This is a genomic window from Pseudovibrio axinellae, from assembly GCF_900110875.1.
GTDB lineage: Bacteria > Pseudomonadota > Alphaproteobacteria > Rhizobiales > Stappiaceae > Pseudovibrio > Pseudovibrio axinellae.
The window spans coordinates 57,672-111,560 of record NZ_FOFM01000011.1 but is presented as its reverse complement, the minus strand read 5'-3'; the positions used below and the strand labels follow the sequence as shown (position 1 = coordinate 111,560).

53 protein-coding genes and 1 tRNA gene (1 of these 54 cut by a window edge) are annotated in these 53,889 nt (G+C 51.0%); 43 read left to right on the top strand and 11 right to left on the bottom strand.

Annotated features, from left to right (window positions below):
• Window positions 1-14 precede the first annotated feature (14 nt).
• The 3 genes from BMZ51_RS19215 (at window position 15) to BMZ51_RS19205 (ending at window position 2,572) form a co-directional block, all read left to right on the top strand.
• Window positions 15-91: transfer RNA gene (locus tag BMZ51_RS19215), tRNA-Met, on the top strand.
• A 300-nt stretch (window positions 92-391) separates the two neighbouring features.
• Window positions 392-1,399, top strand: coding sequence for a hypothetical protein (locus BMZ51_RS19210; protein WP_068010954.1), 1,008 nt, complete (start codon window positions 392-394; stop codon window positions 1,397-1,399).
• Window positions 1,400-1,867: 468 nt separating this feature from the next.
• The gene (locus tag BMZ51_RS19205) at window positions 1,868-2,572 is read left to right on the top strand and encodes a Crp/Fnr family transcriptional regulator (protein WP_068010952.1); all 705 of its coding nucleotides are present in this window, start codon (window positions 1,868-1,870) and stop codon (window positions 2,570-2,572) included.
• Window positions 2,573-2,661: 89 nt separating this feature from the next.
• Here BMZ51_RS19205 and BMZ51_RS19200 read toward each other — a convergent pair whose 3' ends face one another.
• From BMZ51_RS19200 to BMZ51_RS19175, 6 genes are read right to left on the bottom strand one after another with little or no spacing between them, the layout of a single operon-like run.
• The gene (locus tag BMZ51_RS19200; RefSeq protein ID WP_068010950.1) at window positions 2,662-2,937 is read right to left on the bottom strand and encodes a cytochrome C oxidase subunit IV family protein; all 276 of its coding nucleotides are present in this window, start codon (window positions 2,935-2,937) and stop codon (window positions 2,662-2,664) included.
• Window positions 2,938-2,939: 2 nt separating this feature from the next.
• Window positions 2,940-3,518, bottom strand: a complete 579-nt coding sequence (locus BMZ51_RS19195) for a cytochrome c oxidase subunit 3 family protein (protein ID WP_244271430.1) — start codon at window positions 3,516-3,518, stop codon at window positions 2,940-2,942.
• 2 nt (window positions 3,519-3,520) lie between these two features.
• A complete protein-coding gene (locus tag BMZ51_RS19190; protein ID WP_068010948.1) occupies window positions 3,521-5,458 on the bottom strand; it encodes a nitric oxide reductase activation protein NorD in 1,938 nt (645 codons plus the stop codon).
• A gap of 10 nt (window positions 5,459-5,468) precedes the next feature.
• Window positions 5,469-6,278: a CbbQ/NirQ/NorQ/GpvN family protein gene (locus tag BMZ51_RS19185; RefSeq protein ID WP_068010946.1), complete on the bottom strand. Its 810-nt coding sequence runs from the start codon at window positions 6,276-6,278 to the stop codon at window positions 5,469-5,471.
• A gap of 5 nt (window positions 6,279-6,283) precedes the next feature.
• Window positions 6,284-7,654 (bottom strand): cbb3-type cytochrome c oxidase subunit I, encoded by a 1,371-nt coding sequence (locus tag BMZ51_RS19180; protein ID WP_068010943.1) that lies wholly within the window; start codon window positions 7,652-7,654, stop codon window positions 6,284-6,286.
• A gap of 23 nt (window positions 7,655-7,677) precedes the next feature.
• Window positions 7,678-8,130 (bottom strand): c-type cytochrome, encoded by a 453-nt coding sequence (locus tag BMZ51_RS19175; RefSeq protein ID WP_068010941.1) that lies wholly within the window; start codon window positions 8,128-8,130, stop codon window positions 7,678-7,680.
• Between the two features lie 627 nt (window positions 8,131-8,757).
• Here BMZ51_RS19175 and BMZ51_RS19170 point away from each other — a divergent pair.
• The 27 genes from BMZ51_RS19170 to BMZ51_RS19040 all read left to right on the top strand — a co-directional run bounded on the left by BMZ51_RS19170 (window position 8,758) and on the right by BMZ51_RS19040 (window position 35,764).
• Window positions 8,758-10,434: a cytochrome D1 domain-containing protein gene (locus BMZ51_RS19170; RefSeq protein ID WP_068010939.1), complete on the top strand. Its 1,677-nt coding sequence runs from the start codon at window positions 8,758-8,760 to the stop codon at window positions 10,432-10,434.
• A 184-nt stretch (window positions 10,435-10,618) separates the two neighbouring features.
• Complete coding sequence (locus tag BMZ51_RS19165; protein WP_068010936.1) at window positions 10,619-12,406, top strand: NapC/NirT family cytochrome c; 1,788 nt, start codon at window positions 10,619-10,621, stop codon at window positions 12,404-12,406.
• A gap of 54 nt (window positions 12,407-12,460) precedes the next feature.
• Window positions 12,461-12,880: a cupredoxin domain-containing protein gene (locus BMZ51_RS19160; protein WP_068010935.1), complete on the top strand. Its 420-nt coding sequence runs from the start codon at window positions 12,461-12,463 to the stop codon at window positions 12,878-12,880.
• A gap of 203 nt (window positions 12,881-13,083) precedes the next feature.
• Window positions 13,084-13,881 carry a uroporphyrinogen-III C-methyltransferase gene (gene cobA / locus BMZ51_RS19155; protein ID WP_068010932.1) on the top strand — a complete coding sequence of 266 codons (798 nt, stop codon included), beginning with the start codon at window positions 13,084-13,086 and terminating at the stop codon, window positions 13,879-13,881.
• Window positions 13,874-14,173, top strand: coding sequence for a c-type cytochrome (locus BMZ51_RS19150; RefSeq protein WP_068010929.1), 300 nt, complete (start codon window positions 13,874-13,876; stop codon window positions 14,171-14,173). Before cobA ends, BMZ51_RS19150 begins: the two co-directional genes overlap by 8 nt.
• 13 nt (window positions 14,174-14,186) lie before the next feature.
• Window positions 14,187-15,338, top strand: coding sequence for a cytochrome D1 domain-containing protein (locus BMZ51_RS19145; RefSeq protein ID WP_068010926.1), 1,152 nt, complete (start codon window positions 14,187-14,189; stop codon window positions 15,336-15,338).
• A gap of 3 nt (window positions 15,339-15,341) precedes the next feature.
• Complete coding sequence (gene ahbB, locus BMZ51_RS19140) at window positions 15,342-16,334, top strand: siroheme decarboxylase subunit beta (RefSeq protein WP_068010923.1); 993 nt, start codon at window positions 15,342-15,344, stop codon at window positions 16,332-16,334.
• Window positions 16,331-16,786, top strand: a complete 456-nt coding sequence (locus BMZ51_RS19135) for an Lrp/AsnC family transcriptional regulator (protein ID WP_082825757.1) — start codon at window positions 16,331-16,333, stop codon at window positions 16,784-16,786. Before ahbB (BMZ51_RS19140) ends, BMZ51_RS19135 begins: the two co-directional genes overlap by 4 nt.
• A complete protein-coding gene (gene ahbB, locus BMZ51_RS19130) occupies window positions 16,783-17,271 on the top strand; it encodes a siroheme decarboxylase subunit beta (RefSeq protein ID WP_068010918.1) in 489 nt (162 codons plus the stop codon). Before BMZ51_RS19135 ends, ahbB (BMZ51_RS19130) begins: the two co-directional genes overlap by 4 nt.
• A gap of 3 nt (window positions 17,272-17,274) precedes the next feature.
• Window positions 17,275-18,495, top strand: coding sequence for a heme d1 biosynthesis radical SAM protein NirJ (nirJ, locus tag BMZ51_RS19125; RefSeq protein WP_068010915.1), 1,221 nt, complete (start codon window positions 17,275-17,277; stop codon window positions 18,493-18,495).
• Entirely contained in the window at window positions 18,470-20,002 is a 1,533-nt protein-coding gene (locus BMZ51_RS19120; RefSeq protein ID WP_068010912.1) for a nitrite reductase, read from the top strand. Before nirJ ends, BMZ51_RS19120 begins: the two co-directional genes overlap by 26 nt.
• Entirely contained in the window at window positions 19,959-20,702 is a 744-nt protein-coding gene (locus BMZ51_RS19115; RefSeq protein WP_074882247.1) for a sirohydrochlorin chelatase, read from the top strand. The genes BMZ51_RS19120 and BMZ51_RS19115 overlap by 44 nt, the downstream gene beginning before the upstream one ends.
• Window positions 20,703-20,715: 13 nt before the next feature.
• The gene (locus BMZ51_RS19110) at window positions 20,716-20,934 is read left to right on the top strand and encodes a hypothetical protein (RefSeq protein WP_068010909.1); all 219 of its coding nucleotides are present in this window, start codon (window positions 20,716-20,718) and stop codon (window positions 20,932-20,934) included.
• 148 nt (window positions 20,935-21,082) lie between these two features.
• Entirely contained in the window at window positions 21,083-22,276 is a 1,194-nt protein-coding gene (locus BMZ51_RS19105) for an NnrS family protein (protein WP_068010907.1), read from the top strand.
• Between the two features lie 172 nt (window positions 22,277-22,448).
• Entirely contained in the window at window positions 22,449-22,856 is a 408-nt protein-coding gene (locus BMZ51_RS19100) for a hypothetical protein (RefSeq protein ID WP_068010905.1), read from the top strand.
• Window positions 22,850-25,072, top strand: a complete 2,223-nt coding sequence (locus tag BMZ51_RS19095) for a NosR/NirI family protein (RefSeq protein ID WP_074882246.1) — start codon at window positions 22,850-22,852, stop codon at window positions 25,070-25,072. Before BMZ51_RS19100 ends, BMZ51_RS19095 begins: the two co-directional genes overlap by 7 nt.
• 17 nt (window positions 25,073-25,089) lie before the next feature.
• The gene (nosZ, locus tag BMZ51_RS19090; protein ID WP_420848511.1) at window positions 25,090-27,027 is read left to right on the top strand and encodes a TAT-dependent nitrous-oxide reductase; all 1,938 of its coding nucleotides are present in this window, start codon (window positions 25,090-25,092) and stop codon (window positions 27,025-27,027) included.
• 3 nt (window positions 27,028-27,030) lie between these two features.
• Window positions 27,031-28,284, top strand: a complete 1,254-nt coding sequence (locus BMZ51_RS19085) for a nitrous oxide reductase family maturation protein NosD (RefSeq protein ID WP_082825756.1) — start codon at window positions 27,031-27,033, stop codon at window positions 28,282-28,284.
• On the top strand, window positions 28,281-29,165 hold the full coding sequence (locus BMZ51_RS19080) for an ABC transporter ATP-binding protein (protein WP_068010903.1): 885 nt from the start codon (window positions 28,281-28,283) through the stop codon (window positions 29,163-29,165). The genes BMZ51_RS19085 and BMZ51_RS19080 overlap by 4 nt, the downstream gene beginning before the upstream one ends.
• Complete coding sequence (locus BMZ51_RS19075) at window positions 29,165-29,986, top strand: ABC transporter permease (protein WP_068010901.1); 822 nt, start codon at window positions 29,165-29,167, stop codon at window positions 29,984-29,986. Before BMZ51_RS19080 ends, BMZ51_RS19075 begins: the two co-directional genes overlap by 1 nt.
• The gene (locus tag BMZ51_RS19070) at window positions 29,983-30,489 is read left to right on the top strand and encodes a nitrous oxide reductase accessory protein NosL (protein WP_068010899.1); all 507 of its coding nucleotides are present in this window, start codon (window positions 29,983-29,985) and stop codon (window positions 30,487-30,489) included. The genes BMZ51_RS19075 and BMZ51_RS19070 overlap by 4 nt, the downstream gene beginning before the upstream one ends.
• A 678-nt stretch (window positions 30,490-31,167) precedes the next feature.
• Window positions 31,168-31,347 (top strand): periplasmic nitrate reductase, NapE protein, encoded by a 180-nt coding sequence (locus BMZ51_RS19065; RefSeq protein WP_068010896.1) that lies wholly within the window; start codon window positions 31,168-31,170, stop codon window positions 31,345-31,347.
• Window positions 31,348-31,356: 9 nt separating this feature from the next.
• Complete coding sequence (locus BMZ51_RS19060) at window positions 31,357-31,866, top strand: ferredoxin-type protein NapF (RefSeq protein ID WP_068010894.1); 510 nt, start codon at window positions 31,357-31,359, stop codon at window positions 31,864-31,866.
• The gene (locus BMZ51_RS19055) at window positions 31,859-32,197 is read left to right on the top strand and encodes a chaperone NapD (protein ID WP_068010892.1); all 339 of its coding nucleotides are present in this window, start codon (window positions 31,859-31,861) and stop codon (window positions 32,195-32,197) included. Before BMZ51_RS19060 ends, BMZ51_RS19055 begins: the two co-directional genes overlap by 8 nt.
• The gene (gene napA, locus BMZ51_RS19050) at window positions 32,194-34,692 is read left to right on the top strand and encodes a nitrate reductase catalytic subunit NapA (protein ID WP_068010890.1); all 2,499 of its coding nucleotides are present in this window, start codon (window positions 32,194-32,196) and stop codon (window positions 34,690-34,692) included. The genes BMZ51_RS19055 and napA overlap by 4 nt, the downstream gene beginning before the upstream one ends.
• An 8-nt stretch (window positions 34,693-34,700) precedes the next feature.
• A complete protein-coding gene (locus tag BMZ51_RS19045) occupies window positions 34,701-35,162 on the top strand; it encodes a nitrate reductase cytochrome c-type subunit (RefSeq protein WP_068010888.1) in 462 nt (153 codons plus the stop codon).
• Window positions 35,163-35,173: 11 nt separating this feature from the next.
• The gene (locus BMZ51_RS19040) at window positions 35,174-35,764 is read left to right on the top strand and encodes a cytochrome c3 family protein (protein ID WP_068010886.1); all 591 of its coding nucleotides are present in this window, start codon (window positions 35,174-35,176) and stop codon (window positions 35,762-35,764) included.
• 98 nt (window positions 35,765-35,862) lie between these two features.
• Here the strand turns inward: BMZ51_RS19040 and soxR are convergent, their stop codons facing one another.
• Window positions 35,863-36,354: a redox-sensitive transcriptional activator SoxR gene (soxR, locus tag BMZ51_RS19035; protein WP_068010884.1), complete on the bottom strand. Its 492-nt coding sequence runs from the start codon at window positions 36,352-36,354 to the stop codon at window positions 35,863-35,865.
• Window positions 36,355-36,439: 85 nt separating this feature from the next.
• On the opposite strand from soxR, the gene BMZ51_RS19030 reads away from it, so the two are divergent.
• The 3 genes from BMZ51_RS19030 to BMZ51_RS19020 all read left to right on the top strand — a co-directional run bounded on the left by BMZ51_RS19030 (window position 36,440) and on the right by BMZ51_RS19020 (window position 38,497).
• On the top strand, window positions 36,440-36,823 hold the full coding sequence (locus tag BMZ51_RS19030; RefSeq protein ID WP_068010882.1) for a VOC family protein: 384 nt from the start codon (window positions 36,440-36,442) through the stop codon (window positions 36,821-36,823).
• A 194-nt stretch (window positions 36,824-37,017) separates the two neighbouring features.
• Window positions 37,018-37,863, top strand: coding sequence for a fumarylacetoacetate hydrolase family protein (locus BMZ51_RS19025; protein ID WP_068010968.1), 846 nt, complete (start codon window positions 37,018-37,020; stop codon window positions 37,861-37,863).
• Between the two features lie 103 nt (window positions 37,864-37,966).
• A complete protein-coding gene (locus BMZ51_RS19020; protein ID WP_068010880.1) occupies window positions 37,967-38,497 on the top strand; it encodes a methylated-DNA--[protein]-cysteine S-methyltransferase in 531 nt (176 codons plus the stop codon).
• A 57-nt stretch (window positions 38,498-38,554) separates the two neighbouring features.
• Here BMZ51_RS19020 and BMZ51_RS19015 read toward each other — a convergent pair whose 3' ends face one another.
• Together BMZ51_RS19015 and BMZ51_RS19010 are read right to left on the bottom strand one after the other, a co-directional pair.
• Window positions 38,555-39,580, bottom strand: coding sequence for a Vgb family protein (locus BMZ51_RS19015; RefSeq protein WP_068010878.1), 1,026 nt, complete (start codon window positions 39,578-39,580; stop codon window positions 38,555-38,557).
• A 101-nt stretch (window positions 39,581-39,681) separates the two neighbouring features.
• Window positions 39,682-40,407 (bottom strand): sugar phosphate isomerase/epimerase family protein, encoded by a 726-nt coding sequence (locus BMZ51_RS19010; protein WP_068010876.1) that lies wholly within the window; start codon window positions 40,405-40,407, stop codon window positions 39,682-39,684.
• Window positions 40,408-41,167: 760 nt separating this feature from the next.
• On the opposite strand from BMZ51_RS19010, the gene BMZ51_RS19000 reads away from it, so the two are divergent.
• The 8 genes from BMZ51_RS19000 (at window position 41,168) to BMZ51_RS18965 (ending at window position 49,858) form a co-directional block, all read left to right on the top strand.
• The gene (locus BMZ51_RS19000) at window positions 41,168-42,250 is read left to right on the top strand and encodes an ABC transporter ATP-binding protein (RefSeq protein WP_068010872.1); all 1,083 of its coding nucleotides are present in this window, start codon (window positions 41,168-41,170) and stop codon (window positions 42,248-42,250) included.
• Between the two features lie 10 nt (window positions 42,251-42,260).
• A complete protein-coding gene (locus BMZ51_RS18995) occupies window positions 42,261-43,340 on the top strand; it encodes an ABC transporter ATP-binding protein (RefSeq protein WP_068010870.1) in 1,080 nt (359 codons plus the stop codon).
• Between the two features lie 3 nt (window positions 43,341-43,343).
• A complete protein-coding gene (locus tag BMZ51_RS18990) occupies window positions 43,344-44,231 on the top strand; it encodes a carbohydrate ABC transporter permease (RefSeq protein ID WP_068010868.1) in 888 nt (295 codons plus the stop codon).
• A gap of 5 nt (window positions 44,232-44,236) precedes the next feature.
• Entirely contained in the window at window positions 44,237-45,133 is an 897-nt protein-coding gene (locus tag BMZ51_RS18985) for a carbohydrate ABC transporter permease (protein WP_082825755.1), read from the top strand.
• A 24-nt stretch (window positions 45,134-45,157) separates the two neighbouring features.
• The gene (locus tag BMZ51_RS18980; protein ID WP_068010867.1) at window positions 45,158-45,439 is read left to right on the top strand and encodes a DUF2160 domain-containing protein; all 282 of its coding nucleotides are present in this window, start codon (window positions 45,158-45,160) and stop codon (window positions 45,437-45,439) included.
• A gap of 73 nt (window positions 45,440-45,512) precedes the next feature.
• Window positions 45,513-47,231 (top strand): ABC transporter substrate-binding protein, encoded by a 1,719-nt coding sequence (locus tag BMZ51_RS18975; protein ID WP_068010864.1) that lies wholly within the window; start codon window positions 45,513-45,515, stop codon window positions 47,229-47,231.
• 199 nt (window positions 47,232-47,430) lie between these two features.
• Window positions 47,431-49,584 (top strand): 3-hydroxyacyl-CoA dehydrogenase NAD-binding domain-containing protein, encoded by a 2,154-nt coding sequence (locus BMZ51_RS18970; RefSeq protein WP_068010965.1) that lies wholly within the window; start codon window positions 47,431-47,433, stop codon window positions 49,582-49,584.
• A 64-nt stretch (window positions 49,585-49,648) separates the two neighbouring features.
• The gene (locus BMZ51_RS18965) at window positions 49,649-49,858 is read left to right on the top strand and encodes a hypothetical protein (protein WP_068010862.1); all 210 of its coding nucleotides are present in this window, start codon (window positions 49,649-49,651) and stop codon (window positions 49,856-49,858) included.
• Between the two features lie 112 nt (window positions 49,859-49,970).
• On the opposite strand, the gene BMZ51_RS18960 is transcribed toward BMZ51_RS18965, so the two are convergent.
• Window positions 49,971-52,193 carry an esterase-like activity of phytase family protein gene (locus BMZ51_RS18960; protein WP_068010860.1) on the bottom strand — a complete coding sequence of 741 codons (2,223 nt, stop codon included), beginning with the start codon at window positions 52,191-52,193 and terminating at the stop codon, window positions 49,971-49,973.
• Window positions 52,194-52,344: 151 nt separating this feature from the next.
• Window positions 52,345-53,103 (bottom strand): helix-turn-helix transcriptional regulator, encoded by a 759-nt coding sequence (locus BMZ51_RS18955; protein WP_068010858.1) that lies wholly within the window; start codon window positions 53,101-53,103, stop codon window positions 52,345-52,347.
• A 71-nt stretch (window positions 53,104-53,174) separates the two neighbouring features.
• Here BMZ51_RS18955 and BMZ51_RS18950 point away from each other — a divergent pair, with 71 nt between their 5' ends.
• Complete coding sequence (locus BMZ51_RS18950; protein WP_068010856.1) at window positions 53,175-53,504, top strand: hypothetical protein; 330 nt, start codon at window positions 53,175-53,177, stop codon at window positions 53,502-53,504.
• Window positions 53,497-53,889, top strand: the 5' portion of a protein-coding gene (locus BMZ51_RS18945) for a DNA alkylation repair protein (protein WP_068010854.1). It continues 756 nt past the right edge of the window; the window shows 393 of its 1,149 coding nt (coding positions 1-393); the start codon lies at window positions 53,497-53,499; its stop codon lies beyond the right edge, outside the window. The genes BMZ51_RS18950 and BMZ51_RS18945 overlap by 8 nt, the downstream gene beginning before the upstream one ends.

The following is a 53,889-nucleotide window of genomic DNA, read 5'->3' as shown; positions in this document are numbered from 1 at the left end:
CAATATCCTATTACCGCGGGGTGGAGCAGCCCGGTAGCTCGTCAGGCTCATAACCTGAAGGTCGCAAGTTCAAATCTTGCCCCCGCAACCAAATAAAGATCGTAAGATCAACGCTATAACAAAAGCCCCGAGCCAACCGCTCGGGGCTTTTGTATTTGGGTTCGTGTTTAAGTCAGCTCAATATCGTTTAACAACTTGACCTTTGTATTTTTTGCTGTCTTCCCGACTTTTCCATTGCTGGTTTTTCTTTCATTGAAGCAAAACTGTGACGTATGCCTTGGTAGGATGCAGATGGTTCGCGGCAATACTGCACATTTGAGGGTTTACGTGGAGCTTTTTTGGTTCCTCAATAGACAGGTTAATTCCTTTTACTTCAGATAAAGAGCCGAGAATGCACAGCGTGGAAAAGATTAAAAGGGGAAATGGCTGCGTGCTTCATCCTGAAGTCAGCTTTTTCGATATTGGGGTTCCTGACAGCATCCTGAATGTGCCAGGAATGTTGTCAACCGGGGAGCGAATGCTCCTCTATTCTCTTTCGAAAAGAAATTACCGTGGAATAGGCTCTATCATTGATGCTGGGAGTTTCATGGGTTCCTCTGTTGTGGCTTCAGCGCAAGGACTTGAGGACAATCCGCTCTTTCAAGGAAAGAAATCGTTCGCGCTAGATCGTAGGAAGCCGGTAAATAGTTATGAGCTTGGTTACCTACCAAAGCCTGCTGGTGGGAAAGAGGTAACGCGTAATTTTTGTGGGAAAAATTATAGGATGGGAGATTCATTTCTGCCTATCCTGAAGGAATCGATTGCGCCTCATCAGAAGCTGGTGAAGCTAAACATTGGTGACTTAAAGCGGTATAAATGGACGGGTAGGCCAATCGAGATTTGTTTTATTGATGTCTGTAAAACGAGCGACCTGAACAGGCATGTCGCCCAACAATTTATGCCTTGCTTGATCCCGGCACAATCGTATTTCTTGAATCAAGATTTTTTCTTTGACCGTCTCCCCTGGATCAAGGTCACCATGGGCTATCTAGAGGAGTATTTTGACTGGTACGGACAGGTTTTTAGCACTTCTATTTACAAGTGCAAAAAACAAATTCCCGCTGATGTTGTTGCCTATGATCCTTTTCAGGAAGGGACACTTGATGAGTGTTTGAAATACCATGACATGCATCCGCGAGCTTATATCTCGGATATGTATCGACTAAGGATGGACATCTCCCGTGCCTATCTCATGGCATTGAAGGGCAGGAAAGAGGATGCTCTTGAATATTTGGATGCGTTAGGCGTTACATACGAGCATGTATTTGAAGAGGGCACGGCCGCTGCTGAAACAAATTTAATGAGATACCAAAGAGCGCAACGACAAATCGTGCGCGGGGTTCGCAAGGCGATGGCATAAGCCCTGCGTGCTGCACTCATCTTGAAGACGTGACCTACTCGTGGGGTGTCATTAGGTGATTCCCTGGGTATTTTTCTCTGTTTGGAGAGGTTCCGCGGTACGGATAAGGTCGTATTAAAGCCTATCGTATAGTTACCTACTGGGGTTGACCTATTGTGCTTGCTACGCTGTTCTATTGGGGTGCCTGCATTGTAGCTCTGGGCGTGCGGGCGCTTGCGCCTAAACATTCACCAAGATTTTCACGCAATATGGAGCGGGCCTGAACCGCGTTGTTCGCGCTTCTAAGGTTGTATGAAACCTTAGGTTTATGAGATACACAGTCTAAGTTGTATTCCAAACTTGCTTGTTTGACTTTGCGCAAGGCTGGTGATCGCACAGAATGGTTTAGTTTTTTTACGAATACGACTCGTCGGATCCTTAAAGGCATGCAATAGTTTTTCGACGGCACTGGAGAGAGATGTTGCACTAATGAACGAAAAACGTAGAAAAATTGCTCAGAACTCTCTGCTTCTCAAGAGCCTGCCCGAGAAATACGTTGATACCCTTTTGTCCATGTCGAGCTCACGAGAGTACGACAAGGGCGAAGCTATTTTCTTTCAAGGTGAAATTGCCACTGCTATTCATGTCGTTGTCGAAGGATGGGTCAAGCTCTATCGCATTGCGCCGAACGGTGGCGAAGCAATCGTACACGTCTTTACCAAGGGTGAGAGTTTTGGTGAGGCGGTTGCGATCAAAGAAAAAGAATACCCAGTTTCTGCAGGGGCGGTGACGACCTGCGAAGTCGTCCGGATCCCAAGTTCAGCGCTATTGAATGTGATCCGCAAAGAGCCTGAAGTGGCTATCACCATTCTTGCGTCGACATTCAATCACTTACATTCGCTTGTCTCTCAGCTGGAGCAGCTTAAGGCGCAGACGGGCCCGCAACGCGTCGCGGAGTTTCTGTTGGAGCTGTGTGGTGATGAGCAGGGGCGTCAGGTCGTGACGTTGCCTTATGATAAAGCTTTGATTGCAGGACGCCTTGGAATGAAGCCAGAGAGCCTCTCTCGCTCGTTTGCTCGGTTAAGGTCGGTGGGTGTTCAGGTAAAGCGCAACAGCAGCACTATTGAAGATATTGAGCGTTTGCGTGTGTTTGCTGAAACTGATCATGCGGATGCCTGGAGCCCCATGAAATGACCTGTTTGGAAACTGCCTTTGTTCTTGGCCGCAGTTTCTGCTTGTTGATTTGAAGGCATTTGACCAGTCGATCAGTCTGACAGATATTTTTACATTAGTGCCGGAACCAGGTAGAGCCCAAGCAGTATTAGGCAGAACGCAGCCAGCACCCAATTAAAGCCATGGTTCCAACTTGGCGCCTTCCACAATCCTAGATACCGGGAAAGAATGGTTCGCGCCTTGAACCAAGCCAGCAACAAGATGACAGCTCCTGTCGCCGTCGTACCAAGACCATAATCTGCTAAGGAAGCGACAATTGTAGAACCGATGCTGAGTATCAGCAGGGCGATCCATGCACGTGTGAGAGGCGTTAGAAGCTGTGTCATGATTATGCCAATAGGTAAATGACCGGGAACAACAAAACCCACACCAGATCCACCATATGCCAAAAGGATGCCCCAACCTCTATGTTTTGAGGGTCATCTTTCCAGGCGACAAGCACCAGAATGACAACTCCAGCGATCACATGTGCTGCGTGAAAGCCTGTAAGCAGGTAATAGAAAGTGAAGAAGGGGTGGCTTTCGCTCGTAATGGAAAGTTGAGCCTTCTCCCAGTACTCGAAAACCTTGATTGCAAGGAATACGAGGCCAAGACTGCTAGCGCCGGCAAGGTGCCAGCGCGCAGATCTTCGTTTACTTTGCTCTCGTAGGTGTAGCGCGCGTGCTGCCAGAAAGCCGCTTGTAACCAGCACTATAGTGTTAAAGGCAGCGGAGGTGCGGTTCAGGTGTTCTTGTGCTTCTGCAAAACCCGCAGGGTCTGTGAGGCGGACGCCAAGGAAGGCTAGCAAACCTGCTCCAAAGACCAAGAGTTCGCTGATGATTAGAACCCACATCAGCAATTCGCCAGGCAATTCATCCAGTACGCTCTTGGCGGGTTCTTGCATGGGTTTGGTTGCAAGTTCCTGCATGGTCAGCCACCGACCAGGTGACGATAGATCTCAGGCAACGCCTGTGTCAGTTTGTCTGGTTCGGGAATAACGGCAAAGCCTCCTTGCCCAAATAGGCGCGGAAACCATGATTTTGCAGACTTATCGATCGTGATCCCGAAAACGGATTGCCCAATTCTCCGCGCTTCGTGCACTGCCATGCGTGTGTCTTCAATGCCATGCCGTCCCTCATAGTGATCAAGGTCGTTTGGTTTACCATCAGTGATGACGAGCAGTAGTCGGCGTTTCTTGGATTGAGCGGCCAGTTCTTGAGAGCTATGGCGAATTGCAGCGCCAAGGCGCGTGTAAAACCCAGGGCGCAAGCTGCCGATTTTCATCTCGACTTGCTGTGACATAGCTTCGCCAAAGTGCTTGCAGTTTTGCAGGTAGACACGGTTTCGTTTTAAAGAAGAGAAAGCTGTGATGGCAAAGTCATCGCCACATGCATCCAGCCCCCAGGCCAAGGCGGCCAGAGCTTCGCGTTCAATGTCAATCACAGTTCGGTCTGCAACCGCGCTTTCCGTGGAGCGTGAGACGTCCAGCAAGATGGAAACAGCCAAGTCACGCGCTTCTGGCCGTGTTTGTAGCCATATCCGCTCTGAGCCTTCACCGGTTACCACTCGTTCTACAGAGGAGCGAACGGTCGTATCCATATCCAGCTCATCACCTTCCAAATGCCCACGTGTGGTCACGCGACCAGGTCGCAATGCTTCAAACTGCCGTTTAACAGAGCGAATACGCCTTGCGGTGCGTGCATCTTTCGTAAAGGAGGCGTTTTCTTCTTTCACTTGAGCGTCACTGGTCAGAACGCACACATGATCTTTCAAATATACGCCTGTGCGTGCATCCCATTCTGGGTAGAGTGTTTTTCCAGAGAGCCGCTCACGATCAACATCCTCTGGTGCAAGATCCAGATGGAGCTTTAACCGTGTGGCTGGTGCCTTGGAAACCTGACCAAGACCGATTTCTTCCTGATCTTCAGCCGCTTTCTTCGCGCTGTCCTCATCATCATCTTCAACACGGCGGTTGAGATTTAAGAATTCTGTCCAGCTTAAAATTGCTTCGAATTTATGCAAGATCAAGCTGTCATTGCGTTCTGCCTGGTCTGACTTGTGCCGCTTTGCGCGGAGCATTTTTTCGCTTGAAGATTCTGGAGTGCCATCCGTGTCGCGAGTTTCAACGCTTTCGCCTTCGTTGAACTCAACCGCTCGCAGGACAGGCCAAAGAGCGACAGGGCGATAAGGTTTATAGCCTCGCGGTGCAGAAAGGTCGGTGAAGTCGACCTTCTGTATGGCGTTTTTATAGGTGGTTGCAAGCTCGCTGAGCTGACGTGTTTCACCCAACATATGCCGGATGACAGCGTCAACTGCTGCTTCTGCATTGGGTAGTGGGCGTTGCGGCCTTTGTTGCAACAACCCTTCACATAGGGCCGAATAGCTTTTCTTCAGTCCAGGTGCCCCTGCAAGGGTTTGTTCCACCATAACGGAGGCCACTTGCAAAGCGCGCAGATCAGCCCTTAAAGGGTCATCATCGCCATAGTAATCTGGTGCATGAGCGACCGCTGCTGTCAGCCAGATGTAGAGGGCAGAGTTTGCATCTCTGCTGGCGTATACAGCAAGCTTTGCGGGCAAGCGTAATACTTCCCCGTCAAAGCTGGCATTGGGCGTGAATTCGGTTTCGGTACCTAACCGGCGTGAAAAACTTAACCGGTGGCCCGAGGCTTCCTCGGAGACTGGTCGTATTTCCACACCGTGGTTACCTCCCAGTCCCCGAAAAAGCACTGCAAGTCGCCCGACGACTTCATTGAAGTCGACCGCGGCTCCATGATGCACCTCAGGTGCATCGAGACGACTTGCGAATGCGTGCCATAGTTTCCCAACAGTTTCTTCGGGTTCCCATGGCTCTATTTCGATCTTGTTCATTGGTTTGGCCTCACCCAAAAACGACCACCACAAGATCTTGGAGCCCGCGTTTCACATCATCATCGTCTGTAAGAGGTTCGATCATGGCTGTTTGAACGGCACGTTGAACACTCATTCCCTGGGCAATCAACGTCGCGGCATAAACGACCAAGCGGGTCGAAACGCCTTCTTCCAAATCCTGTCCCTTCAGAGCGCGCAGTTTACCTGCAAGGCGTACGAGGGATTTCACTGTTTCTCTGTCCAGCTTGCTTTCCTGCGTCACGATATCAACTTCCAATTCAGGAGCCGGGAAATCAAATTCAAGTGAGAGGAAGCGCTGCCGTGTTGAGGGCTTCAGTGTCTTTAAAATATTCTGGTAACCTGGGTTGTAGGAGGCAACCAGCATGAAGCCTGGTGTTGCTACAAGCTCTTCGCCAGTTCGGTCGATCGGCAACGTGCGACGGTCATCAGTGAGCGGGTGCAGTACCACCGTTACGTCTTTACGTGCCTCAACCACTTCATCCAGATAGCAGATAGCACCTTCACGCACTGCGCGTGTCAAAGGTCCATCTACCCAGACTGTCTCGCCACCCTTAAGCAGGTAACGGCCGATCAGATCTGCCGCTGCAAGATCGTCATGGCAGGCGACAGTGTAAAGTTTCCGACCAAGCTTTTCAGCCATGTGGGCTACAAAGCGAGTTTTGCCGCAGCCCGTCGGGCCTTTTAGAAGCACTGGTAGGCCATTTTGATGGGCCGCGGCAAAAACAGAACACTCATCCGACTGGGGGAGGTAGTAAGGGGCGGTAGCCGCCCCTTGTTTTGTTATTGTAGTTGCTTCCATAGTTTTTACTCCGCTGGCGCTTTAGCTGCGATACTGGTTTCAATTACTTCTTTGCGCGGAAAGGCAATGGAGTAGATGAACAGGAATGCACCGATTACGAACACAAAGCCCGATCCGAAGCGCATCCAGTAGAACAGATCGAGTTGACTCTGAACTTCCATGAAGTTCTCGCCAAGAACGCGTTGCAGATGAGTTTGAATCGTGCCTGCAAAAGTCAACACGAAGGTCATGAACACCATGCCGCCAGACATCAACCAGAAGGACACCATATTCAGGACCTGATTGTATGGGTCGCGGCCACGTAGCATTGGTGCTGCATAGCTGATGATTGCCAGGTTCAGAGCAACATAAGCTCCGAAGAAGGCTAGGTGACCATGTGCTGCTGTGATTTGCGTGCCGTGGGTGTAGTAGTTAACGCCGTGCAATGTGTGCAGGAAGCCCCAAACACCAGCCCCAAAGAACGCAAGTGTTGCGCAACCGAGAGACCAAAGCAAAGCTGCTTTGTTTGGATGTTCCCGGCGACCTTTCCAGACCATCACGAAAGCGAATGCCATCATTGCAAAGAATGGAATAACTTCCAGAGATGAGAAGATTGAGCCAATCCACTGCCAGTAGCCCGGTGATCCGATCCAGTAGTAGTGGTGTCCTGTACCCAAAATTCCGGAGAATAGAGCTGCAGCAACAATCACATAGAGCCACTTCTCAACCACTTCGCGGTCTACACCGGTCAGTTTCAGCATCAGGTAGGCCAGAATGGACGCCATGATCAGCTCCCAGACGCCTTCTACCCAAAGGTGAACAACGTACCACCAGTACTGCTTATCCAGCGACAGGTTGCTTGGGTTATAGAAGCTGAACAGGAACAGCAGAGCCAGACCCCACAAGCCAAGCACGAGGATATTCGTGATCGCGGTTTTGCGACCCTTCAGAATAGTCATCGAGATGTTGTAGAGGAAAATCAGTGCAGCGACGACGATGCCTGCTTTCACCCACTTAGGTTGCTCAAGGAACTCGCGGCCTTCTCTTCCGAGCAGCCAGTTTCCTTCAAACAGGTTGAACAAGTAGGTTACAACCACGCCCAGAGTGCCCAACACAAGAATAGCGAGCTGGAGATAGGCAAGTTTAGGCGAGTGGAGTTCGCGCTCGGCCTCCTCTGGTACAAGGAAGTACGCAGCGCCGAAGAACCCAAGGATCAGCCACACGATCAAACTGTTTGTGTGCAGCATGCGAATAACGTTGAATGGTAGCAGCTCTGACAGGAAGTTAGGTTGAATGTAAACCCACCCTGCCAGCAAGCCGCCAATTACCTGAATGCCAAATAGGCCCAGGGCAGCAGCAAAGTAAGCCGTTGCTACCTTTTGTGATTGGTATTTCATCTTTTTTTCCTCCTGATCCCCAGTTAGCCAGCGTCGTTTGGTGGCCAGCCTTGTGTGTCGATCTTGTTCGTCCAGATCAGGAAATCAGCCAGATTTCGAATTTCTTCGTCGCTGAGGTTGAACTGAGGCATCTGGCGACGGCCTTCGATGCCTGTTGGCATTGCTTCCATCCAGCCTTTCAGCGTGTCAAAAGCATCTGCTGGGTCGTCAATCACGCCCCATCGTGTCATTACGTTGCCAAGTTCTGGTGCAAAGTAGGCACCTTCGCCCAATATGGTATGGCAATTTATGCAGGCTTTATCCTCCCAAACCCGCTTTCCGGCGATCACGCTATCATTTAACTCGTCAGCGTTCGTGGAAGTGTTGTTGATGTATAGGTGACTATCGATAGACAGCCCCACAAAGATGATAATGAAGAATAACGACCCGCCATAAAAAATGTTGCGGGCCATATTCTTTGTCATGACCTCGCGCATCGCGCGCTCCTTTGACCCTCGTTGCTAGTGGCCAGAGACTGGCATAGCTTTCGCAAGACCTCTTAACCAAAGTCAATCTGGTGCTCTTCTTGCGTTTTTTGGGGGCCAGGGAAGCAGGCCGTGAGGCTTTTCACAATGCCGTTATAAACCCGTGAACCCCCTGTTTTTCTGCTTAGTTTGGGATATGGCGACGGTGTGTTGAAGGGGTTTTGCAAGGATCGATTTTTTCTTGGGAAACTACGAATCAACGCGTCAAGGATTGTGTTGTGAAAACAAAAAACCTGAAAGAAGTTGCGGATTTAAATCTGACTGACGAGAACTGATTACCGCTCCCTCTCCAAGATCTAGAGAAATTCCATAAGCGGAAACATTGGGTTATTCCGATTCGATTCGGAGGTTTCTTGAACGTATGGAGTAAAATAATTTAAGTAATTGGCGTCACCTTCCACACCTCAAACCCTTAATGGGCAATCTGTCGCACTTTAAATATCGCGTGGGTTTCCCAGAGGTTTTGCCGCTGTGATGTTTTAGAGGGGCTGATTGAAATTTTCATCTTAACTTAAGTCAAGGAGTAATCGCCCCGTTCAACTCAATGTGACTAGGCCTCACCAGCAATGGAGTTTGAGAATGTCACAACCAACAAAGAGACGAGGATCGGGTTTCGCGATCGCGGCCAGCCTTGCGCTCCTGTTAGGCAGTGCAACAGCGCCAGCTTTTGCAGAAGGACCAGCCCTTAGCGAGGAAGCTTTCGAGCGTTCCAAGCAGCTGTATTTTGAACAGTGCGCGGGCTGTCACGGTGTTCTTCGTAAGGGCGCAACAGGTAAGAACCTGCAGCCACATTGGAAAAAGACGGCTAAAGACGGCACCGTCACTGAAGGGGGAACTCTACAGCTCGGCCAGGAACGCCTTGAGAAAATTATCTCTTGGGGTACCGAAGGCGGTATGAACAATTTCTCTGAGATCCTGTCTGAACAGGAAATCAAAGAAATGGCGACCTACATTATGATGGAGCCGCCAAAGCCGCCGGAGATGTCTCTGGCGCAGATGAAAAAAACCCGCAAGATTTATGTTGAAGAAAAAGACTACCCAACCGAGCCGCTACACGGCCGCAACTGGGAAAACTTCTTTGTCGTAATCGAACGTGATGCGGGTAAAGTTGCTGTTATCGATGGCGACACCAAAGAAGTCCTTGCTCATATTCCTACCGGTTATGCTGTGCATGTGATCAAAGCATCCGAGCACCACAAGCTGGAAGAGCCTGAGCAACCAGGGCGTTTCTGGTACACCATGGGTCGTGATGGCAAAATGACCAAGATCGATCTCTGGCAGACTCCAGACAAGATGTTGGTTTCCGAAGTAACAGTTGCTTATGACGCCCGTGACATTGCCGTATCTGGCGATGGCAAGTACATCATCGGTGGCGCTTACTGGCCTCCTCACTTCGTTATTGCTGACGCTGTGACGATGGAGCCGGTCAAGGTTGTTTCAACCCGCGGCGTTAACATTGACGGTGATTATGTAGAAGAAGCCCGCGTTGCTGCTGTCTACACCACTCCAAATGAACCAACATGGCTGGTTGCTGTTAAAGAGCTCGGCCAGATGTGGCAGGTTGATTATTCCGATATCGATAATCTTCGTATCGATAAAATCGACTCCGCTAAGTTCCTGCATGATGGTTTCTTCGATCCAACAGGCCGTTACTTCCAGATTGCTGCAAACGCATCCAACAAAATGGTCGTTATCGATACCAAAGAGCGTAAGCTTGAGGCCATGATTGATGTTGCGGCTTTGCCGCATCCAGGCCCAGGTGCAAACTGGAACGATCCAAAATGTGGTCCGGTTGCAGGTACGACCCACCTTGGCGTTGGTACCGTGTCTGTTTGGACAAACGATCCAGCAGGTCGTCCGGATGAAGCTTGGAAGAAGTGCTACGAAGTTGAAACTGATGGCCCAGGCCTGTTCATTCGTACGCATCCAAATTCCAAGTACGTATGGGCGGATCAGACCAAACACCCAGACCCTGAAATTCAGCAGGCTGTTCAGGTGATCTCGAAAGAAACCGGTGAGATTGTGAAAACGATCACCATCACCGAAACAGAGGGCAATGCCGCTGTTCACTTCGAGTTCAACGCTGATGGTTCTGAAGTTTGGGTATCCAACTGGAACATGGGTGATTCACTGGCACCAAACGGTGAAATCGTTGTCTTCGATGCAGAAACACTCGAAGAGAAAACCCGGATTAAGGGCCTTTATGCTCCAACCGGTAAGTTCAACGTTCATATCCGTTCGAACCACGTCACCTAATGTGATCTAGCGAACATATGAAGGGCGGGCTGTGCGCCCGCCCTTCTTTTTCGCCAGTAGTGTCGGGATTGCTGAGGCTGAACGATAGCCAGAGGTGACGGATTTGCTCCCCGCATCTTGCAAGCCTACCGCTCACGACCCGTCACGGAAGGGTCGCTGGAAAGATCCAAAACGGAGCCTGGAAATGACCCAGTCCAACGATACGGAAAAGAAAAAGCCGATCTGGCGCAGGTATTTCCTTTGGGGAATGCCGGTTGCTGGCCTTTTGGCGGCCTTTGTCATCGGCATTATCTTCTGGGGCGGGTTTAACACCGTCATGGAAGCGACAAATACAAAGCAATTTTGCGTCTCTTGTCATGAGATGAATGACTTTGTCTATCAGGAATATCAGGGAACGATCCATGATGTGAACCGGTCTGGCGTTGGTGCTGTTTGTTCAGATTGCCATGTGCCAAAAGACTGGACACACAAGATTATCCGCAAGATCAAAGCTTCCAAGGAAGTTTGGGGTAAGCTGACAGGGACGATTAACACCCCTGAAAAATTCGACAAGAAGCGTCTGCACCTCGCCAAAAACGAATGGGCACGGATGAAATCCTCCGATTCACGAGAGTGCCGTAATTGTCATGATTTTGAATCTATGATGCCGGAGTTCCAGAAACCGCGCGCAAGGCAGCAACACCTGAATGCAATGAAAACAGGTCAAACTTGTATCGATTGCCACAAGGGGATTGCTCACAAAAACGTACGTAATCGGGCATCCGATGAGTATCTTGAAATGATCGAGGCACCAAATCAGAATTTCGTTCGCGAAGTTCCGAAAGAGTATCTCGAAAGCTTAGCTCGTATCGAGGCGAAAGAAGCTGGGGAAGCTGCTGAAGCCAAAGCGGTTCAAAAAGCACAGCAGGACGCTGTTCAAGCACAGATTGCTGTTGCTGTTGAAGCTGCGCGCGCTGAAGAGCAGGCCAAAGCAGCTGGGCAAGCCGTTGAAGCTGACGCGGGCAACACTGTGGGCAGCAACATAGACTGGGATGCGATAAGTGCGGCAGACTTGACGCTCTTCTACCCAGGTCAGGCTTCCTTTGAGTTTGTGCAAAACGGTAAACAGCACGGTGGAGCACGTCCGCTCACCAAAGGTGGCGACCAATGCACAACCTGTCACGCTAAAGAGTTGGAAACCATCGGCTCAAAGATCGTCAAAGGCACTAAGAATACCGAGCCAACCCCAATTCCGGGTAAGCGCGGCGTTATCAATGCAAGGATGCAAGCAGCTCATGACGGTGAGAATGTCTACTTCCGCTTACAATGGCCTGATGCACCTCATGCACCAGTACCTTTCGTAGAAGGTGGCAAGATGGATCCTGACAACCAGATCAAGGTTGCCATGATGATCTCTGGGACCGGTATCAAGATGGGCGAGCAAGTTGGCTGTTGGGCAACCTGTCACGCTGATAACTCCTATATGCCGTTCGCACCGGATGCGGAGACCATTGTGGCCTCTGGGGAAGTGGCTGATCGTCTGCAAGCCAAGCAGCGGATTACGAAGTACCTGAGCGAAACCCGGACAAAGGTTGAGATCAAAGGTCGCCGCGGTAAAGCACAGGGTGGCTGGGAAAAGCTGAAGTCCGCTGAAGAGATCGATCAGTATCTTCAGGACGGTACCTTTATGGACCTGATGCGTGTCTACGCTGATGGCAGTTCGACCAATGGATATCTCCTTGAGCGTCGTGTGCAAAATGACGGTGAGATCGAGGCGACTGCCAAACTCTCAGCTGGAATGTGGACTGTGGTCTTTTCCCGTCCGCTTGCAAGCGGTGCGACTGGCGATGTGCCACTTGAGGCAGGGCAGACCTATACCGTCGGTTTCGCGATCCATGACGATTATTCCGCAGCGCGTTTCCACCACGTAACGCTAAACACAAGTTTGGCGCTGGATGACGAAACGGCTCGAATAAATGTTGTAGGGCAATAAGTTGTCAGGGGTGGCCGAGAAATTGGCCACCCTTTGCTTTATGGGGCGAACAGAATGCTTTTGAGAAACCTACCTCTAATCGCTGCTTTTCTTGGTGGCGCGCTTCTGTCACCAACGGCGTTTGCGCAGGACGATATGGCAAAGCTGTGTGCTGAGGCTGAGCAGCGATATGTGAAACTATACGGGCAGCCTTCTTCAGAGGCGGAAACCGGACCCGTCGTGAAGATGTACAAATACAGGTTTTGCCCTGCTCATCTGACGGTGCAAGTTGGTACGACTGTTCGCTGGGTGAACGTGGATAAACGCACCAGTCATACCGTGTACTTAAACGAGACTGACACGTCAGAATCAGACCGTCTCTTCCCTGAGGAGACCTTTGAATTCACGTTTCTTGCCGCAGGTGAACAGAACTATTTGTGCGGCCCACATTGGGAAACGCAAAAAATGATTGGCATGGTCACTGTAACACCATGAAAAATAATAGAAAAATATCCAAAGGCGCGTTGCAAATGTTGACTAATGTCAAGCAATTGCAGCCAGAAATGAGCAATCATAGCAATACGAAACGCTCTGTTTCCAGACGGAAGAATGACTCGCATCGACCAGCGCCAATCTGCTGACGAGCTGGGTGTATTTCGGGGCAACGCATTAGATTTCTCAGGAGGAGTGAGAGTTTCATGACTGGTAAAGTCTATCTAATTGGAGCCGGACCCGGCGATGTTGAACTCCTTACCTTGCGCGCTCTGCGTATGATCCGGGAAGCTGATGCCGTTGTATATGATCGTCTGGTCTCAGATGAGATTATGGAGATTGTCCCTTCAACGGCCCAAAAGGTCTTTGTTGGCAAAACACCTCAAAATCATCCGGTAGGACAGGAACAGATTAATCAAATTCTGGTGGATCTGGCCAAGCAAGGTTTGACAGTTGCCCGGTTGAAAGGCGGCGATCCGTTGATCTTTGGGCGTGGTTCTGAAGAAGCTGCACATTTGCGGTCGCATGGCATCGCCGTGCAATACGCGCCGGGCATTACCGCAGCGCAGGGCGCAGCGTCTTCTTGCGGGGTGCCACTTACCCATCGTGGATTAGCAACGGGTGTGCAGTATGTCACGGGGCATACTCAAGCAGACGGTGAGCTGGATCTGGATTGGAAAAGTCTGGCCAGTGAAGACACGACCCTCGTTGTTTATATGGGCGTTGCAAATATCAGCCAGATCGCTATGCGCCTGATGGCAGCAGGTCTGGCGGATGACACGCCTGTGATGGCGGTGGCAAATGCTACGACCCCGCGTGAATCCCGTATGTTTTCAGTTCTGGGGCGTATCGCATCTGATAGTCGTGAAGCGGGACTAAAAGCGCCTGTGCTCTACATCATCGGTAAGGTGGTTACTGTTTGTAACGAGTGGCCAGTCAATCAGTTTCTGGCAGCTACGGAAAATGAACAGGAAGAGTATGCCGGGGTTGCGAGCCATGCGTAGTCTGCTTCTGTTTCTCCTTCTTTGCGGGGTTTCTTTCGCTGAAGAAGCGAAGCAGGACCATGACCTTGCAAACCTCGTGCACCAAGATTGTGGTTCCTGCCACGGCCTGACGCTGAAAGGCGGATTAGGTCCTGATTTGCGACCCGACTCTATCTCTCACTATGACGCTGATACGCTTTCCGAAGTCATTCTCGACGGTATCCCCGGTACAGCCATGCCGCCGTGGCGCCCAATTATGAGCGAAGCAGAGGCGCGCTGGATCGCGCATTACCTCTTGGAAGGCCCTAAGTAAAAAAGGATCCCCGATGAAACGCATTTTCAGCTTGGTTACAACACTGTTTTTATTGGGTGGCGCCGCACAGGCTGACCAAATCAGCTCAACGGGCGATCTTGGTCTGGTGGTGGAGCGTGCTAAGGGGGCATTGTTGCTGGTTGACCAGTCAGAACATGCTGCGGTCGATCGCATCGAAGGGCTTGGAGATCTTTCCCACGCGAGCCTCGTATATTCTCCAGATCAGCGCTTTGCCTATGTGTTTGGCCGCGATGGTGGCCTTAGCAAGGTTGATATTATCGAGCGCAAGGTAGTCAAGCGCGTCCTTCAAGGTGGCAACTCCATTGGCGGTGCTATTTCCGACGATGGCAAGCTTGTTGCTGTGTCAAACTATGAGCCCGGCGGCGTCCGCGTTTTCGACGCTGACACATTAGAGATGGTTGCCGACATCCCCACGGCATCAAAGACCATCGGTCTGGTTGACGCACCGGGTCGCAAGTTTGTCTTTTCCCTTTGGGATGATGGCGAAACATGGATTGCGGATTTCTCTTCTGGCAAGGTCGATATCACAAAGGTCAAAGGCATGGGCGAGAACCCATATGATGCTTTGATCACCGAGGATGGTCGCACTTACATCACTGGATTATTTGGTGAAGACGGTTTGACCGCCTTAGACCTGTGGGCAGAAAAACCGGAGGCAATCCGCGTGCTGCCCAATTATGGCCGCGGGCTAAAGGATTTGCCCGTTTACAAAATGCCTCACCTGGAAGGCTGGGCGAAAGCTGGACAGGAGTTTGTGCTTCCTGCTGTCGGTCATCATCAGGTTCTTTGGATTGACAGTGTAACGCTTAAAGAGACCGGGCGTACAGATACTTATGGACAGCCCGTTTTTGCCATGGCGCGTCCAGATGGCCGTTATGTCTGGGTCAACTTTGCACACCCTTTGAACGATACGATCCAGGTCATTGATACGCTGACAAAGCAGGTCGTACACGAGTTCAAGCCCGGCCCGGCGGTGTTGCATATGGAATTTACCCCACGTGGTCATGAGGTGTGGATCTCTGTGCGTGATGCGGGCGCGGTTATGATTTACGACACGCGCACTTTTGAAAAACTGGGCGAGATCCAAGCCGACAAACCGTCCGGAATTTTCTTCACCGCGCGTGCGCACAAGACGGGGCTGTAGGCGATGGAAAACAGTCTTGATTCCCTGGATATGAGAGCATTGGATGAATGGCAGCGTGATTTTCCGTTGAACCAGCGCCCATATGCAATCATGGCAGAAGCTCTTGGCTGCTCAGAAGGTGAGGTCATAACACGCCTTAATAAACTTCAGGCTACAGGGCGCATCAGCAGGGTGGGGGGAACTTGTACTCCCAACTCCGTTTCTGCCAGTACGCTGGCCGCTGTTGCTGCGCCACCGGAAAGTGTCGATATCGTCGCCGAAATTATTGGCAAGCACGAAGGTGTCAATCATTCATACCTGCGCGAAAATTATTGGAATCTCTGGTTCGTCGCAACGGGTCCTGACCGAAAGCATGTGGAACAAACGCTGGCGGCGATCGGTGCGGAGACGGGCTTGCAGGTTTTGGACCTGCGTCTTGTCCGTCCGTTTAATGTGGATCTTGGTTTTGGTCTCAGAACGCCCCAATCTCGTCCAGCATCAGTCAAGGAAGTGCAGCCTGAACGCTTACAGGAGGGGGACCGCGCACTCCTGCAGGTTCTTACAAGGGGAATGCCAATATGTGAGGCGCCATATGAGCAAATCGCGGATGAACTTGGGAGCCGTGAGCAGGATGTTCTCAATCGTATCTGGGCCTTGCTCGATGCCGGCATCATATCTCGTCTTGGTGTGATTGTACGTCACCGTCCGCTGGGCTGGAGTTCCAACGCCATGGTGGTGTGGGACGTTGCCCCAGACAAAGTAGTCGCTGCGGGGCAGGCTCTTTCCGCAACGCCGGGTGTAACCCTTTGTTATGAGCGGCGCCCGGTTCCAGGTGTTTGGCCTTATCGTCTCTATTGCATGATCCACGCGCGCAGTCGCAGTGAAGCCGGGGCGATCCTTACGAGCGCGAAAGAACTACCAGAACTGACGAATGTGGAGCATGAAGTGCTGTTTTCCAGTCATTGCTACAAGCAGACAGGGGCGCTCATCTCCAGCGGCAAGGAGGTGCGGGCATGATTAAGCCATTGGATGATTTCGATCGCAAACTTATCAATCGCCTTCAGGACAGTTTGCCTCTCATACACCGACCCTTTGAACAGATTGGGCAGGAACTCGGCATCGAAGAAAAAGATGTCATCGCTCGCATTCAAAATATGCGTGACAGCGGAGTTCTCACGCGCTTTGGGCCATTCTTTGATGCGCAAGCGATGGGAGGAGCGTTCTGCTTGTGCGCGATTGCCGTTCCTGAAGACCGTTTTGACGATGTAAAGGAAGCGGTAAACGCGTTTCCTGAAGTCGCCCATAACTATCAGCGCACACATGAGCTGAACATGTGGTTTGTGCTGGCGACAGAGACGGAAGCGGAAATCGCTGAGGTTGCTGGGCAAATCGAGCAAGAAACAGATTTGCATGTGCACTGCTTTCCAAAAGAACAAGAGTATTTCATCGGCTTTCGGGTGATGGCATGACACTTAACGAATACGACAGAGCGATTATTGAGGCAACTCAAGCAGGTTTACCACTGGTCGCGGCCCCTTTTGAGGCAATTGCGCAGCGTGTAGGCCTTTCTGAAGCTGAAGTCATAACGCGTTTTGAGGCGATGCAGGCGCAAGGCGTTATTCGTCGCATTGGTGCAGCGCCTAATCATTACCGTCTTGGTCTGACAGGCAACGGCATGACGGTGTGGGATGTCACCGATGAACAGGTGGAGGAACTTGGCCCCAAAGTTGGTGCGCTTTCCTTTGTAACTCACTGTTACCGCAGACCACGCGCATTGCCAGACTGGCCGTACAACCTCTTTGCGATGGTTCACGGTGCTGGGCGGGAAGAGGTTATTGAAAAGCAAGGTGAAATTGCAAAATTGCTGGGTGATGCTTGCCGTGCCAGCGACATATTGTTTTCCACTCGCATCCTAAAAAAGACAGGGTTACGCCTGCGCCAGAAGGAGGCTTGAAGCATGTTTCGTCTTTCTGACTACATGAAGCAGATCACCGACCCAACGCCAGTTTTGGCGCGCCGTGGTCAGGGTCCGGTGAAGCCGGTTGTGATCTGGAATTTGACCCGGCATTGTAATCTAAAATGCCGGCATTGCTACACAGTGTCAGCGGATGTGGACTTTCCTGGCGAGTTGACGCACGCGCAGGCTATGAACACCCTTGAGGACCTGGGGGAGTTTAAGGTTCCAGCGCTTATTTTATCGGGCGGCGAACCTTTGGATCGTCCAGATCTGTTTCAGATCGCGTCTCGTGCACGCCAGTTGGTGCGGATGCTGGCCTTGTCTACCAATGGGACAAAGATCCATGGCGAGGCGGCAGATCGTGTTGCTGAAATTGGTTTTGATTATGTCGGCATTTCTATCGACGGAATTGGCAAGACCAATGATTGGTTTCGCGGTGTAGACGGTGCTTTTGATAGTGCACTGCGCGGTGTACGCGAATGTAAAAAACGCGGCATTAAAGTTGGCCTGCGTTTCACACTTACTGAAGGTAACTACAAAACCCTGCCGGATCTTCTCAAGCTTTGCGAGGATGAAGGCGTTGACAAGTTTTACCTGTCCCACCTTGTTTATGCAGGGCGAGGTGACAAGCACCGGGGCGAGGATGCTGAGCATTTGAGAACCCGCTGGGGTCTGGACCTGCTGATTGATCATGCTTGGAAGTCTCTCAACGGTGGGACGCCGCTTGATATTGTGACGGGCAATAATGATGCTGATGCTGTCTTCTTCCTGAACTGGGTCAGAGCTAACTTTGGTGACAGCAAAGCTGAGCATGTGGCAACGCACCTTAAGGCGTGGGGCGGCAACTCTTCTGGGCTTGGTGTTGCCAATATCGATACGCTTGGCGATGTGCACCCAGATACTTACTGGTCTGACTACACAGTAGGCAGCGTCAAGGATACCAAGTTCTCTCAGCTTTGGACCAGTGATGACCCGATACTCGCTCAATTAAGAACCCGGCCACGCCCGCTCAAAGGCCGGTGTGGGGCATGCCGTCATAAAGAAGTGTGTGGCGGTAATACTCGCATTCGCGCGCTTCAACTTACCGGTGATCCATGGGCTGAAGACCCAGCCTGCTATCTGTCCGATGAAGAAATCGGCGTGCAGGAAGGTACACATGACCGCGTAACAGTTACTCCATTCAGAGGGAAAAGCCATGATCCGGCTCATCGTTTCGCTTAGCACAGCGGTTCTTGCTGCATCGGCCTGCTTTGCCGAACCTGCTCAGATCTATCAGGACGCCTGTGCAGAATGTCATGGTGCAGACCGTCTCGGTGGTGTTGGGCCAGCTTTGATCCCCGAAACACTAAAACGTATGCGCGGGCCAAAGCTTAAAGACGTCATCTCAAATGGTCGCGAAGCAACGCAAATGCCAGCGTTCATCGACACGCTTGTTGAGCAGGAGATCGATACGCTCGTTACCTATATTAAGAAGCCATTGGAATCCGTTCCAGCCTGGGGCCCTGAGGAAATCATTGCTAGTCGGGTGCTGAACGAAGACTACAAGAAGGCTGAAGCTCCTATTTGGTCGTCTGACCCGATGAATATTACTCTCGTCGTGGAAACCGGTGATCATAGTGTCAGTGTTTTGGATGGAGATACCTTCGACGTCCTTGACCGGTTCCCAACACCGTTTGCTGTCCATGGTGGGCCAAAGTTTACACCAGATGGTCGCTATGTGTTCATTATGTCCCGCGATGGCTGGGTGCAGAAATATGATATTTACTCACTGCAGGAAGTTGGCCGTGTCCGTGCGGGCCTGAATAGCCGGAACATCGCTATCAGCCATGATGGGAAGTGGGTTGCAGTTGCAAACTATCTACCCAACACACTTACGATCCTATCGAGCGAGGATCTGAGTGTTGCCAAGGTGGAGACGGTGAAAGGCAAGAATGGGACGCCGAGCCGGATTTCCGCTGTGTACCAAGCTCCTCCGCGTGAAAGCTTCGTGCTGGCTTTGAAAGACGTGCCAGAAATGTGGGAAGTGTTTTACGGTCCAAATCCGCCACAGATGGGCTTTGCACATGACTGGAGGGATGAGGGGCCTGTTCCAAGTGAAGACCCATTCCCAATTCGTAAGATAACAACACCGGATTACCTGGACGACTTCTTCTTTGACCAGACCTACGAATATGTGATGGGCGCATCGCGTAGTGGTGATGGCGGGCAGGTGATTGATCTTGTGATTGGTCACAAGATTGCTGACCTTGAGCTACCGGGCATGCCACATCTGGGATCAGGTATCACATGGCAAATGGGTGACAGCACGGTGATGGCAACGCCGCACCTGAAGGACAGCACAATCTCTGTCATTGATATGAAGTCATGGAAAACTGTGAAGCGGATCAAAACGCTGGGCCCAGGGTTCTTTATGCGCAGCCACGAAAACACCAATTATGTCTGGGCAGGTGTGTTCTTTGGTCCAAACAAAGATGCCATGCATATCATTGACAAGCAGACGCTTGAGATCGTGGAAACCCTTCGTCCTGTAAAGGACGCGACGGTTGCGCATGTGGAGTTCACCAGAACCGGGAAATACGCCCTCGTATCTGTCTGGGAAGATGATGGCGCCGTTATCGTCTACGACGCTGAGACACTGGAAGAGGTCCGCCGTCTGCCAATGAAAAAACCATCGGGCAAGTACAATGTGTGGAACAAGATCACCTTCTCTGAAGGCACAAGCCACTGAGGCCTTGATCGTGTCACACGGTCAGCCTTCAAACCCCGACGCAGGAGAGCGCTACCTGAGCAGCCTGGCTCAAAAGGTAGCGTTGCACATGCCGGATATGAACGTGCGGGCGGCAACTTTGGCCGCCCCTGGGAAACTGGAGCAGGCCATTGCATGTGCTGAAGGCCTGCCTCTGGTGTTTCCGTTGTTCATGGCCGATGGCTGGTTTGTGCGAAAAGCGTTGCCAAACCGACTTGGAGCGTTGAAGCCACGCATTCTGCCGCCTTTGGGGATACTGCCAGAGCTGCCTGCTTTGGTCGCTGAGCTTCTCAAAGAGCGGATTTTGCAGCAAGGCTGGGAGTTGGAAAACACTCGGTTGCTTATTGCCGCTCATGGTTCGGCCACTGGTCCAGTTCCAGCTGAATGTACTCGCGCGTTTGCAGGTCTTTTGCTCCAGCACATCGCCTTAGGTGACACTAGGATTGGCTTTCTTGAGCAGCGTCCATTCCTTCATGAAACCGCTTCAGATATGGACCGCCAAACGATCTTGTTGCCACTGTTTGCTGGAGATGGCGGCCATGTGGAGAGTGATCTGCCACTGGCCTTGAAACATGCTGGCTTCCATGGGCTGCGCCTTCCTGCGCTAGGACAGTTGAATTTTGTACCAGAATTGATTGCAACCCAGCTGCAAAAGGCAAGCAGCTGCAAAGTTGCTGCGTGAGAGGAGGGCTCATATGTGGTCCGTAAAGAAACTTGCTATCGTGCTCTATCCCTTCGCAATGTTGACGGTTGCTATCAACCTGTTCTTCGCGACGTTGATTGGTACATTTTTTGACCTGCCTGCAATGTCTCCCTATTTGACGCTTTGGGTTAGTTTGCCGCTTGGTATTCCTGCTAGTTGGCTTGCCGCTAAGTGGGTTCGCAGCTTATTGGAGCAAGCGCAGGAAAAGTAGGTAGTTGTCGCTTGTGCAAATCATTTGCAAAAAGAAAAGGACCTAATAATTGTCAAGGACAAGCTGAAGCAAACGTCAGAAGGTGAAACGGACTGTGTAATCTTGGCTTTACGCACCGCTAAAGCCCGAGCAAAAATAAGAGCCGCTGATGTCTTCAACGATGGAACAAGTTCGCTTGTGGCAAGGTCCAGCTATCTTTAGCTATGGATTCAGACCATTTTTCTTAGGCGCTGCCGTTTGGGCATGCCTGTCTATGCTGCTTTGGATCCCTATGATCACAGGTGTTGTGGAGCTTCCCACTGCGTTTGATCCTGTTTCATGGCATGCTCATGAATTCCTGTTTGGGTATCTTAACGCTGTGTTGGGAGGCTTTCTCCTCACTGCTATTCCGAATTGGACGGGGCGGATGCCGATCGTCGGGAAACCGTTGGCACTGCTGTTCTCGCTTTGGGTGCTTGGACGTTTTGCGATCTTGTTTTCTGCGTTTTTGCCAGCAGGTGTGGTCGCGCTTATGGATATTGCGATGCCTATCGCGCTTGCTTTGGCAGCAGTTCGTGAGATTATCGCAGGAAAGAACTGGCGAAACCTGATTGTGATTGCGCTGTTGGGGGTGCTGATCACTGCGAACCTTATGTTCCACTGGGAGGCTTGGCGCAGTGAGTATGCTGCACAAGGCTACGGTATGCGCCTTGGTGTCTCCGTCATGTTGCTCATGGTCGCGCTTATTGGTGGACGCGTTATACCTTCCTTCACGCGCAATTGGCTGGCAAAGCAAGGTGCTCAAAAGATGCCTGTCTCGCCAATGCAGGTGTTGGACAAAGTCGCATTGCTTGCTCTGATGATTGCAGGCGTTACATGGACGGTGCTTCAGGACCACTGGGTCGCAGGGCTGGCGTTTTTCGTTGCAGGAGTGCTTCATGCCGTCCGCCTTACGCGATGGTGCGGCTTACAAACCTTTGCAGAGCCGTTGCTGCTGGTCTTGCATATCGGTTACCTCTTTTTGCCAATCGGCCTGTTATCTCTGGGAGTTGCTCTTCTTGCTCCCAGCTTGCTTGATGCAACTGTTTCACAACATGTGTTGATGGCGGGTGTGATGGGCATGATGACACTTGCTGTTATGACACGCGCTATCCTTGGGCACACGGGACGGGAGCTTACTGCATCCAAGGGCACGTCAGTCCTCTTTATCTTTTTTGGTTTGTCTATACTTGCCCGGTTTGCAGTGGCTTTCCTGCCCGATTTTGCAGCGCGGCTTTATGATGTCGCTGGGCTTCTTTGGATACTTAGCTTTGCCGCCTTTATTGTCATTTATGGACCGTTGCTCCTACGCTCTCGCGATTGACTGAAGGGGAGTTGGAACAACATATAGTACTCTACTTATTTAATGTGATATTTTTCGAAAAAGATATATATAAAACAGTCACTTAAAGCCTGCGACGTATTGTCTGTCAAAAACGCCGCAGGCTTGATTTATGTTAAAATGTTTTGCTCTGTGAGCGGTTAAGCCATGAAGCATGGTAACCCGTGCACTTACATATATTGTCTATGGCACAATTGCTTTGTTCATGGCTTTGTCTGGTCCTCAGACAGAGTTTTTGCGCAGCGCAAGTGCACGTACAAATGTAGGTGCCGGTGATGTGGTGCAGGAGATCGTTATCTGCACCAGTACAGGTAAAAAAACGATCCTGTTGGACCAAGACGGTAATCCAACTGAACAAAACCAATCAGATCGCTCTTGCTGCGAAGACGCGTGCACCGCATGCGGCATGTGCCAAAGCATGATGGCTTTGCCGCCAACTCGCCCGCAGGTGTTCTCCCAACACTTGCTTGCTATCGCTCCAAATAAACTCCGCGAAGCCACCGTCGTGAAGCTTACACGAACGGCCACGGCCCGTGCGCCTCCGGGGGGTGAACAATGTTGAATTCGTTTTTCCGACACCTATTGACCCGTATGAGTAGCTGCGTTGCTGCCATGCTTCTCGCTCTGACGATCCTTGCACCTGTCACAGCCCAGGCACAAAGCCAAAGTTCTTTCTTAGCGCGCTTTCTGCCCCAGATAGACCCTTCCATCATCGTTGATGGGGCCGACGCCTACGGACCAATCCGTCAAGATGTCCCCGTAGCCCCACTGCTTAAAGCAAACAAGCAAATCGGCTGGGTCTGGATTACTTCAGATTTCGTTGGCACCACTGGTTATTCCGGTAAACCTATCCATACAATGGTGGCGGTTGGTGATAATGCCCAGCTCCTTGGTGCTCAGCTCATAGAGCATTCTGAGCCAATCGTGCTCGTAGGCATTCCCGATGAGAAAATTAAAGCTCTTACCCGAAGTTATCAGGGCGTTGACCTGGTAGATGAAGCCGCGACTGGTGGGCAATCTCACGAAGTTGATATCATCTCCGGGGCGACAGTCACAATCATTGTTATTGATGACACGATTGTTCGTTCTGGACTCAAAGTGGCTCGCGCACTTGGTCTTGGTGGGCTGAAAGATAATCAGCATAGTGAACCCAAATTTGTCCTGAATGAAGATGCAAGCGCAGAAACAGACTGGATTGGTCTGACTGGCGATGGAACTGTGCGCCGCCTCAGTTTGGATGTCTCTCAGGTCAATACAGAGTTTGCCAATTCAAGCGATCCACGAGCAGCAAAGCGTCCTGAAAAGGGCCCGGACACTGATACGTTTATCGAAATTGCTGCCGCTCCTGTAAGTGTGCCGGCGATTGGTCAGGTTCTTCTGGGTGAAAAAGGTTACGACAATCTCCAAAAGTGGCTGAAGCCCGGCGAGCACGCCATCCTATTGGCAGGTCGTGGCCGGTATTCCTTTAAAGGCTCAGGTTATGTGCGCGGAGGTATCTTCGACCGTATCCAAGTCGTCCAAGGTGATGACAGTGTCCGCTTTCGCGATCGTATGCACCGCCGTCTTGGTGTTGTTGCAGCTGATGGTACGCCAAGCTTTACAGAGGTGGGTCTGTTCAAGATCCCGGCAGATGCGAACTTCGACCCGACCAAACAGTGGCGGTTGCAGCTTCTGGTTTCTCGCGCAGTGGGCGCCATCGACAAAGCCTTCGTTACCTTCGATCTGGATTACAAGCTGCCCAGCAAGTTCATGCAAGCCGTTGTCGCGCCAGCAGTTCAGTCTGCTGAAGCTGCCCAGATTGCAGTCATTGCAGACCAAAGCGAAGCGGCGGCAAAACAGGCCCTCTGGAAACGCATCTGGTGGCAAAAACGTTATGAAATTGCAGGCCTTGTTGCGATGTTGGGCGTGCTTACAATCGCGTTCTTCTTCCAGAATTGGATCACCAAATCCGCAAAGTTTGTGTTCTGGTTCCGCATAGGTTTCCTGACGCTCACACTGGTCTTCCTGGGTTGGTATGCCAACGCTCAGCTTTCCATTGTTAACCTGATGGCTCTGGGTGGGTCATTGGCCTCCGGCTTCAGCTGGGATGCCTTCCTAATGGAGCCACTGACCTTCATTTTATGGTTCTCCATGGCGGCTGCGCTCATCTTCTGGGGGCGTGGCGCCTATTGTGGCTGGTTGTGCCCCTTCGGTGCGCTACAGGAGCTTTCGAACCGCATCGCAAGAGCGCTTCGTGTGCCGCAATGGAAGCTGCCATTTGGCCTGCATGAGCGTCTTTGGGCCCTCAAGTATGTGATCTTCCTTGGGTTGTTCGGTTTGTCTTTGGCGTCCATGCCGATGGCTGAACGTCTCGCAGAGGTAGAGCCTTTCAAGACTGCAATTATTCTCAAGTTCGATCGCACATGGCCGTTTGTTCTGTTTGCGCTGGCGATGTTGGCCCCGGGCCTGTTCATCGAGCGTTTCTATTGCCGGTACCTTTGCCCCTTGGGTGGCGCACTGGCGATCCCTGCAAGAATACGGATGTTTGACTGGCTCAAACGTTATCCGGACTGCGGTCGGCCATGCCAGACCTGCTCGAATGAATGCCCAATTCAGGCCATTCATCCAACGGGCGAAATTAATCCAAACGAATGTGTGAACTGCCTGCACTGCCAAGTTCTCTATCAATCAGAGACGAAGTGCCCGGTGGTCATTCGTAAGTTGAAGAGGCGTGCACATCTAGCACCGTCCTCTGAAAAAACAACCGCAACGAAAGCTGCGGCTTCACTGGAAGCATGAGTAGAGGAGTGACTCTCATGACTGGTAAGATGAATGAAGTAAAACGCAAAGGCCTGAGCCGCCGGCAAATGCTTGGTGCGAGTGCGGCTGGTGCCGTTGGCACTGGTGGTCTGGCACTGTTGGGTGGCGCTGCAAGCCTCACCGCGACAAGTGCATTGTCACCTGCCATGGCGTCAGGGCGTGGTGTTGAGCTGCAACCTGGCGAACTGGATCCATATTACGGTTTCTGGTCCTCAGGTCAGTGCGGTGAACTGCGCATTCTTGGTTTCCCATCCATGCGCGAGTTGATGCGTGTACCTGTATTTAACCGTTGTTCTGCAACTGGTTGGGGACAAACCAACGAGAGCTTGAAAGTTCTTACTGAAGGTTTGACACCAGAAACCAAGGACTTCTTGGCAAAGCAGGGTAAAAAGACATACGACAACGGTGATCTGCATCACCCGCATATGTCCTATACCGATGGTACTTACGATGGTCGTTATGTGTTCATGAACGACAAAGCGAACACCCGTGTGGCTCGTGTTCGCGTTGACGTGATGAAGTGCGATAAGATCCTTGAGATTCCAAACGCCCACGACATCCATGGCCTGCGCCCGCAAAAATACCCGCGCACCGGTTATGTGTTTGCAAACGGTGAGCATGAAGCCCCGCTCATCAATGACGGCACAATCCTTGATGAGCCAGATAAATACGTAAACATCTTCACCGCAATTGACGGTGACACCATGGAAGTTGCCTGGCAGGTGATGGTCTCTGGTAACCTTGATAACTGTGATTGTGATTATCAAGGCAAGTACGCATACTCCACATCTTACAACTCTGAAATGGGCATGAACCTTGCTGAAATGACAGCAGGTGAAATGGACCATGTGGTTGTCTTCAACCTTGCTGAAATTGAAGCAGCAGTGAAGAGTGGCGACTATCAGGAACTCAATGGCATTCCTGTTATTGATGGACGTAAGGGCGTAAACAAGAAGTACACCCGTTACATTCCAATTCCAAACAGCCCACACGGCATCAATACTGTTCCTGACCAGAAGCACGTTGTGGTCAACGGTAAACTGTCTCCTACCTGTTCCGTACTGGATGTGAGAAAGTTTGATGCAATGTTTGAGGAAGATGTTGATCCTCGTAGCGTTGTTGTTGCTGAACCAGAATTGGGTCTTGGGCCTCTCCATACCGCATTCGACGGTAAAGGCTTCTGCTACACCACGCTGTTCCTCGACAGCCAGATGGTGAAGTGGAATCTGGAAAAAGCGATCCGTAAGTTCAACGGCGAAGATGTTGATCCAATCGTCTCTAAAGTAGACGTGCAGTATCAGCCGGGTCACAATCACACAACTATGGGTGAAACCACAGAAGCAGACGGTAACTGGCTTATTTCTTTGAATAAGTTCTCCAAAGACCGTTTCTTGAATGTGGGTCCTCTGAAGCCTGAAAACGAACAGATTATCGACATTTCCAGTGACGATATGAAGGTGGTACACGACGGCCCAACATTTGCTGAGCCGCATGATTGTATCATGGTGCGTTCCGATATCGTGAACCCAGACAACTTTTGGAAACGCGACGATCCAATGTTCGCTGATGCAGTAGCACAAGCGAAAGCGGATGGTGTTGATCCTGAGTCTGACAGTGTTGTCATTCGCGATGGCAACAAGGTTCGCGTTTACATGACTTCCATGGCTCCAGTCTTTGGTCTGGAGAAGTTCACAGTGAAAGAGGGTGATGAAGTCACGATCATTATCACCAATATCGACGATATTGATGATCTGACACACGGCTTCACCCTTGGTAACTACGGCCTTGCAATGGAATTGGCTCCTTTGGCAACGTCCTCTGTGACCTTTACCGCTGATCGCCCAGGTGTTCATTGGTACTACTGCCAGTGGTTCTGTCATGCACTGCACATGGAAATGCGCGGCCGCATGTTTGTTGAGCCTAAGGAGGCGTAAGTTATGATCCCTCGCTTCCTCGGAATATGTTTGGCAGGTTTACTGGCTCACGGAACGGCCTTTGCCGAAACGCGTGTGGAAGCGGGGGACACCCTTGCAAACCTTGTAACGTCAGCGACCTCCGGAGAGACCCTGCGTCTTTCCGGAGGCGTGCATACTGGCGCGTTTGAAATCGACAAACCACTCACCATTGAATGTGCTCCAGGTGCAATCATTGATGGGCAGGGCAATGGGTCAGTGATTACTGTGACCAGTCCTGATGTAGTTATTCGTGGTTGTCAGATCATCGGCTCTGGTGACCGTCATGATGAGATCGATTCTGGTGTTCGTCTTTTGAAAGGTGCAGACAGAACGCTGGTCGAAGGAAACACCCTGACTGGAAACCTCTATGGGGTTGATGTTCACGGTGCCAAAGACGCAAAAGTTCTTGGAAATACAATTATTGGCCGTCAAGGCCACCGCATGAACCGCCGCGGAAATGGGGTTTATGTTTGGAATGCACCCGGTTCTGAAGTTTCAGATAATGATATCCGGTTTGGTCGCGACGGTATCTTCACCAACACGTCTAGCAAGAATGTCTTTGCGAGAAACAAAATTCGCGATCTGCGCTTTGCAGTACATTACATGTATACGCAAAACAGTGTTGTCATGGACAACGTTTCGACTGGTAACCATCTTGGCTACGCCATCATGTTCTCGAAAGGTGTACGGGTCGAGAATAACGTCTCTTATAATGATCGTGATCAGGGCATCATGCTCAATTACGCCAATAACAGTATGGTTGTTGGCAATTACGTCTCGGGCGCGAAAGAACGCGCACTTTTCATTTACAACTCACATAAGAACGCAATCACCGAAAACCGGTTTGAGAAGAGCGCATTGGGTATTCACTTCACTGCGGGATCTGAGCGAAACACGGTGTATCGCAATGCTTTTGTTGGGAACCGCCAACAGGTAAAATACGTTGGATCAAAGTGGGTTGACTGGTCTGTGAATGAGCAGGGCAACTACTGGTCTGACCATTCTGCATATGATCTGAACAATGACAAAATTGCAGATTCCCCTTACAGACCAAACGATACGATGGACCGCATTTTGTGGACGCAACCCTCAGCAAAACTCTTGCTGGGCAGTCCCGCAGTGCAGCTTGTGCGTTGGGCACAAAAGGCATTTCCTGCCACGCTGCCAGGCGGTGTGATTGATCGTTACCCTCTCATGAAACCTCAAAAGCCGAAGGCAATGGAGAAAATCCAATGACCCTTGATGTCCACGCGGCCACTGTAAGACGTGGTAAATTGGAGACGTTAAGTCAGGTCTCTCTTTCCGTCGCAGAAGGCGAACGGGTGGCTCTCATCGGGCATAACGGAGCAGGCAAGAGTACGCTAATGAAAGCGGTTCTCGGTTTGGTCCCGCTGTTTAGTGGTGAGATTTCCATTCTGGGCGAAAAGCCTGGAAGCAAAAAGGCCAGAAAAACAACGGCCTATCTTCCTGAGAGCGTTTCCTTTCACCCTGCGCTTACTGGTCGGGAAATGCTTTATATGCTTGCGAGCATGAAGGGGGATAAAAAGGCGGTTGATCCTTTGTTGGAGCGTGTCGGACTTGCTCACGCGGCAAACCGCAGAATTTCAACTTACTCTAAAGGGATGCGCCAACGCGTTGGACTTGCCCAAGCGCTCCTTGCTCGACCTCGCCTGGCAATTCTGGATGAGCCGACCAGCGGTCTCGATCCGCTTTCTCGCGGTGAGTTTTATCAGCTGGTTGATGAGATGGCCGCGGATGGCACTGCCGTGATGATATCCTCCCATGCGCTCACTGAGTTGGAAGCAAAAACTGACCGGATCGCGGTGCTTAGGCAGGGGCAGCTGGTTGCAAACGATACATTGTCCTCGCTGCGCAGAGATGCCGGATTGCCGATCCGCGTCCGCGTCACCACTAAAGAAAGCAGCAACGGCTATGTGGCTGAGCAATTGGGCGGGGTTCCCGTTAATGGTCAGTCAGTGGAACTAACTTGCACCGCAGAACATAAGCTGAAGTTGCTTGGACGCATTGCGGAAATGGAAAATGTCATATCGGACGTGGACTTAGCTCCGCCGTGCTTGGATGACCTGTATAAACACTTCAGTGAGGAGGTTGCCTGATGAATGCTATCTTAGCCTTCGCGAGAACCGAATTCCGCATTGCTCGACGCAACCGTCTTTTGCGCGCTGCCGTTACGATCATGGTACTGTTTTCTTGTGCGCTGACGCTTTTAGGTTCCGGCGCAACCGGTGATTTGGGCGTGGATCTGATGACCGCATCAAGCGCGAGCCTTGCCACGTTGTCCGTGTATATCGTTCCATTGCTTGCTCTCTTGATGACGTTTGACTCCATCGCAGGGGAAATGGAGCGGGGCACATTGCCTTTGATGCTTACCTATCCTGCTCCGCGTCTCTCCATGATAACTGGGAAATTTCTCGCTCACTTGGCAGCTCTGGCTGTTGCTCTCACCTTAGGTTTTGGCGCGACGGTTGTTGTTGCTGCTGCCACGGGTGGTGTCACCGCTGAGAGTGTTTTTGTTTTGCTTAGGTTGATTGGTGGCGCGCTGTTGCTTGGCTCTGCGTTTTTGGGGCTGGGGTATGCCTTGTCCGCCTGGACTCAGGCCACCGGAGCCGCCGCTGGATATGCCATTGGAACCTGGTTGGTATTCGTGGTTCTTTATGACGTCGCGTTGCTCGCAGGGCTTATGGTCGATGCAAGTGGGGGGACCTTTACCAAAGACTTCTTCCCATGGTTACTCGTCGCTAATCCAGCTGATGCGTTCCGTCTTGTTACTTTGCCTAGTGGGCAAGCAGCGGAGTTGGCCTCCGGTATTGTTTCTTCAACGGCTGCATCTGGGTTTGCGCCGCTGATTTCGCTTCTGTTGTGGCCTATTGGAGCGCTCACTTTGGCATGGGCTTCTGTTCAGAGGATTAGCCTATGAGACTGCTTGGTATTTTATCACTGACAATATTACTTTCAGCATGTGGTGGTGGCGATGAAACGGAAGGGAAGCTTCCTGACCCAATCGTTATGACGGAAGATGCAGTAAGCTTTTATTGCCAAATGAATGTGTTGGAGCATCCAGGCCCTAAAGCCCAAATCCACATTGAGGGCTTACCCGCTCCCTTGTTCTTTGCTCAAGTGCGCGATGCTGTTGCGTTTTTGAAAGGGGAGGAGCGTCCTGGCGATGTTGTGGTAACTTATGTCTCAGACATGGCTAAGGCAGATAACTGGGATGAACCGGGCATTGAGAACTGGATTTCCGCAGATAAAGCTATGTTTGTTGTGGGGTCCAAACAAACCGGCGGCATGGGCGCGCCGGAAGTTGTCCCCTTTGGGTCTGAAGCCTCTGCATTGATATTTGCTCAAAAGAATGGCGGCAAGGTTATGCCTTTGAGCGAGATACCTGCCGAGGCAGTTTTGAGCAGTGTAACATTGTTCTAAGAAACCAAAAAACTAGAGATTGCTAACAGAGGCGGCGTTTGATGAAACGCCGCTTTTTGTGTTGTGGTGCTGGGCGGTGTTGTGCGTTATCCGGCCTTTTTTGTACCTGTGATTCGCGGGTGCGTGCGATGTTTGACAGGCTGAGCTGTAACGCAGGGACAGAACGCCAAAATACCAAGAAAAACTGACTAGACAAAGGTCTAATCGCAACGGTTTCTGCTCTTAGCTTGAGGCGAGCTTTACGTGCAACACGTGCTTAGGTGTCGGAGCTAGGAATCTGGTCAGCCGTGGTGTGCGAACGGTCAATTCGCGGTGGTGGATGCCTATTCTAATCCAGACCAGACAATAACCACATGAATTTATTATCTAAATATCCGTGATCTACGCAGCATGGCGAGGCAAGGGTGCCAAAGGATGCAAGTCTTCTGCTTCATGGAACGGCGAGAAACTGGAGTAAAGACGTCGCAATAAGGGCTTTAGGCTATCTCGCAGCTTGAGGAGAGGGAGCGGAGAACTGGTGCCTCAATATGGTGGCGTTCACAAATGCGTTACACACTTGATTGCAATCAAGGTGCTTCCAGTACCCGTGGGTAAATTGAAGATCTGAAGTTCAGGAAAAGCGCTTACGTCAGCTCACTTAGTCGAATGCGTTGCCTGACAAGATCTACGGAGAGCAGTATGGCTGAAATAGGCCTGACTACCCAAGAGAAAGCCTCGCAATCGACCAAAAGTGGTGAACGTACAGCATTCCTGTTGTTAGCCGTGGTCCTTGCCCCATTTCTTATGACCGCAGCTGTTGCTGGATACGGTTTTATTATCTGGATGTCCCAGCTTCTGGTTGGACCACCATCCTTTTAAGAGGTGATCGTGGCTAATTTATCTCGCAGAGCATTCTTTACCCGTTTGGGTGCAGCCCCTCAGGTGGTGGCGCCGGTTCGTCCTCCTTGGACAACGGAAACGCGGGTTGAAGAGAAATGCACAGGTTGCTTTGAATGCGTCAAAGCTTGCCCTGAGAGCATTTTGTTCAGCGCAGATAATCGGCCTTACATCAAAACCGGCGTTGGAGAATGCACGTTCTGTGAAGAGTGCGCAAAAGCGTGCCCGGAAGAAGATCTGTTTGATCTGACCGTGGCCCCCTGGAGGCTCACTGCAGAAATACAGCAGGAGGCATGCCTGCTTGATAAGGGGGTTTCTTGTCAAGCTTGCACCGATAGCTGTGATCCAAGAGCACTCCGGTTTGATATGCGCGTGGCGCCTACGGGAAAGATACATCTGGATGCCGAGCAGTGTAATGGCTGCGGAGCCTGCCTTGTTTCGTGCCCCGTTGATGCGCTCACCTTTAACGACCAGAGCCGAGAAAGTTTAGCAAATGCGTAATGCAACAACAGTTGAGCGCGTGGAAGAAGCCGGTGTCTGGCACATCTCAAGTGTGCTGATTATGGCCGAACCTGCAAAGCGAGAGCAGGTCTGCGCTGCAATAGAACAGATTGAAGCTGCAGAAATTGCAGAAGCAACTGGTACTGAAAAGATAATTGTGACGCTGGAAACCACAAGTGAGCGCGACATCGCGAATGCGCTTGCCGAAATCCAGCAGTTAGAGGGCGTTGTTACTGCTTCGCTCATCTTCCACCAAACCGACACCACCGACCTCAATTCAATTGTGATTTCTGATCAGGGTGACATTCAACCCGAGGGGACTTGCTCATGATTAAACTAACGAGACGCGCTGTGATTAAGGCGCAGGCTGTTGCAGCGGCAGCCGCTGCAGCCGGAGCAAGCCTCCCGGCACAAGCGGCCAACATTGTAACGGACGCTAGCAAAACCGACCTGAAGTGGTCCAAAGCAGCGTGCCGGTTCTGTGGCACCGGTTGTTCCATTATGGTTGCGACCAAGAACGATCGCGTTGTTGCAACTCATGGCGATGCTCAGAGCCCAGTTAACAAGGGCCTGAACTGTGTGAAAGGTTACTTCCTTTCCAAGATCATGTACGGCAAAGACCGTCTGGAAACGCCGTTGCTGCGCAAAACCGACGGTAAGTACGACAAGGAAGGCGAGTTCGAGCCAGTATCCTGGGACGAAGCTTTCGACATCATGGCTGTCAAAGCAAAAGAAGCCATGAAGAAGAACGGCCCTTACGCCGTTGGCATGTTTGGCTCAGGCCAGTGGACGGTTTGGGAAGGCTACGCGGCTTCTAAACTCTGGAAAGCTGGCTTCCGCTCCAACTCCATTGACCCTAACGCACGTCACTGTATGGCTTCTGCCGTAGGAGCATTCATGCGTACCTTTGGTATTGATGAGCCAATGGGTTGTTATGATGACTTTGAGAACGCAGATGCATTCGTGCTCTGGGGTTCCAACATGGCTGAGATGCACCCGGTTCTTTGGACCCGACTTGCTGACCGGCGTCTGTCCAACCCAGATGTAAAAGTTGCTGTTCTTTCAACCTACCAGCACCGCAGCTTTGACCTTGCTGACATTCCAATGGTCTTCACGCCTCAGACCGATCTGGTGATTGCGAACTTTATCGCAAACTACATCATCCAGAACGAAGCCGTGGACATGGACTTCGTCAGCAAGCACACCAATTTCCGTCTTGGTAATCAAGATATTGGTTACGGCCTGCGCCCTGAGCACCCACTGCAGCAAGCTGCGAAAAATGCTGATAAAGCTGGTGGCTCTAAAGAAATCAGCTTCGAAGAATATGCTAAGTTCGTTGAGCCATACACTCTCGAATACGCAGAGAAGATGTCTGGTGTTCCTGCAAATCGTTTGTTGGAACTGGCAAAGCTTTATGCTGATCCAGACAAAAAGGTCATGTCCCTGTGGACCATGGGTGCGAACCAGCATACCCGCGGTGTTTGGGTCAACCAGCTGTTCTACAACATCCACCTTCTTACAGGTAAAATCTCCAAGCCAGGTTGCGGTCCATTCTCATTGACCGGTCAGCCATCTGCTTGTGGTACAGCTCGTGAAGTTGGTACGTTTTCACACCGTCTGCCTGCAGACATGGTGGTTGCAAACCCTGCACACCGCAAAATTACTGAGGAAATCTGGAAGCTGCCGGACGGCACTATTCCTGCAAAACCTGGTTACCATGCTGTTTTGCAGAGCCGCATGCTCAAAGACGGTAAGCTGAATTTCTACTGGACTCAGGTCACCAACAACATGCAGGCTGGTCCTAACGTTGTTGAAGAGATCTACCCAGGCTGGAGAAATCCAGAAAACTTCGTGGTCGTCTCAGACCCATACCCAACAGTGTCCGCGATGGCTGCTGACCTTATTCTGCCAACTGCAATGTGGGTGGAAAAAGAAGGTGCTTACGGTAACGCAGAGCGTCGTACCCAGTTCTGGAACCAGCTGGTTTCTGCTCCGGGCGAAGCTAAGTCAGATCTTTGGCAGACAGTTGAATTCTCCAAACGCTTCAAGGTTGAAGAAGTTTGGCCTGAAGAGCTGCTGGCGAAGGCGCCTGAGTACCGTGGTAAAACACTCTACGACATCCTGTTTGCAAACGGTCAGGTCGATAAGTTCCCACTGTCAGATATGAATTCTGACTACGGCAACCATGAATCTAACGATTTTGGCTTCTACCTGCAAAAAGGTCTGTTTGAAGAATACGCAACCTTCGGCCGCGGTCATGGCCATGACCTTGCAGACTTCGACGTGTACCACAAAGAGCGTGGACTGCGTTGGCCAGTTGTAAACGGCAAAGAAACCCAGTGGCGTTTCCGTGAAGGTTCTGATCCATACGTTGGTGAAGGCAAAGGCTTTGAGTTTTACGGTCATAAAGACGGTAGAGCGCGCATCTTTGCGCTGCCTTATGAGCCAGCTGCTGAGAGCCCGGATGAAGAGTACGACTTCTGGCTCTGCACAGGCCGCGTTGTTGAGCATTGGCATACAGGGTCTATGACCCAGCGTGTTCCAGAGCTTTACAAAGCCTTCCCGGACGCCGTTTGTTACATGCACCCAGACGATGCAGAAGCCAAAGGTTTGCGCCGTGGTTCTGAAGTGCGCGTTGTCTCCCGTCGTGGCGAGATCACAACACGTATTGAGACCCGTGGTCGTAACAAGCCGCCAAAAGGCCTCGTGTTCGTACCGTTCTTTGATGCAAGCCAGCTCATCAACAAGGTGACACTGGATGCAACAGATCCTCTTTCAAAACAGACCGACTATAAGAAGTGCGCGGTCAAGATTGTAGCCGTGTGAGGTACGTCATGAAACTTCTAAAACTCATTTTAGCCAGCCTTATCGCTGCGACAGTCTTTGGTGGTGCAAGCTCTTATGCTGCTGAAACCATCTCCGAAATGCGTAATGCGGACATCCTTACTCAGGATGCCGCACCGCGGATCTCTAAGGTCGTGAATTCTGACGAGCGTCAGGTGCGTAACTACCCTGAACAGCCACCATTGATCCCTCATAAGATCGACGGCTACCAGATCGACAAGCGCCTGAACAAGTGCATGACTTGTCATAGTCGTACCGCGGTTGAACAGTCTCAGGCACCAATGATCTCTGTGACTCACTTCATGAATCGTGAGGGGCAATTCCTAGCGTCTGTTTCTCCTCGTCGCTTCTTCTGCACCCAGTGTCACGTTACTCAGACTGAGGCGAAGCCTCCAATGGAGAACACCTTCGTTGACGTTGATGACGTGCTCGACGGTAAGACCGACAAGTAGGAGCACACCATATGTTTTCAGCTATCAAACGGTTCTGGCAAGTTATCCGTAAACCTAGTGTGCATTACAGTCTCGGCTTTTTGACACTTGGTGGGTTTGTGGCCGGTATCATCTTCTGGGGTGGGTTCAACACCGCCCTGGAGGTGAGCAATACAGAGGAATTCTGTATTGGGTGTCATGAAATGGAGAACACGGTCTACCAGGAACTCAAGACCACAATTCACTATACCAACCGGTCTGGTGTGCGTGCGACTTGTCCTGATTGCCATGTACCTCACAACTGGACCTCTAAGGTTGCCCGTAAGATTCAGGCATCCAAGGAAGTTTACGGCAAAATCTTCGGCACAATCTCAACACCTGAGAAGTTTGAGGATAAGCGTCTAGAGCTGGCAAGTCATGAATGGGCTCGCTTTAAGGCAAACGACTCTTTGGAATGCCGTAACTGTCATAGTGAGGAGTCTATGGATTTCACGCGCCAGAGTATCAGAGCGTCTGAACAGCACTCCAAGTATCTGGTTTCTGGAGAAAAGACCTGTATCGACTGTCACAAGGGCATTGCCCATAAACTCCCAGATTTGAGCCTGCTGAAAGCAGCCAAATAAGCGGAGCTTATAACAAACCAATCAGAACCCCGGGGAACTCATCCCTGGGGTTTTTTGTTTCCAGAGTTGTTGCACTAGATCTTAAAAGGGCAGGTCATTTAGCGGTTTACAGGCTCCAGAGTTGATGTCTTATCGTCTTTAAATGACTTGTCACCAAAGACAAAGCGCGGGCCTCGACCATAGCTTGAGGCAGCATCGCCAGCATTGTACAGCTCGCACTTGTCCAAAGACAGGCAGCCACACCCTATACAACCATTAAGGTGGCTTCGCAGGCGCTCCATTCGAGCGATGCGTTCGTCGAGGTGCACTCTGAATTGTAAGCTCAGCCGTTGCCAATCAGCCTTATTGGGCGCGCGGCCAGGAGGCAGGGTTGCAAGTTGCTCGGCAATCTCTTTAATTGTGAAGCCAAATTCCTGTGCGATGAGTGCAAATGAGAGGCGGCGCAGATCTGCGCGCATGAAGCGGCGTTGGCCACCGGCGTTGCGGCTCGCTGTCACAATGTTTTTTGTTTCATAGAAACGTATGGCGGAGGTTGTCAGGCCTGTTCGTTCTGCAAGCTCGCCAATTGTCAAAATATCAGAATGCTTCATAAGCTCTCAAAATAGTCCTTGACTTAAACTTAACTTGAACTCCTAAAAGGGGTGTCATCTGAAGTCGAAATGAAAGGCTATCGCGATGACAAAGAGCTTTTTGGAGCACGTAAATATCACCGTATCTGATCCTGTTGCGACTGCAAACCGTCTTGCAGATTGGTTTGGCTGGCATATCCGTTGGCAGGGTGCTGCTCGGGCAGGCGGGACGACCGTTCACGTTGGCAGTGACGATAGTTACATCGCAGTTTATTCTCTCGGAAATACAAATAGTTCGAAGGAAGATAATTACCTTACGCATGGCAGCTTGAACCATGTGGGTGTGGTTGTTGAGGATCTTGGCGCGGTTGAAAAGAAGGTGCTGGAGGGCGGTTATACAACGAGAAACCACGCAGATTACGAGCCTGGTCGTCGGTTTTACTTCGACGATGATGACGGGATTGAGTTTGAGGTGGTTAGCTACGCATAACTTCCTTCAATGCGCAGAAAAGGACAGAGCTTTATTGAAGCTTTGTCCTTTCTTTGTTTGTGAGCGTGTTTCAACCAAACAAGCAGGTCCTCTTTCAAAAAAATACACTTCAAGTCGCTTCGAGAAACGCATTTACAACCGGGCGAACACACGCCATTGATGGTGTTTGGGCGGTTTATTTAAAAGGGTGTGATATGAAACTTCTAAGGTTTGGTGAGATGAACGCCGAAAAGCCAGGTGTTCTTGATGCAAATGGAGGTCTTCGCGATCTTTCTGGAATCGTGGATGATATTGCAGGAGAGACGCTGAGCGCAGAGGGACTAGCAAAGATTGCTGCACTGGACTTGAGCAGTTTGCCGTTGGTGGAGGGCAACCCACGCATTGGCGCTTGTGTTGGCAATGTGGGCAAGTTTGTTTGTATTGGGCTAAACTACTCTGACCATGCAGCGGAGGCTGGAATGCAGGTTCCCGAAGAACCCGTGACTTTCTTCAAAGCAACCTCAGCAATTTGTGGCCCAAACGATAACATTGAGATCCCCCGCACATCTGAACGGACTGACTGGGAGGTTGAGCTTGGCGTTGTGATTGGGAAGCACACTAAATATGTCAGCGAAGAAGATGCATTGGATCATGTTGCAGGATATTGCATCGTCAATGACCTGTCAGAACGCGATTTTCAGATGAAACGCAGCGGGCAGTGGGTAAAGGGTAAGTCTGCGGACACTTTTGGCCCAATTGGTCCTTGGCTTGTGACCCGTGATGATGTGGTAGACCCGCAAAACCTTGCTATGTACTTGGAAGTGAACGGCCTCCGCTATCAAAATGGATCTACCAATACCATGGTGTTTAGTGTGGCTCGGGTGATCTCGCACCTATCACAGTTCATGAGCCTCCAGCCAGGTGATGTGATTTCTACAGGTACGCCACCCGGTGTTGGTATGGGGCAGAAACCGCCGGTTTTTCTTAAGCCAGGTGATAAAGTTGAGCTGGGCGTTGAGGGGCTCGGGGTTCAAAAGCAGGTTGCTTATGCTGCTGAATAAACAGCTCTTATAGCTTAGAGTTTTGTCAATCTCATTCCAGCTCTGTTGCGGCGGTTCATCGCGATGGGGCACTCTGTTTGTTTATCCTTGGAAGAAAGCGATCATGACCAGTTCCATTTCGACAACCTATTGCACCTATCAAAGTCCGGTCGGTTCATTGTTGATCGGCGGTGAAAATGGGGGACTGGAGTTTATTCGTTTTCCCGAAAGCAAACGCCGGCATGAGCTTGCGGAGAACTGGGTTGAAGATGAAGGGCCTTATGATGAGTTGATTGCTCAGCTTACGTCATATTTTGCTGGTGAGTTGAAGGTGTTCTCACTTGATTGGCAGTTGAATGGCACTGATTTTCAAAAGAGTGTCTGGGCGCAGCTTGCGAAGATCCCCTTTGGGGAAACCCGTTCCTATGGAGATGTTGCAAAGGCCCTAGGGAACCCGGGCGCCAGCCGCGCAGTTGGCCTCGCGAATAATGCGAACCCGCTGCCTATTGTCATTCCATGTCATCGTGTGATTGGCGCTAACGGTGCTTTGGTTGGTTTTGGCGGAGGGCTGGACACGAAAGTATGGCTGTTGGATCATGAGAATATCCCTCATGGAACCAAATCCAACAAGGACCAGATGGCCTTTAACTTTTAGCAGTAAACAGGCAGAAGGCGTTCCTGACTGAGGAACGCCAACCAATGGTATTTTGTGCTATGGGAGCGCGTTTGGCCCTGCAAACTGGATGCGCACCAGTCTGTCTGTGCCAGATTCTCCGCCCCATGCTTCTCCGGGGCGCCCCGCCATCTGACGAACGTCTGCATTCGTCTTCGTGCTTGGGAAACTGGTGAACTGTTCGGTGTCAGGGTCGAAGAACACGATGGCATCGGCGTCAAAATCGGTGAGCCATATCTTATCGTTTTCATCTACATAGACGGAGTAGGGCAGAGGGTCTTTGCCGGGCAAGCGCCACGCGCGCCACGTGTCGGCTTGTGGGTCATACTCACTGACTTGTCCACTCAACCATTCGCTGATCCATAGTTTTCCGCTTGAGTCTGACCAGATGCGACGAGCGCCTTGCTCTTTGGTCGGTGGCCTGACGATACGCGCCCTTCCATTGGACTTGTCGATGTTGGCAATGTGGCTGCCAGCAAGAGAGGCGTACCAGACATCTCCCTGTGGTGTGACGGTGATGCCATACGGGCCCGGGCCTTCAGGGCTCGGCCAAACTTTGATTTCCTGTGTTGCCGGGTCCACGCGCCCATAAATGCCGTTTTGTCCGGTGAACCAGTATATTCCATCTTGATCAAACACGCCGGTGTTGAGGTTTGCATCAGCAAATTCGGCGGGGAGGGGAATGAGTGTGACCGCGTCAGTTCTAGGGTCAAGACGGGCAATGGCATTTTGACCACCTTCGGTGATCCACATTGCGTTGTCCGGGCCCAAAACAACACCGTGCGGGGCGGCACGGGCACCTAAAGATACCGGGTGAAGATCGCCATTTTTTGGGTTTAAGCGTGTGAGCGTTCCGTCTGCCTGGCCACAATACCAAATCATGCCGTCTGCATCAAAAGCGACATCTCTGGAGCGAGAGCCGGGGCGAGCCTCAAAGTAGGAGACCTTGGCATTTTGGATATTATCGTTTTGCGCTGTTTCTGCAAAGGATGGGGTGCTGTTCAGCCCGATATAAGCGCCAGAAAAAGTGAGGGCAGATGCACCTAAAAATTCTCTTCGGTTCATTCTCGTTCTCCCGTGTTTTGACTCCCAAAGTATAGACCCTGATCCTTTGGTAATGCACGGAGAAGGCGGGGTTATGGCAAAATACTTATACGCATGCGTGTTTACATTGCGATTAAAGAAGGATCTGTAAGGTGAGGAATGTTGTTTGGATCGTCTTGTTTGATGACATAGATAACAGCCTCGCTCTTTTCCTCAAGTGTGCTCCTCCAGGGCGGGATTTCAATGTTGGTGCCTGCACAATCTTGCAGCTCATCTGAGCCGGAATTGTTGATATGGACTGCGGTAATGCGCGGGCCTTGCGCTTCGAGCCATTCCAACGGATCTGCACCGGTTTTGGCAAGAGAGGTGAGATCGACTTCCCATTCCAAAGTCGGAGCTTCTGACAAAATGATTTCCATTGGTATTCTTCCATCCGCCAGAGGCATAAATTCATAGGTCTGGTTGTGCCAACCAAAATGAAAGCCCTTTTGCCTAAGTATGTTGGCGATGCATTCCAAATGCTGGGCGAGTAAGCTCCAGTCTTTTGGTGAGTTGGGAGGCTGACTATGCATCGGGCCAGAGGAGAAGATCGTATGAATGCCAAGCAGGCCTGCAATTTGGAGGCTCTCATCGAGGTTCTCTTCCAACTCAGACAGGTCGAAATGCCCGATGGGCATATCCAGGTCATACTGATCGAGAAGGCTTCTTAGGTTATGGGCTGCTTCCAGGGTTGTGTAGAGTTCTTGAAAGCCTTCCACCTGAGTATATCCAAGACGGACTGCTTGCTGGAAAACGTTGTTCCAAGTTTGGACTTTTCGCGCGCTGTGAAGCTGTAGGCAAAAATCCATATTTTCTTCCTCCCCCCTAGGTTAACTAAGCATGCTGCTTGAGCCTGACCTTAACCTAAGACATAGATCTGGATTGATCTACCGGGCAACATGGTGAGGGTTTATGGTGGAGTGATATGCCCGTTATTTGAACGACATTGCAGCACAGCTCCTCTATGAGGCCTACCTAGATGCGCAGGGTGCTGGAAAGTTGATTATACGTTCGATTTATTTCGCTACGAAAATATTAGTTAGCTTATTAATTTTGGAATTACGGCAACAGTTCAGTGTTTTCAAAGTCTTAAAGACGAATTGTGTAGTATTTTAATTGAAAAATCTTTTGCAATTTTAATCACATACTATGCGCTCTCATCCTAATGGATAACGGCATGAGGTTTGGTTTTACAACATTTCGAATTGACGCCTATGTGCTTTCGCTTATATTTCGAATTAACGCGAATGTACGCGTAAGTGGCTGTAAACGAAAATTGACGTCAGCGTTAAGACGTAGTTTAATTTTGGGCATCTAGATGCAGTTTTAGCAGGATACTCCGTACTTGTTATGCATATTTTGGGCTGATCACCAGGTCATTGCAGCAAATGCTAAAGGCAAACGGTCCAAGACGAACGTGAACACATCAGGAGTGTTCAGTATTAATCGGCGGTCTCACTCAGAAGCACCGTATGTCGACATACAGTCAGGAATTGAATAGGTGCCGCAGTGCAAGCAGCGTGCACCTGCAGAGAGCAGTCGGGATGCTTTCTGTTCCGGGAGGGCAAAATGCTTGAATTAAAACACGTCAGCAAACATGTTGACGGCGTGGGCCACATTCGTGATGTGTCATTACGATTGGAAAGTGGTTCCTTAAACGTTTTGTTGGGGCCTACTTTATCAGGCAAAACAACCGTGATGCGTTTGATGGCTGGCCTTGATAAGCCAACATCCGGTCAGGTATTGGTCAATGGTCAGGATATGACCGGCGTTTCCGTGCGCAAGCGCGATGTCGCGATGGTGTACCAGCAGTTCATCAACTATCCAGCTCTCACTGTATATGAAAATATAGCTTCTCCGCTTCGTGTTGCCGGTGTTAAAGGCGCTGAAGTGGACAAACAAGTGCGCAAGGCTGCGGACTTGATGAAGCTGACACCATATCTTGAACGCACACCGCTTAACCTTTCTGGCGGACAGCAGCAGCGGACTGCTATTGCGCGTGCGCTGGTTAAGGGCGCACATCTGGTTTTGATGGATGAGCCACTAGCGAACCTTGATTACAAGTTGCGTGAAGAGCTCCGTGACGAACTGCCAAAAATCTTCTCAGAAAGCGGTGCCGTTTTTGTTTATGCAACGACGGAACCTACTGAGGCGCTTTTGCTTGGTGGCCGCACTGCAACCCTGCACGAGGGGCATATCTCGCAGTTTGGTGATACGCTTGATGTTTATCGCAATCCTCAAGATATTATCACTGCACAGACGTTCTCTGATCCTCCTTTGAATATTCTTGGTCTGACCAAAAAGGGTGGCGAGTTCCGCACATCAAACGGAACCCTTATTCCTGCTTCGGAAGAAGAAAAGCGGCTGCCGGATGGTCACTACAAAGCTGGCTTCCGTCCACATCATCTTTACCTGCACCGCCAAAGTGCAGAGGCCGTTAGCCTGCCGGCGAAAGTGGATGTTTCAGAGATCACAGGATCTGAGAGCTTCGTTCACGTAACATGCCTCAATCATCGCTGGGTTGCGTTGGAGCACGGCATCCACAATGTGGAAGTTGACGCCGAGATTGAAGTGTTTGTGGATGCAAAGAACTTCATGATTTTTGATGATGAAGGCCGCTCAGCTGCCTCTCTCATGGCTGTAAACGCGTAAGGAGGCGAGCATGGCACGTATTGATCTCGACCACATTCGCCACTCTTATTTGCCAAGCCCTAAGAGCCCGAGCGACTACGCTTTGAAAGAAGTGAACCTGACTTTTGAAGATGGGGGCGCTTATGCGTTGCTGGGGTCTTCTGGGTGCGGAAAAACAACGCTTCTTAACATCATTTCCGGTCTGCTGACGCCCTCTGAGGGCGAACTGTTGTTTGATGGGCAACCGGTGACGCATCTGTCTACAGAAGCACGCAATATTGCGCAGGTTTTCCAGTTTCCTGTGGTGTACGACACCATGTCGGTCTACGACAATCTGGCCTTTCCACTACGCAACCGGGGTGTTGCGGAGAAAGATGTTGATGCGAAAGTTACTGAAATTCTTCGTATTATTGATCTGGAAGGAAAAGCCAAGCGCAAGGCGCAGGGTCTGACCGCAGATGAAAAGCAGAAGATATCATTGGGCCGTGGACTGGTGCGTTCTGATACCAGCGCCATCCTTTTTGATGAGCCATTAACGGTTATTGACCCCCATATGAAGTGGGTTCTGCGCTCTCAGCTGAAGCATTTGCATAAGCAGTTCGGCTTCACCATGGTGTATGTGACTCACGATCAGACAGAAGCGCTGACTTTTGCGGATAAAGTTGTGGTGATGTATGGCGGTGAAGTTGTACAGATCGGAACTCCTGATGAGCTGTTCCGCAAACCGCAGCACACTTTTGTTGGTTACTTTATTGGCTCCCCAGGCATGAATGTATTGCCTTGTGAAGTTGAGGGTATGACCGCACGGATTGGCGGACATAGCGTGCCGTTGCCGGTTGGTCTGGACCCGAAAAAAGTCGCCAAAAAAACTGAGGTTGGTATTCGTCCGGAATTCGTCAAACTTGGTGCTGCTGGCGAAGGTCTTCCGATCCAGGTTGATGGGGTGGAAGACATTGGTCGCTACCGTATTTTGCGCGGCAAGATGGAAGGCACAGCTCTAAATGCGATCGTCGCAGAAGGGGTGAGCATTCCAGAAAATCCAACAGCTATTTTCGACCCATCCCAAACAAACCTTTATGCCGACAGCTGGCTTGTAGGCGAGGAGGCTTGATCCATGGAAAAGACAATCAACAATAGAGCGTGGTTTATGGTTCTGCCGGTCCTGTTTCTGGTAGCCTTTACCGCAGTTATTCCGCTGATGACCGTGGTGAACTACGCGTTTCAGGATAGCTTTGGGAACAACCAGTTCTTCTGGGTCGGGACAGAATGGTTTACAGACCTTTTGTCATCAGAGCGGTTCCATGATGCGCTTGTTCGTAACTTGATTTTCTCTTTCTCGATTTTGGCGATCGAAATTCCGCTGGGTATTGGTATTGCTCTTTGTATGCCGAAAAAAGGCTGGGGCGTGCCGGTTTGTCTGGTGTTGATGGCGCTGCCGCTGCTTGTACCGTGGAACGTTGTTGGCACCATTTGGCAGGTCTTTGGCCGTGCCGATATTGGCCTGCTGGGTTACTTCCTGAATTCCATTGGCATCAACTACAACTATACGCAGGACCCTGTGGCGGCATGGGCAACTGTTATTGTGATGGATGTTTGGCACTGGACCAGCCTTGTCGTGCTGCTGTGCTATGCGGGTCTGGTTTCTATTCCTGAAGCTTACTATCAGGCTGCTCGTATCGATGGAGCGTCCCGCTGGGCGGTGTTCCGTTTTATTCAGCTGCCAAAGATGCATAGTGTTTTGCTGATTGCCGTGCTGCTGCGTTTTATGGACAGCTTCATGATCTACACCGAGCCGTTCGTTGTGACCGGTGGCGGGCCGGGCAATTCGACGACCTTCCTGAGTATTGACCTTGTGAAGATGGCAATTGGTCAGTTTGACCTTGGTCCAGCTGCTGCGATGTCACTCGTCTACTTCCTCATCATCCTCCTGTTCTCCTGGGTGTTCTACACCGTGATGAACAATGCCGGTGGCGAGAAACAACAGTACGCAGGTGAGGAGTAAGAGAGATGTCTACAACAACCGGAACTGCCGCAATTGACAGTGGTCTTGCAGCGGGTGGACAGGCTCCACGCAGAAAAGCCCGTGCAAAAGCAATGAGGACAGGAAGCCGTTATTCGTTCCTTGTTCCAACTTTTTACATCACCTTTCTGATGCTGCCGATCTACTGGCTCTTTAACATGAGCTTGAAGACCAACCAGGAAATCCTCAGCAAGTTCACTTTGTGGCCGGATGAGCCGACCCTTGCGAACTACATGGTGATTTTTACTGATCCGAGCTGGTACAATGGCTACATCAACTCCATCACTTATGTGGCGTTGAATACGCTGATCTCAGTTGCGGTTGCATTGCCGGCGGCCTATGCGTTCTCGCGCTATAAGTTCGTTGGCGATAAGCACCTGTTTTTCTGGCTGCTCACCAACCGTATGGCTCCGCCAGCCGTGTTTGCGCTTCCATTTTTCCAGCTCTACTCTGCCTTTGGTCTGATTGATACGCACATTGCTGTTGCACTGGCGCATTGCCTATTCAACGTGCCGTTGGCTGTGTGGATCTTGGAAGGCTTTATGTCCGGGGTGCCGAAAGAGATCGATGAAACGGCTTACATTGATGGCTATTCGTTCCCGAAATTCTTTCTCAAGATTTTCACTCCGCTGATTGCAAGCGGTATCGGTGTGGCTGCTTTCTTCTGCTTCATGTTCTCATGGGTTGAGTTGCTGATTGCTCGTACGCTGACAACCACCGCGGCGAAGCCAATTGCGGCGACGATGACGCGGACAGTCTCCGCTTCCGGCATGGACTGGGGTGTGCTGGCTGCGGCAGGGATCTTGACAATTATTCCGGGTGCTTTGGTTATCTGGTTCGTACGTAACTACATCGCTAAGGGCTTTGCTCTGGGCCGGGTGTAATAGGGCTGAATAGGAAAAGATCTCATGGAACTTTCTTGGATGGCTTGGACGCAGCCGACGGCGATTTTCTTCATTACCATCGCTTTGCTGATCTCTGGCATGGCGGTTTGGGAATGGCTGGTGCCGGGGGGAACTCCGCGTCATGGCATTTTACAGTTTGAAACAACACGCGGCGACCGTTTGTTCGTGACGCTGCTGGGCAGTGCTTTTATCTGCCTGATTTGGCTTGGGTTTGTTGGCACAAACCTCTGGTGGGCTCTCTTGGTCTGTGTGGCGTACGCGTTTTGCGTTTTCCGCTGGGTTTGAGTTTTGAGCTTTCATGTACGCCAGCCAGTGTGGGAGCTGGCGGCGCAACAATTTATAGTCGGGAGGAATATGCATGAGACGTAATTTGCTAGGGTCCGTTGCTGTCGCAACTTTGGTAATGGGTTCCAGCGCTGCTTTTGCAGACATGGAAGCTGCTAAAAAGTGGGTGAGCGACGAGTTCCAGCCTTCTACTCTTTCTCAGGAAGAGCAGATGAAGGAAATGGACTGGTTCATCAAAGCTGCTGAGCCGTTCAAAGGCATGGAAATTAAAGTGGTTTCTGAAACCATTGCGACCCATGAATACGAAGCCAAGGTTCTGGCTAAAGCGTTCACCGAAATCACAGGCATCAAGGTCACTCATGACCTGATCGGTGAAGGTGACGTTGTTGAGAAACTTCAGACCCAGATGCAGTCCGGCGAAAACATCTATGATGCTTACGTCAACGATTCAGACCTGATCGGTACTCACGCGCGCTACAAGCAGGTTCGTAACCTGACTGACTGGATGGCGGGTGAAGGTAAAGCAGTGACTTTGCCGACTCTGGATGTTGAAGACTTTATTGGTCGCTCGTTCACCACTGGTCCTGACGGCAAGCTGTACCAGCTTCCAACTCAGCAGTTCGCAAACCTTTACTGGTTCCGCTATGACTGGTTCACAAACCCAGAAATCAAAGCTCAGTTTAAAGCCAAGTATGGCTACGATCTGGGTGTTCCGGTTAACTGGTCTGCCTATGAGGACATCGCTGAATTCTTCACCAACGATGTGAAAGAAATCAACGGCGAAAAAGTCTATGGTCACATGGACTACGGTAAAAAAGATCCTTCCCTAGGTTGGCGCTTTACCGATGCATGGCTGTCCATGGCTGGTGCAGGCGACAAGGGCATTCCAAACGGTCTGCCAGTTGATGAATGGGGTATCCGTGTAAACGGTTGTGCTCCAGCTGGTTCTTCTGTTGAACGTGGTGGCGCAACAGATGGTCCTGCTGCTGTTTACTCCATCACCAAATACATCGAGTGGCTGAAGAAGTATGCTCCTGCAGAAGCTCCAGGCATGGTGTTCTCCGAAGCTGGTCCTGTACCTGCACAGGGTTCTGTTGCTCAGCAGATCTTCTGGTACACTGCCTTCACCGCAGACATGGTGAAAGACGGGATCCCAGTTGTGAACGCAGACGGCACTCCTAAGTGGCGTATGGCTCCTTCGCCGAAGGGTGCGTACTGGGAAGAAGGCATGAAGCTGGGCTACCAGGATGCTGGTTCCTGGACTCTGATGAAGTCTACTCCAACCGACAAAGCAAAGGCAGCTTGGCTCTACGCACAGTTCACCGTTGCAAAGACAACTTCTTTGAAGAAGTCTCACGTTGGTCTGACTTTCGTACGTGACAGTGACGTTCGTGATGCATCCTTCACAGAACGTGCACCTAAGCTTGGCGGTCTGGTAGAATTCTATCGTTCACCAGCTCGTGTACAGTGGACACCAACCGGTACCAACGTTCCTGATTATCCAAAGCTGGCTCAGCTGTGGTGGCAGAACATTGGTGATGCGTCTTCAGGTGCTAAGTCTCCTCAGGAAGCTATGACTGCTCTTGCTGCTGCTCAGGACAAAGTTCTGGGTCGTCTTGAGCGTGCTGGTGTTCAGGGCGAATGTGGTCCGAAACTCAACGAAGTTAAGGATCGCGATTTCTGGCTGAACCAGCCAGGTGCACCGAAAGCCAAACTGGCTAACGAGAAACCAACTCCGATCACCGTTGATTATGACGAGCTGATCAAGAGCTGGGCAGATGCTTCTAAGTAAGCGTCATCTCTTAGACTAAACGAGAAAGCCGGGGCATTCGCTCCGGCTTTTTTTTGTTAGTGTCTCCGTCTATGTGTTAAAATTCCGCATAATAGAATTATATTTTGCATCTAGAAATATGCGGGTGCGCTGATAGTATACGGGAAATTGCTAGGTAGAGAGCCGTGTGGGAATTGAGCGCGGCGACAGGGAGTTTTGTGTGTCTTCTTCATTTAAATCATCAGGTCAGGTTTCCTATGAATTGCACGATGATGTTGCGGTAATGACCGTAAACAATGCACCGGTGAACGCGCTATCGCTTGCGATCCGGCAGGACCTTCAGGCGAACATTGAGCGGTTCGATAGTGACGCTTCTGCCAAGGCAGCAGTCATTGTTGGCGCTGGGAAAGTGTTTATTGCTGGCGCTGACATCCGCGAGTTCAAATTGCCTGCGATTGAGCCGCACCTACCTGATGTGATTGATAGAATTGAAGAGTGCACGAAGCCTGTTATCGCTGCGATCCACGGCGTTGCGCTGGGCGGCGGGCTTGAGGTTGCACTGGGCTGTCACTTCCGCGTTGGGGTGAAGGGAGCAAAGGTTGGGCTTCCAGAAGTGCATTTGGGCATTATTCCGGGAGCAGGGGGAACGCAGCGCTTACCACGTTTGGCGGGCTATGAAAAAGCGCTGGAGATGATTCCTAGTGGAGCGCCGATTGGAACTTCGGATGCAAAAGCGGCAGGTATACTTGATCACGTAAGTGAAGAATCAGATGCAGTTGCTGCTGGTTTGGCTTTCGCACGCTCTGTGATTGATGAGGGCACACCAATGCGTCGCTGTTCGCAGCTGGTACCTGCTGCTGTTGATGCTAAAATGTTTGAAGCCGCAAAACTTGCGGTTGCCAAGCGGGCTCGCGGGCAGATGTCGCCGGTTGTTGGTGTGGAGGCTGTTGAGGTCGCCAGTCAAACCAGTTTTGCTGAGGGGATGGAAAAAGAGCGTGAGATGTTTATGGCGCTGAAGAACTCTGCTCAGCACCGTGCCCTTTCTCATGCCTTCTTTTCGGATCGTGCGCTTGGCAAACTGCCTGAGATTGAGGGGGTTGCTCCTCGTCAGCTCAAGGCGATTGGTGTCATTGGCGGCGGTACGATGGGCGCAGGAATTGCAACCAGTGCTTTGATGAACGGTCTTTCTGTGACCCTGATTGAGCGCGATGAAGAGGCGCTGGGTCGCGCCAAGGCAACGATTGCAGCAAATATCGGCGGAGCGGTTAAAAAAGGTAAGCTTAGCGCAGATCAGGAAGTACGCATCTTTGAAGAGGCACTCAAACTCAGCACAGATTATGGTTCGCTCTCTAATGCGGATCTGGTGATCGAAGCGGTGTTTGAAGACATTGAAGTGAAAAAGCAGGTCTTCAAGCAGCTGGACGCAGTTTGTAAAGCAGGGGCGGTGCTGGCCACCAATACTTCTTATCTGGATGTGGACGCCATTGCTGCTGTGACCGAGCGGCCTGAGGATGTCATTGGTCTACACTTCTTCTCACCAGCGCACATTATGAAGCTGCTGGAAGTTGTTGTGGCTGAAAAAACCGCGCCAGATGTCATTGCGACTGGTTTCCAGCTTGGCAAGATCATGCGTAAAGTCGCGGTTCGTGCAGGTGTGTGTGACGGCTTTATCGGCAACCGCATCCTTGCAAGCTATCGGACAGCAGCTGATGCTATCGTTATGGACGGCTCCACTCCGTTTGATGTTGATGAGGTGATGCTGGAATTTGGTTTTGCGATGGGGCCTTATGCCGTCGCTGATCTGGCTGGCCTGGATATTGGCTGGGCAACCCGGAAACGTAAAGCGCCAACACTTGCTCCAAACGAGCGCTTTTTCACATTCCCTGACCGCTTGTGCGAGCAAGGCTGGTTTGGCCAGAAGACCGGCAAGGGTTTTTACATCTACGAAAATGGCGCACGCAAGGGGGTTCCAAACCCGACGGTTTTTGAAGTGCTTGCCGAAGAGCGCAAACAAAAGAAAATCACCGAGCAAAACCTCTCCAAGGAGCAGATCCTTGAACGGTACATGGCAGCTATGGTGAATGAGGCAGCTAAGGTGGTTGAAGAAGGGATCGCCCTTCGTCCGCTGGATGTGGATATGACGCTGATTTACGGCTACGGCTTCCCACGCTGGCGTGGTGGTCCTATGCAGTATGCTGATGAAGTGGGGCTTGAGAAAATACTCAATAATATCAGAGAGTATGCGCGGGAAGATGACTATTTCTGGCAGCCAGCGAAACTGCTTGAAGAGCTGGTTGAGTCTGGCCGGACCTTCGCAGATCTGAATGCTGGGAAGGGCAGCCAGTCTGCAACGAAAACACGCGAGAACGCTTGATTTTCTTCAGTTGAACAGCCATCTCCATATGGTGTAGTTTTGCGCTGGCCTGATGGAGATGGTGATGATGAATTATTTGGAATACATAACAGGACGCGTCATTGCGTTGCTCTTTGCAGTCGCCGTGCTGGCCTTTGTCTTGCTTGTGATCGGAATTGCCTCCGGTCTGATGTTGACCATCATCGCCATAACAATTCCTCTTGTGATTTTGAGGGTGCTTCTTGGAAGAAAAAAACCAAAGATCACCTACTACTATGAGAGCAAAAAACGTTAGCCCAGGAGTGTGTTAGAGCACTTGGCCAGCCAATAAGCCCGCAGAAAAGACTGCGGGCTTTTGTTTGTGCGTTTTGCCACCCGAAAGCTTCGGCAGCATTTTGGGAGGAGTCCTAGTTGAGCTGCGATGCATCGCCCATTGAGAAGAACAGGGTTTCGCCATTTGCATCGTCAACGCCATCATTGTCAGTGGAAATGAGGATGCGGCCGTCTTTTGTGATTGCAAGGCCCTCTACTTTATCAGGGGTCCAGCCGTTTGTTGCTGACATGGTTGGCAACAGGTCTAGAACAACCTTTTTCTTCAATACGGGCAGGGGCGCGCCGTGTGCTGCTGGCGTGATGCCTTGCAATGAGACGACTGTAACCTGTTTGATTGCTGCATTCGGGCCGCCTTGATTGTCACGTTCCAGAAGTGCAAACTCCCCGTTGCCCAAGGATGTGATTTCGGAAAGACCGACCCAGCCACCAGCTAAACTGCGCGGTGTTTCCAGTGGGTAGTGAACAAAGCCCCATGAATTGTCTGCCGGGTTATAGATGCCAAGCTTGGTCATGCCCTTTGGATCGTCGTTCCATTCGCGCTGCACGGCAACGGCAACCAAGGTTTCTCCGTTCATCTCAAACTCAGCTACACCCTCCAGAGAGAAGCGTTTTGCATGACTGACAAGGCTTTGCGGGAGTTTTATCTCCTGCTCGACGACGCCTGTTTCAGAAGCGCGAAGCAGGTAATGATCCATCTTCTTATCAGGATTGCCTTCTGACGCGAGCCAGAAGCCGCCGTCTTTGCGAAGTGCAATACCTTCAAGATCATATTTGGAGGCTGATCCGCCTGTCAGGTCTATATGCGCTGTGATCTTTGCAGGCTGTGCTGATACATCCAGTGTGAAGATGCGGGCGTTGTCGTAGAAGCTATCTGAAACGGCATAGAGTTTGTTGGCATCGTCTTTATCTGCCACCATGCCAGAGATTGCACCCCAACCGATTGGTGCACGGGTTTCCGGATCTGTTTCAGAGATCAGCTGCGGGTATTCCGCAGAGATTGCACCGTACTGATAAAGGCCAACTGCGGAGCGAACATTTTCCTTAACGTCATCTTTTTCGTTGGCGACAACGAACAGATTGCGAGAGGGGATCGTCAGCAAGCCTTCTGGCCCGATATGCGTGGGCAGGAACTGGAGGAACTCAGGCGCTGCACCGGTATCACGGTACACCGCAACGAAGTTGCCGCGCTCTGAGTTTACGAAAATGAGCGTTTCATCGCCATACGTGCCGATGGTTACGCCTTCAGGCTCTGTGCCTTTTTTGTGCGCACGTTTGGCTGGGTAGTGGCCGTGTGCCATGCCCAAGTGTTCCACCTGGTTACCGCTGTCAAATTCTACAGTGCCGTTTTTGTTCCAGATGGTGAAACCGCGAGAGCCGCCTTTGTAATCACCTTCGTTGGCGGTGACAAAACGAGTGTCGTCCATCCATGCAACAGCATCAGGCTCGCGCGCAACGTCTCTTTTCGTGCCGGATGCGTCAGAAAGGTGGGCTTTTTTGACCGGAACGTTTTCAGCGGTAGCTTTGCCTGCAGAAAAGTGATTGATGACCTTGCCTGTGCTCAGCTCCACAATAGCCAGGTGGTTGTTTTCCTGAAGGGTTACAACAGCTTCATTGTTGCTGTTGATAGAAACGTATTCCGGCTCGGGGTCCGTGCTGCCAATTTCCGCCAAGCCCGTCATGGCTACATTGCGAACTGCCTCGCAGTTTTTTGGTATGCCGGTTTTGTTCAGGTCAAAAATAGAGAGGTAGCCTGCTGGAAGTTGAGGTAGCGCGCCATCGTTGAGGTCCTCATCGCGCTCGTTCTCGATTGCGATGGCGACATACTTGCCGTCTTTGGAAACCGCGACTGAATCTGGCTGGCCCATTACGTCGCACCTTGCATCTATCTGCATGGTTTCAAGGTTGATGACTGCCAGATATCCAGATGGCTTGGTGTAGCTTTCAGAGGTGTTCACACCGGCAAATGCCATTTTCCCAGCGATCGCAACAGATGTTGGTTCGCCGCCAAGAGCTGTGCGGCCCAGAGTTTTCGGTGCTGCAGCATCGGTTATATCCAGGAAGACGATCGCTTCTTGTGGGCCATCTGTGAAAGCAAGCGTGTTGCCGTCTTCAGAAGCTGCAATGATCTCAGCAACTGTTTCAGTTGACTGGTCGATACCCTCAGCCAGCGTTTCGTAGACCGGCATTGTTGCGATACGCTTGAAGAACTTGGCTTCTGATGCAATTGAAGCATTGATACCAGTTGCAAGCAAGGCAACAGAGATACCGCTCATGAGTGACGTGCGAACTACGCGCATGTAAAAATCCCCGTCAGAAAAGTTTCGCGAATTGGATGCTTGTTAGGTAGTGGGCATGCGTGGCGTTCCGATGAATGATTTTTGAAGGTTTGATGACAGGAGTAGGAAGAGGGCGATCTGGCATTGCTCGTGATGCTACTCGCTCCGTGGGCTATGGCGTTGAAGGCTCTATACCGTCAATTGCGTCTATGAAGGGCTGTTTGGGTTTTAGGGTGAACCCGGTCTCGGTAAGCCTGGAGTGCTTGATGCGGTCGCAGCGGAAAGTGCGAACTGCGTTACGTAAGTGATCCCATGCCATCACGTACCATATTGGATAGCTGAGAAAGAGGTAATGTGGCTCTATGGTGCGCTTTGATGTTTTGCCGTGTTGGTCGCTGTAGGAAATTTCTACGCATTTGCTCATGAGGAACGCCTCGTTAATGGGGCTCATGGCTTGGCTGTCGATGTCCTCAAAAGAACCATACACGGTGATAGAGGCTGTTTCGCCAATCCACAAGCGGGACTTAAGAGTGTCGACGCGGGAACGCAGTTCTGGCGAGAACGACGCGATGAGCTTACGGCGTATGGGTTTCAGATTCGCCAGCAGGAGAGGGGAGTTCATCTTCTCCGCAATTGCGAGGCTGATAAGCAGGTCAATTGCCTCTCTATATTCCAGTTTGAGGCGGCCTATCCCCCATCTGGCTTGCAGGCGAACCCCTCCGCCACGCCCTTTATCGGCCTCAACGGGCAGGCCGCGCTTGCGCAAAAGATCCAAATCACGAAACAGCGTTCTTTGTGAAATTCCAAGCTCATTTGCCAGGTCTTGAGTCGTTGGACACTCGCCGGATTTCAGCAGAGCCTCAATTTGCTCAAGCCTCGAAAGGCGTTCCAGCGCGGTTGCTCTGGTTGTTCCAGGGTTTTTACCAGTCATGCAACAAATATGCCGTTAAATGGCATATTTGTCCATAAACAGAACACATCGCTATTTTTGAAGGAAAAGATATGACCGACCAAGTTATTGAAATTGCACCGTTTCACCTTTCGCCTGACAGGAGTGAGAGTGAGCTTTTAGAAGCCTCCGAACGGTTTCAGAAAGAGTTTCTGGAGGAGTTTGATGGCTTCGTGCGACGTAGTTTGGTGAAGCACGAAGATGGGGCTTATGCAGATATTGTGACATGGGCAACTGGTGCTGCCAGCAAAGCAGCTGTCGCAGCAGCTGGCAAACACGCAGCTGGCCAGGCGTATTTCTCTCTTCTGGATGTCTCGAAGGAACATGCTCCACGTAAAGCAGGTGCAATGGAGTTCTTTAGCGTGGTGGGAACGTATGGCTGAGCCTTTTAAAGAGGTTTTTAATCGCGCTTCGATTGATGGGATGGCTCGTGCTTTGGCACGGGCTTATCCTGCGTTCGACGGTGCTGGTTTTTTTCGTGAGGCGGTGGCTGGGCTGGCGGCCATGGAGCTCAAGGAGCGATCATTCCATATTGCACGGTGCTTGCGGCGATTTCTCCCTGAAAACTATGAGGACGCCCTGCAGGTGATGGTGGTTACACTTGCTGAGCCGACGCCCGTTCATGATGAGCCAGAACGCCGAACAGAAAACAGTGGGCTTGCGGGCCTCATTACCATGCCATTTACAGATTATGTGTTGCTCTATGGTTTGGAGCAGTTTGAGCTTTCGATGGCGGCCATGAAAGAGCTGACAAGCAGGTTCTCGGCT

Coding starts and splice junctions, on each gene's coding strand:
- BMZ51_RS18950 (WP_068010856.1), top strand. CDS start 53,175: ATGACCGACCAAGTTATTGAAATTGCACCGTTTCACCTTTCGCCTGAC.
- BMZ51_RS19025 (WP_068010968.1), top strand. CDS start 37,018: ATGAAACTTCTAAGGTTTGGTGAGATGAACGCCGAAAAGCCAGGTGTT.
- BMZ51_RS19065 (WP_068010896.1), top strand. CDS start 31,168: ATGGCTGAAATAGGCCTGACTACCCAAGAGAAAGCCTCGCAATCGACC.
- BMZ51_RS19175 (WP_068010941.1), bottom strand. CDS start 8,130: ATGCGCGAGGTCATGACAAAGAATATGGCCCGCAACATTTTTTATGGC.
- BMZ51_RS19010 (WP_068010876.1), bottom strand. CDS start 40,407: ATGGATTTTTGCCTACAGCTTCACAGCGCGCGAAAAGTCCAAACTTGG.
- BMZ51_RS19095 (WP_074882246.1), top strand. CDS start 22,850: ATGTTGAATTCGTTTTTCCGACACCTATTGACCCGTATGAGTAGCTGC.
- BMZ51_RS19075 (WP_068010901.1), top strand. CDS start 29,165: ATGAATGCTATCTTAGCCTTCGCGAGAACCGAATTCCGCATTGCTCGA.
- BMZ51_RS19210 (WP_068010954.1), top strand. CDS start 392: ATGCACAGCGTGGAAAAGATTAAAAGGGGAAATGGCTGCGTGCTTCAT.
- BMZ51_RS18955 (WP_068010858.1), bottom strand. CDS start 53,103: ATGACTGGTAAAAACCCTGGAACAACCAGAGCAACCGCGCTGGAACGC.
- cobA (WP_068010932.1), top strand. CDS start 13,084: ATGACTGGTAAAGTCTATCTAATTGGAGCCGGACCCGGCGATGTTGAA.
- BMZ51_RS18990 (WP_068010868.1), top strand. CDS start 43,344: ATGGAAAAGACAATCAACAATAGAGCGTGGTTTATGGTTCTGCCGGTC.
- BMZ51_RS19115 (WP_074882247.1), top strand. CDS start 19,959: ATGTGTGGAACAAGATCACCTTCTCTGAAGGCACAAGCCACTGAGGCC.
- BMZ51_RS19070 (WP_068010899.1), top strand. CDS start 29,983: ATGAGACTGCTTGGTATTTTATCACTGACAATATTACTTTCAGCATGT.
- BMZ51_RS19085 (WP_082825756.1), top strand. CDS start 27,031: ATGATCCCTCGCTTCCTCGGAATATGTTTGGCAGGTTTACTGGCTCAC.
- nosZ (WP_420848511.1), top strand. CDS start 25,090: ATGACTGGTAAGATGAATGAAGTAAAACGCAAAGGCCTGAGCCGCCGG.
- BMZ51_RS19100 (WP_068010905.1), top strand. CDS start 22,449: ATGGTAACCCGTGCACTTACATATATTGTCTATGGCACAATTGCTTTG.
- BMZ51_RS19170 (WP_068010939.1), top strand. CDS start 8,758: ATGTCACAACCAACAAAGAGACGAGGATCGGGTTTCGCGATCGCGGCC.
- BMZ51_RS19135 (WP_082825757.1), top strand. CDS start 16,331: ATGATTAAGCCATTGGATGATTTCGATCGCAAACTTATCAATCGCCTT.
- BMZ51_RS18985 (WP_082825755.1), top strand. CDS start 44,237: ATGTCTACAACAACCGGAACTGCCGCAATTGACAGTGGTCTTGCAGCG.
- BMZ51_RS19030 (WP_068010882.1), top strand. CDS start 36,440: ATGACAAAGAGCTTTTTGGAGCACGTAAATATCACCGTATCTGATCCT.
- BMZ51_RS18980 (WP_068010867.1), top strand. CDS start 45,158: ATGGAACTTTCTTGGATGGCTTGGACGCAGCCGACGGCGATTTTCTTC.
- BMZ51_RS19160 (WP_068010935.1), top strand. CDS start 12,461: ATGCTTTTGAGAAACCTACCTCTAATCGCTGCTTTTCTTGGTGGCGCG.
- BMZ51_RS19015 (WP_068010878.1), bottom strand. CDS start 39,580: ATGAACCGAAGAGAATTTTTAGGTGCATCTGCCCTCACTTTTTCTGGC.
- napA (WP_068010890.1), top strand. CDS start 32,194: ATGATTAAACTAACGAGACGCGCTGTGATTAAGGCGCAGGCTGTTGCA.
- BMZ51_RS19200 (WP_068010950.1), bottom strand. CDS start 2,937: ATGACACAGCTTCTAACGCCTCTCACACGTGCATGGATCGCCCTGCTG.
- BMZ51_RS19120 (WP_068010912.1), top strand. CDS start 18,470: ATGATCCGGCTCATCGTTTCGCTTAGCACAGCGGTTCTTGCTGCATCG.
- BMZ51_RS19080 (WP_068010903.1), top strand. CDS start 28,281: ATGACCCTTGATGTCCACGCGGCCACTGTAAGACGTGGTAAATTGGAG.
- BMZ51_RS19190 (WP_068010948.1), bottom strand. CDS start 5,458: ATGAACAAGATCGAAATAGAGCCATGGGAACCCGAAGAAACTGTTGGG.
- nirJ (WP_068010915.1), top strand. CDS start 17,275: ATGTTTCGTCTTTCTGACTACATGAAGCAGATCACCGACCCAACGCCA.
- soxR (WP_068010884.1), bottom strand. CDS start 36,354: ATGAAGCATTCTGATATTTTGACAATTGGCGAGCTTGCAGAACGAACA.
- BMZ51_RS19055 (WP_068010892.1), top strand. CDS start 31,859: ATGCGTAATGCAACAACAGTTGAGCGCGTGGAAGAAGCCGGTGTCTGG.
- BMZ51_RS19195 (WP_244271430.1), bottom strand. CDS start 3,518: ATGCAGGAACTTGCAACCAAACCCATGCAAGAACCCGCCAAGAGCGTA.
- BMZ51_RS18975 (WP_068010864.1), top strand. CDS start 45,513: ATGAGACGTAATTTGCTAGGGTCCGTTGCTGTCGCAACTTTGGTAATG.
- BMZ51_RS18995 (WP_068010870.1), top strand. CDS start 42,261: ATGGCACGTATTGATCTCGACCACATTCGCCACTCTTATTTGCCAAGC.
- BMZ51_RS19150 (WP_068010929.1), top strand. CDS start 13,874: ATGCGTAGTCTGCTTCTGTTTCTCCTTCTTTGCGGGGTTTCTTTCGCT.
- BMZ51_RS19185 (WP_068010946.1), bottom strand. CDS start 6,278: ATGGAAGCAACTACAATAACAAAACAAGGGGCGGCTACCGCCCCTTAC.
- BMZ51_RS19105 (WP_068010907.1), top strand. CDS start 21,083: ATGTCTTCAACGATGGAACAAGTTCGCTTGTGGCAAGGTCCAGCTATC.
- BMZ51_RS18960 (WP_068010860.1), bottom strand. CDS start 52,193: ATGCGCGTAGTTCGCACGTCACTCATGAGCGGTATCTCTGTTGCCTTG.
- ahbB (WP_068010918.1), top strand. CDS start 16,783: ATGACACTTAACGAATACGACAGAGCGATTATTGAGGCAACTCAAGCA.
- BMZ51_RS19020 (WP_068010880.1), top strand. CDS start 37,967: ATGACCAGTTCCATTTCGACAACCTATTGCACCTATCAAAGTCCGGTC.
- BMZ51_RS19180 (WP_068010943.1), bottom strand. CDS start 7,654: ATGAAATACCAATCACAAAAGGTAGCAACGGCTTACTTTGCTGCTGCC.
- BMZ51_RS19165 (WP_068010936.1), top strand. CDS start 10,619: ATGACCCAGTCCAACGATACGGAAAAGAAAAAGCCGATCTGGCGCAGG.
- BMZ51_RS19110 (WP_068010909.1), top strand. CDS start 20,716: ATGTGGTCCGTAAAGAAACTTGCTATCGTGCTCTATCCCTTCGCAATG.
- BMZ51_RS19205 (WP_068010952.1), top strand. CDS start 1,868: ATGAACGAAAAACGTAGAAAAATTGCTCAGAACTCTCTGCTTCTCAAG.
- BMZ51_RS19040 (WP_068010886.1), top strand. CDS start 35,174: ATGTTTTCAGCTATCAAACGGTTCTGGCAAGTTATCCGTAAACCTAGT.
- BMZ51_RS18965 (WP_068010862.1), top strand. CDS start 49,649: ATGATGAATTATTTGGAATACATAACAGGACGCGTCATTGCGTTGCTC.
- BMZ51_RS19000 (WP_068010872.1), top strand. CDS start 41,168: ATGCTTGAATTAAAACACGTCAGCAAACATGTTGACGGCGTGGGCCAC.
- BMZ51_RS19045 (WP_068010888.1), top strand. CDS start 34,701: ATGAAACTTCTAAAACTCATTTTAGCCAGCCTTATCGCTGCGACAGTC.
- ahbB (WP_068010923.1), top strand. CDS start 15,342: ATGGAAAACAGTCTTGATTCCCTGGATATGAGAGCATTGGATGAATGG.
- BMZ51_RS19145 (WP_068010926.1), top strand. CDS start 14,187: ATGAAACGCATTTTCAGCTTGGTTACAACACTGTTTTTATTGGGTGGC.